The organism is Actinacidiphila sp. bgisy160 (genome assembly GCF_965342435.1).
In the GTDB taxonomy this organism is placed as follows: Bacteria; Actinomycetota; Actinomycetes; order Streptomycetales; family Streptomycetaceae; genus Actinacidiphila.
The window spans coordinates 57,672-115,342 of the sequence record NZ_CBDRCM010000002.1 but is presented as its reverse complement, the minus strand read 5'-3'; the positions used below and the strand labels follow the sequence as shown (position 1 = coordinate 115,342).

43 protein-coding genes and 2 pseudogenes (2 of these 45 cut by a window edge) are annotated in these 57,671 nt (G+C 72.9%); 19 read left to right on the top strand and 26 right to left on the bottom strand.

The window, feature by feature from the left end; all coding sequences use genetic code 11:
- From ACRWNP_RS03125 to ACRWNP_RS03100, 6 genes and pseudogenes are all read left to right on the top strand, one after another.
- Positions 1-13,933: the 3' portion of a UvrD-helicase domain-containing protein gene (locus ACRWNP_RS03125; protein WP_431959319.1), read on the top strand. Its footprint begins 10,910 nt before the window's first position; 13,933 of the gene's 24,843 nt are visible here — the last part of the coding sequence; its start codon lies off the left edge, out of view; it ends in the stop codon at positions 13,931-13,933.
- Positions 13,930-14,133 carry a hypothetical protein gene (locus ACRWNP_RS03120; RefSeq protein ID WP_431959318.1) on the top strand — a complete coding sequence of 68 codons (204 nt, stop codon included), beginning with the start codon at positions 13,930-13,932 and terminating at the stop codon, positions 14,131-14,133. The genes ACRWNP_RS03125 and ACRWNP_RS03120 overlap by 4 nt, the downstream gene beginning before the upstream one ends.
- Positions 14,134-14,301: 168 nt before the next feature.
- On the top strand, positions 14,302-15,264 hold the full coding sequence (locus ACRWNP_RS03115; RefSeq protein WP_431959317.1) for a hypothetical protein: 963 nt from the start codon (positions 14,302-14,304) through the stop codon (positions 15,262-15,264).
- Between the two features lie 96 nt (positions 15,265-15,360).
- Entirely contained in the window at positions 15,361-15,894 is a 534-nt protein-coding gene (locus ACRWNP_RS03110; protein ID WP_431959316.1) for a hypothetical protein, read from the top strand.
- Positions 15,895-15,910: 16 nt separating this feature from the next.
- Positions 15,911-16,105, top strand: a complete 195-nt coding sequence (locus tag ACRWNP_RS03105; RefSeq protein WP_431959315.1) for an Rmf/CrpP family protein — start codon at positions 15,911-15,913, stop codon at positions 16,103-16,105.
- A gap of 291 nt (positions 16,106-16,396) precedes the next feature.
- A pseudogene (locus tag ACRWNP_RS03100) lies at positions 16,397-16,615 on the top strand (HK97 family phage prohead protease); the annotation flags it as partial.
- 128 nt (positions 16,616-16,743) lie between these two features.
- On the opposite strand, the gene ACRWNP_RS03095 reads toward ACRWNP_RS03100, so the two are convergent.
- The 4 genes from ACRWNP_RS03095 to ACRWNP_RS03080 all read right to left on the bottom strand — a co-directional run bounded on the left by ACRWNP_RS03095 (position 16,744) and on the right by ACRWNP_RS03080 (position 20,237).
- The gene (locus tag ACRWNP_RS03095; protein WP_431959314.1) at positions 16,744-17,733 is read right to left on the bottom strand and encodes a hypothetical protein; all 990 of its coding nucleotides are present in this window, start codon (positions 17,731-17,733) and stop codon (positions 16,744-16,746) included.
- Positions 17,734-17,887: 154 nt separating this feature from the next.
- Positions 17,888-18,850, bottom strand: coding sequence for an ABC transporter substrate-binding protein (locus tag ACRWNP_RS03090; protein WP_431959313.1), 963 nt, complete (start codon positions 18,848-18,850; stop codon positions 17,888-17,890).
- Positions 18,847-19,557, bottom strand: a complete 711-nt coding sequence (locus tag ACRWNP_RS03085) for an ABC transporter permease (protein ID WP_431959312.1) — start codon at positions 19,555-19,557, stop codon at positions 18,847-18,849. The genes ACRWNP_RS03090 and ACRWNP_RS03085 overlap by 4 nt, the downstream gene beginning before the upstream one ends.
- Complete coding sequence (locus ACRWNP_RS03080; RefSeq protein WP_431959311.1) at positions 19,557-20,237, bottom strand: ABC transporter permease; 681 nt, start codon at positions 20,235-20,237, stop codon at positions 19,557-19,559. The genes ACRWNP_RS03085 and ACRWNP_RS03080 overlap by 1 nt, the downstream gene beginning before the upstream one ends.
- A gap of 168 nt (positions 20,238-20,405) precedes the next feature.
- On the opposite strand from ACRWNP_RS03080, the gene ACRWNP_RS03075 reads away from it, so the two are divergent.
- Positions 20,406-21,623 (top strand): ABC transporter ATP-binding protein, encoded by a 1,218-nt coding sequence (locus ACRWNP_RS03075; RefSeq protein ID WP_431959596.1) that lies wholly within the window; start codon positions 20,406-20,408, stop codon positions 21,621-21,623.
- 13 nt (positions 21,624-21,636) lie between these two features.
- Positions 21,637-22,251 carry a GPP34 family phosphoprotein gene (locus tag ACRWNP_RS03070; RefSeq protein WP_431959310.1) on the top strand — a complete coding sequence of 205 codons (615 nt, stop codon included), beginning with the start codon at positions 21,637-21,639 and terminating at the stop codon, positions 22,249-22,251.
- Here the strand turns inward: ACRWNP_RS03070 and ACRWNP_RS03065 are convergent.
- From ACRWNP_RS03065 to dacB, 13 genes and pseudogenes are all read right to left on the bottom strand, one after another.
- Positions 22,245-23,216 carry an SMP-30/gluconolactonase/LRE family protein gene (locus ACRWNP_RS03065; protein ID WP_431959309.1) on the bottom strand — a complete coding sequence of 324 codons (972 nt, stop codon included), beginning with the start codon at positions 23,214-23,216 and terminating at the stop codon, positions 22,245-22,247. The two genes, ACRWNP_RS03070 and ACRWNP_RS03065, sit on opposite strands and share 7 nt — an antisense overlap.
- 541 nt (positions 23,217-23,757) lie before the next feature.
- Complete coding sequence (locus tag ACRWNP_RS03060; protein ID WP_431959595.1) at positions 23,758-24,252, bottom strand: DUF3180 domain-containing protein; 495 nt, start codon at positions 24,250-24,252, stop codon at positions 23,758-23,760.
- Positions 24,253-24,306: 54 nt separating this feature from the next.
- Positions 24,307-24,897 (bottom strand): 2-amino-4-hydroxy-6-hydroxymethyldihydropteridine diphosphokinase, encoded by a 591-nt coding sequence (gene folK / locus ACRWNP_RS03055; RefSeq protein WP_431959307.1) that lies wholly within the window; start codon positions 24,895-24,897, stop codon positions 24,307-24,309.
- Entirely contained in the window at positions 24,894-25,253 is a 360-nt protein-coding gene (folB, locus tag ACRWNP_RS03050) for a dihydroneopterin aldolase (RefSeq protein WP_018558516.1), read from the bottom strand. The genes folK and folB overlap by 4 nt, the downstream gene beginning before the upstream one ends.
- Positions 25,254-25,480: 227 nt before the next feature.
- Complete coding sequence (locus ACRWNP_RS03045) at positions 25,481-25,966, bottom strand: nuclear transport factor 2 family protein (RefSeq protein WP_431959305.1); 486 nt, start codon at positions 25,964-25,966, stop codon at positions 25,481-25,483.
- A gap of 181 nt (positions 25,967-26,147) precedes the next feature.
- Positions 26,148-27,005 (bottom strand): dihydropteroate synthase, encoded by an 858-nt coding sequence (gene folP / locus ACRWNP_RS03040; RefSeq protein ID WP_431959304.1) that lies wholly within the window; start codon positions 27,003-27,005, stop codon positions 26,148-26,150.
- A pseudogene (locus ACRWNP_RS03035) lies at positions 26,936-27,208 on the bottom strand (phosphatidylglycerol lysyltransferase domain-containing protein); the annotation flags it as partial. The gene folP and the pseudogene ACRWNP_RS03035, both read right to left, overlap by 70 nt.
- Positions 27,209-27,267: 59 nt before the next feature.
- Positions 27,268-27,876 carry a GTP cyclohydrolase I FolE gene (folE, locus tag ACRWNP_RS03030; RefSeq protein WP_431959303.1) on the bottom strand — a complete coding sequence of 203 codons (609 nt, stop codon included), beginning with the start codon at positions 27,874-27,876 and terminating at the stop codon, positions 27,268-27,270.
- 134 nt (positions 27,877-28,010) lie between these two features.
- Complete coding sequence (gene ftsH / locus ACRWNP_RS03025) at positions 28,011-30,062, bottom strand: ATP-dependent zinc metalloprotease FtsH (RefSeq protein WP_431959301.1); 2,052 nt, start codon at positions 30,060-30,062, stop codon at positions 28,011-28,013.
- A 192-nt stretch (positions 30,063-30,254) separates the two neighbouring features.
- Entirely contained in the window at positions 30,255-30,794 is a 540-nt protein-coding gene (gene hpt / locus ACRWNP_RS03020) for a hypoxanthine phosphoribosyltransferase (RefSeq protein ID WP_431959593.1), read from the bottom strand.
- 36 nt (positions 30,795-30,830) lie between these two features.
- Positions 30,831-31,817: a tRNA lysidine(34) synthetase TilS gene (tilS, locus tag ACRWNP_RS03015; RefSeq protein ID WP_431959300.1), complete on the bottom strand. Its 987-nt coding sequence runs from the start codon at positions 31,815-31,817 to the stop codon at positions 30,831-30,833.
- A 176-nt stretch (positions 31,818-31,993) separates the two neighbouring features.
- Positions 31,994-33,172 carry a zinc-dependent metalloprotease gene (locus ACRWNP_RS03010; protein WP_431959299.1) on the bottom strand — a complete coding sequence of 393 codons (1,179 nt, stop codon included), beginning with the start codon at positions 33,170-33,172 and terminating at the stop codon, positions 31,994-31,996.
- A 217-nt stretch (positions 33,173-33,389) separates the two neighbouring features.
- Positions 33,390-34,799, bottom strand: a complete 1,410-nt coding sequence (gene dacB / locus ACRWNP_RS03005) for a D-alanyl-D-alanine carboxypeptidase/D-alanyl-D-alanine endopeptidase (RefSeq protein WP_431959298.1) — start codon at positions 34,797-34,799, stop codon at positions 33,390-33,392.
- Positions 34,800-34,941: 142 nt separating this feature from the next.
- Between dacB and ACRWNP_RS03000 the strand changes: the two genes are divergently transcribed.
- Complete coding sequence (locus ACRWNP_RS03000; protein ID WP_431959297.1) at positions 34,942-35,436, top strand: inorganic diphosphatase; 495 nt, start codon at positions 34,942-34,944, stop codon at positions 35,434-35,436.
- Positions 35,437-35,512: 76 nt separating this feature from the next.
- Here the strand turns inward: ACRWNP_RS03000 and ACRWNP_RS02995 are convergent, their stop codons facing one another.
- The 3 genes from ACRWNP_RS02995 to ACRWNP_RS02985 form a co-directional block, all read right to left on the bottom strand.
- On the bottom strand, positions 35,513-36,922 hold the full coding sequence (locus ACRWNP_RS02995) for a wax ester/triacylglycerol synthase family O-acyltransferase (protein WP_431959296.1): 1,410 nt from the start codon (positions 36,920-36,922) through the stop codon (positions 35,513-35,515).
- Positions 36,923-37,085: 163 nt separating this feature from the next.
- Entirely contained in the window at positions 37,086-38,690 is a 1,605-nt protein-coding gene (locus tag ACRWNP_RS02990) for a threonine/serine ThrE exporter family protein (protein WP_431959295.1), read from the bottom strand.
- Between the two features lie 112 nt (positions 38,691-38,802).
- Positions 38,803-39,528, bottom strand: a complete 726-nt coding sequence (locus tag ACRWNP_RS02985; RefSeq protein ID WP_431959294.1) for a DedA family protein — start codon at positions 39,526-39,528, stop codon at positions 38,803-38,805.
- Positions 39,529-39,667: 139 nt separating this feature from the next.
- On the opposite strand from ACRWNP_RS02985, the gene ACRWNP_RS02980 reads away from it, so the two are divergent.
- On the top strand, positions 39,668-41,017 hold the full coding sequence (locus ACRWNP_RS02980) for an ABC transporter ATP-binding protein (protein WP_431959293.1): 1,350 nt from the start codon (positions 39,668-39,670) through the stop codon (positions 41,015-41,017).
- A 37-nt stretch (positions 41,018-41,054) separates the two neighbouring features.
- Complete coding sequence (locus tag ACRWNP_RS02975; protein WP_431959292.1) at positions 41,055-41,426, top strand: YbjQ family protein; 372 nt, start codon at positions 41,055-41,057, stop codon at positions 41,424-41,426.
- Here the strand turns inward: ACRWNP_RS02975 and ACRWNP_RS02970 are convergent.
- Positions 41,407-42,180, bottom strand: coding sequence for a MerR family transcriptional regulator (locus tag ACRWNP_RS02970; RefSeq protein ID WP_431959291.1), 774 nt, complete (start codon positions 42,178-42,180; stop codon positions 41,407-41,409). The two genes, ACRWNP_RS02975 and ACRWNP_RS02970, sit on opposite strands and share 20 nt — an antisense overlap.
- 54 nt (positions 42,181-42,234) lie before the next feature.
- Between ACRWNP_RS02970 and leuE the strand changes: the two genes are divergently transcribed.
- A complete protein-coding gene (leuE, locus tag ACRWNP_RS02965) occupies positions 42,235-42,894 on the top strand; it encodes a leucine efflux protein LeuE (RefSeq protein WP_431959290.1) in 660 nt (219 codons plus the stop codon).
- A gap of 67 nt (positions 42,895-42,961) precedes the next feature.
- Positions 42,962-44,413: a glutamate decarboxylase gene (locus ACRWNP_RS02960; RefSeq protein WP_431959289.1), complete on the top strand. Its 1,452-nt coding sequence runs from the start codon at positions 42,962-42,964 to the stop codon at positions 44,411-44,413.
- 366 nt (positions 44,414-44,779) lie between these two features.
- On the opposite strand, the gene ACRWNP_RS02955 is transcribed toward ACRWNP_RS02960, so the two are convergent.
- On the bottom strand, positions 44,780-45,838 hold the full coding sequence (locus tag ACRWNP_RS02955; RefSeq protein WP_431959288.1) for a peptidoglycan DD-metalloendopeptidase family protein: 1,059 nt from the start codon (positions 45,836-45,838) through the stop codon (positions 44,780-44,782).
- Between the two features lie 155 nt (positions 45,839-45,993).
- Here ACRWNP_RS02955 and ACRWNP_RS02950 point away from each other — a divergent pair, with 155 nt between their 5' ends.
- From ACRWNP_RS02950 to ACRWNP_RS02935, 4 genes are all read left to right on the top strand, one after another.
- Positions 45,994-47,682 (top strand): SpoIIE family protein phosphatase, encoded by a 1,689-nt coding sequence (locus tag ACRWNP_RS02950; protein WP_431959286.1) that lies wholly within the window; start codon positions 45,994-45,996, stop codon positions 47,680-47,682.
- Positions 47,683-47,798: 116 nt separating this feature from the next.
- Positions 47,799-48,827: a rod shape-determining protein gene (locus ACRWNP_RS02945; RefSeq protein WP_431959285.1), complete on the top strand. Its 1,029-nt coding sequence runs from the start codon at positions 47,799-47,801 to the stop codon at positions 48,825-48,827.
- Positions 48,828-49,569: 742 nt separating this feature from the next.
- Positions 49,570-51,102 (top strand): YfbK domain-containing protein, encoded by a 1,533-nt coding sequence (locus ACRWNP_RS02940; RefSeq protein WP_431959284.1) that lies wholly within the window; start codon positions 49,570-49,572, stop codon positions 51,100-51,102.
- A 17-nt stretch (positions 51,103-51,119) separates the two neighbouring features.
- Positions 51,120-51,632 (top strand): pyridoxamine 5'-phosphate oxidase family protein, encoded by a 513-nt coding sequence (locus ACRWNP_RS02935; RefSeq protein WP_431959283.1) that lies wholly within the window; start codon positions 51,120-51,122, stop codon positions 51,630-51,632.
- Positions 51,633-51,782: 150 nt separating this feature from the next.
- Here ACRWNP_RS02935 and ACRWNP_RS02930 read toward each other — a convergent pair whose 3' ends face one another.
- Positions 51,783-52,955, bottom strand: a complete 1,173-nt coding sequence (locus tag ACRWNP_RS02930; RefSeq protein WP_431959282.1) for a DUF2786 domain-containing protein — start codon at positions 52,953-52,955, stop codon at positions 51,783-51,785.
- 101 nt (positions 52,956-53,056) lie between these two features.
- Here ACRWNP_RS02930 and ACRWNP_RS02925 point away from each other — a divergent pair, with 101 nt between their 5' ends.
- Together ACRWNP_RS02925 and ACRWNP_RS02920 are read left to right on the top strand one after the other, a co-directional pair.
- Positions 53,057-53,815 carry a hypothetical protein gene (locus ACRWNP_RS02925; RefSeq protein WP_431959281.1) on the top strand — a complete coding sequence of 253 codons (759 nt, stop codon included), beginning with the start codon at positions 53,057-53,059 and terminating at the stop codon, positions 53,813-53,815.
- A gap of 45 nt (positions 53,816-53,860) precedes the next feature.
- On the top strand, positions 53,861-55,093 hold the full coding sequence (locus ACRWNP_RS02920; RefSeq protein WP_431959280.1) for a S8 family peptidase: 1,233 nt from the start codon (positions 53,861-53,863) through the stop codon (positions 55,091-55,093).
- Between the two features lie 36 nt (positions 55,094-55,129).
- Here the strand turns inward: ACRWNP_RS02920 and ACRWNP_RS02915 are convergent, their stop codons facing one another.
- From ACRWNP_RS02915 to ACRWNP_RS02905, 3 genes are all read right to left on the bottom strand, one after another.
- Positions 55,130-55,564 (bottom strand): GNAT family N-acetyltransferase, encoded by a 435-nt coding sequence (locus ACRWNP_RS02915; protein ID WP_431959279.1) that lies wholly within the window; start codon positions 55,562-55,564, stop codon positions 55,130-55,132.
- Between the two features lie 320 nt (positions 55,565-55,884).
- On the bottom strand, positions 55,885-57,237 hold the full coding sequence (locus ACRWNP_RS02910) for a cytochrome P450 (RefSeq protein ID WP_431959278.1): 1,353 nt from the start codon (positions 57,235-57,237) through the stop codon (positions 55,885-55,887).
- 28 nt (positions 57,238-57,265) lie between these two features.
- Positions 57,266-57,671, bottom strand: partial view of a selina-4(15),7(11)-diene synthase gene (locus ACRWNP_RS02905; RefSeq protein ID WP_431959277.1) — the final stretch only. 731 nt of this gene lie beyond the right edge of the window; only the last 406 of its 1,137 coding nucleotides appear in the window; its start codon lies off the right edge, out of view; the stop codon is at positions 57,266-57,268.

Genomic DNA, 57,671 nt, shown 5'->3' with positions numbered 1-57,671 from the left:
GCTCGACGCGGAGCAGGCGCCGACCTCCCCGCAGCGGCCCGTGGGCCCGGGTGAGGACCCGTACCGGGTCGGCATGCCCGATGACATCTCGGGCCTGGACCGCGACCAGTTGGCGAAGCTGTACTCGAACGTGCGGGGACGCATCGAGGGCGACGACGTCAACCGTTACGACGAGCACAGGAACGACCCGGAGTACCTGCCGACTCTCAGGCGGTACATGCAGGAGCTCCGCGACGCCTACCAGGCTCACGACGCGGCCGGCCCCGACACCGAGTGGGACCGGGTCCGGGCGGACGTGGCGCAGGCCCGGGAGGAGCTGGAGGCCGCAACCCGGCAGGCGTTCGGCCGCAAGAAGCCCCCGAGCACGCTGGGACGGCTGCTGCGCGACCTGGCGGACGATTCGATCCAGCACGGCAGCAGCGGCGACACGCTCGAAGGCCGGCAGCAGCTCCTCTACATGGACGGGACGCCATCGACATCGCTGGAGTGGGACGAGTACACCCCCGAGCAGCGAGCCATCATGCTCGGGCCGCTAGCGCGGCTGCACAAGGTGCTCAAGGACCACACGGAACAGCTCGACCGGCACGAAGCGACGTTCCGGCCGCGCCCCGCGGGCGTGAGCATCGCGGAGCACGAGACGCTGCAGCCCGGCTTCCGTGAGCAGCAGGAAGCGCGCCCCGGTCGGGTGATCGGCGGCCGGTTCCAGTTCCAGCAGCCCGTGACCGACCCCGAGGGGCACGGCTGGTACGTCTACGCCGACGGCGACGAAGACGGCACCGTGGTCGTGGGCCGTGGGCCGGCGCGAGCCACGTTCCGCGCGGACGAGCTGACCCCGGAGACCGCGCCCGGCGAGCAGGTCACGCCCTCGCCGGAGCAGGTCGCGCAGGACATGGCGTCCACGGCCACCCCGGAGACCGAGGCCGAGCGGCTGGGCCTGTCCCGCGCGTGGGCTGCGGCCGACTTCCAGCCTGGCGACCAGGTGCGGTACCAGAACGTCATCGGCGGCCGCGGCGGCCACTCCGAGGGCACGTTCGCCCGCGTCGAGGACGATGGCAAGTGGACGCTGACCGAGCCCGGCACCGGCCGCGAGTACCAGATCGACCCGGCGGGGGTCGTCGCCCGCGTCCGCGACGGCGCCGAGCTGCGCGACCCCGAGGGCGAAGAGACCCGGCCCGAGCCCGCGCAGGCCCCGACCGCGCCCGCGAAGGCGCCGTCGGCGATGTCCAACGAGGAGATCGCCGCCGAGCTGATGGCGATGGACGAGCGCCGTTTCACCGAGGGCGAGCTGTCCGGCGCGGACAAGACCCGTATGGCCGTCCTGGAGGCTGAGCGGGACCGCCGTGCGGGCCGCAAGCCCGCCGCCCCGGCCAAGCCGAAGCCCGCTGCCGCGGGCGATAGCGGCCTGTTCGGTGCCCCGGCCAAGCCGAAGGACCAGCGGCCGGAGCAGATCGCCCAGAAGCCGGTGGACCAGTTCGGTACGCCGGACATGTTCGCCGACGCCGAGGGTGCCGAGCAGATGGAGGCCGCGCCCGAGTACCGGCCTGCGGCCGACATCAAGCCCGGCGACCGGTTCGTGGACGCCGACGGCAACGTGATCCAGGCCGGAGACGCGCCGGACGCTGTGGTCCGTACGGGCCGCGGCAAGGTCAGGGTGACCGGCACCGACGGCCGCCAGCACTTCTACGACCCCAAGGCGCACGTGCGGGAGGCCGTGGACTCCGACGGGGAGCCTGGCGGCCCTGTCACGCCGCAGGAGACCGCCCCCGAGTCGCAGGCGGCTCCGCAGGCGCCGTCTGTGCCCGAGGCCCCGGGCGTGCCGGAGACGCAGAACAGCGCGGACAACCCGCCGTCGATCGAGCTGCCGGAGGGGCAGCGGTGGGTGCACCGCAACGACTTGCGTCCTGGTGACGTGGCCCGCTTGTTCCGTCGAGGAGAAAATGACGGAACCGCCGACCTGATCACGTACACGGCCGTCCCGGACAGTCTGCATTTCGCTTCGTTCGACAACAGAAACAGGCTCAACCGCGGCTCCGCCACCACTTGGCAGCACTACGACCCGTGGGTTGCGGTGGTCGACAAGGGTGCGGCCCGCACGGCGGCCAACAGGCACCTCAAGTCGGCTGCTCACCGTCACACGCGTGAGGACATCGCGGAGAACCTGCAGCGGTGGGAGGAGCGCCGAGCCAACCCGCACAAGCCGAGGGAAGTGCAGTTCGCCGGCCGCAAGTGGCAACACGTCCAGCGCGAGACAGCCGACGGCGTGTTCGAGCATGACATCTTCGACGGCTCCCGGAAGCTAGGCACGGTCACCGGCAACGACAAGGCGTACACATGGCGGTCCGAGGACGGCGCCACGGGCGGCACGTATCCGTCGTGGCAGAGCGCCGCCGACGGCCTGGTGCGCGGCACCGTCGGCCCGAACGACGAGGACCCCGCGAAGCTCCACAGGTGGGGCCTGATGAGCAAGGAGGAACTGGAGGCCTACACCAACTCCACGGTCCCGGAGGGCTGGGAGCGGGTTCCGCTCTCCGAGGCGCGGCCGGGTGACACCGTTCGCATCGCTCACGCCAAGGACGCCTACCACTGGCGTGCTGTCGGCGTTGGCTGGCACGACCGCGAGTACCGGGTGGCCCGCGTGGACACCTGGAGCGACGGGACGCCCCGCCTTGTGGTGGAGGACCCCGAGGCTCCCGGCGGTGAGCGCGTGAAGCAGTTGCGCCGTGAAGAGTCCAAGATCGGCCTGATACGGCCCGCGTCTTCGGAACACGCGCCGCAGGCATCTCCGCAGGCGCCCGCCGCTCCGGCCACCCCGGAGCCGATTACGCCGAAGGACGCTGTCCCGGTCGCCAACCCCAACGCGGCCGCCGAGTGGGAGCGGGCCACCCCGCGCCCAAGCGCGGACATCACGGTCACGCGGCAGGGCAACAACGTCCTGGTCTCCTCCAGCGCGCCCGACGTGGAGCTGAACACCTGGCTCAAGTCCAAGAAGTTCTCGTGGAACCCCGCCTCCAGGAGCTGGGAGTCCAACAAGGGCGGCTGGCGCACCAAGGGCAACGTCACCCGCACCACCGACGGCATCGAGCGCGACGTGCGGGCGTACGTCGCCGAGCGCGACCAGCAGTGGGAAGCCGAGAAGGCCCAGATCGGCAAGACCCTCACCCCGGAGCTCCGCGAGCAGTACGAGCGTGAGGCCGCCGCGGTCGAGACGTACCCGCCGACCGGGCAGCAGCGCGACGTGCTCGACTCCGGCATGAACGGCGAGAACCTGGCCGTCGTCGCCTACGCGGGCACCGGCAAGACCTCCACCCTGGTCATGCTGGCCCGCCGGCTGCGCAACCGCCGCATCACCTACCTGGCGTTCAACAACGCGAACAGCGTGGACGCCAAAAAGAAGTTCGCCGGGATGCGGCACGTCAGCGTGTCCACCGCGCACTCCCTCGCGGGCCGCGACCTGGCCGTCACCCCCCTCGCCGACAAGGTGAAGGAGGGCAAAGCCGACGGCGGAATCGGCGAGCGCGCCGACAGCGTGTGGGCCGACTTCCTGGGCGTGCGCTCCGCGGCTGGCATGGACGGCTCGATCGACCGGGAAGACATCGTCGCCCTGGTCAAGGAAGCCATCCGCCGGTACCGCAACAGCGACGACGACGAGATCAGCGGCAAGCACGTCCCGTCGGACGAGCACCCCACGCTGCAGCAGGCCCGCGACCCGAAGGCCCTGCGGGACGCCGTGGTTAAGTACGCCCGCGCCGCATGGGCCGACAAGATCGACCCGCGCTCGAGGAAGCTGCACTTCTCGCACGACGACTACCTCAAGATCTGGGCCCTGAGCCGCCCGAAGATCGCCGCTGACACGATCTTCTTCGATGAGGCGCAGGACATTAACCCGGTGCTGCGCCGCGTCGTCATGGACAACATGCGGCCCCCGCACGGCGGCCCGGGCGCGCAGGTCGTCATCGTCGGCGACCCCAACCAGGCCATCTACGCCTTCCGGGGCGCGGAAAACGCCCTGGACGGGTGGCCGGCCGACCGCACGCTGCCGCTGAGCAAGTCGTGGCGGTTCGGCCCCGAGGTCGCCGACATCGCCAACGTGTTCCTCAAGCTCCTGGGTGCCACGCACCTGATGGAGGGCAACGACAACGCCACCACGGCGATCGGCCCCATCGACCAGCCCAACGCGGTGCTGGGCCGCACCAACGCGGGCGTCGTCGCCGCGGTGATGAAGGCACTGGGCGAGGGCCGCAAGGTCCACATGGTCGGCGGCGGCAGCGAGCTCAAGCGCATGGCCGAGGGCGCGCGGGAGCTGCAGAACGGCCAGCGGACCAAGAAGCACCCCGACCTGGCCCCGTTCAAGTCGTGGGACGACGTCCGCAAGTACGCCGAGAAGACCGACGGCGCACAGCAGCTCGCCGCGTTCGTGCGGCTGGTGGACGAGAACGGCGCCGACGACCTGATCGACATGGTTGACCGGCTGGAGGAGGACCCGAAGCGCGCCGACCTGGTCGTCTCCACCGCCCACAAGTCCAAGGGCCTGGAATGGGACCTGGTCCAGATCGGCACCGACTTCACCGGCCCGAAGGAGTCCACCGACCCGAGCGCGCCGGTACAGCTCCCCTCCGACGAGGAGCTGCGCCTGGCGTACGTCGCGGCCACCCGCGGCATGAAGGGCGTGGACCTCGGCTCTCTGGAGTACATCGAGGAGCTGCGCGGCCTGGCCGACGAGCGGTTCGCCGCACGGCAGCGCGAGATGCCCGGCAACGCGCCCGAGGTCGACGCCCCCAACACGGTCGAAGTCGCCCCGGAGAAGGTGCAGGCCGAGCTGGACGCCCTCAAGGACACCGAGGAGCAGCCGCATCACCTGATCCACGGCCAGGAGGTCGAGTTCACCCCCGAGGGCGGGGCCGGCACGCAGACCGGTCACGTCGTCCTGGATCGCGGCTACGGCGATGTGGTGGTGCGCGACGCCGACGGGCACGACCACGGCATCGGCCGGGGAGATGTCCGGCCCACCGGAAGCATCGGCACTGTGCCGGAGGCTGACTGGGCGAAGGATCTCCCGGAGGGCAGCACCGTCACCCGCGTCGGGGAGCTGGAGCCCGGCCAGATCGTCCGCCGCGTCGTCCGCGGCGATACCGGAGGTGACCACACGGTCTTCTCCGACCCGCTGATCATCACCCGCCGCAAGGACGGGATCGGCCGAGAGGACGAGGGCTCGCCGGAAGAGTCCGACGTGGAGGCCGTGAACCTGGCCACCGGCCAGATCTGGCACAACCCGCACGCCCGCCGCGAGCTGGAGTTCGTGCGCGACGACAGCCCCGCCGCACGCCGTCAGGCCGAGGAGGCGATGGCCGGGTTCGCCGGGCGCCAGGCCGAGGCGCACCGGCTGGCTGACGAGCAGGACGCCATCGACGCGGAGCTGACCGCCCGCGGCGAGGAGCTGCCCGTCACCCGGACGTTCAACACCATCCCGGACGGCTTCACGCGGGTGGACGGCGCCACCGCCGACCTGCAGCCCGGCCAGTGGGTGCTGTACCGGGACGACTACATGAGCACCCGGCACAAGCCCGTGTACCACGAGGCGCGCGTCGGATACAGGAGCAGCTCGTCCGAGGTGCTGTTCTCCCCTGACCGCGGCGAGAGGAACCACCGCGCCCACCACGCCTTCCGGCCCGACCAAGTGGTGGCGGTCCGCGACGACCAGGGCGCCAACACCGCTCCCGAGCCGCAGACCCCTGCCGCGCCGGAGGCGCCTTCTGACGGTGTGCCCGTGGAGGAGCGGTTTAACTCGTACCCGAAGAAGGGCTGGGTGCGGCTGAACCGGCGGCTTATCGATCTGCCCGAGGGTGAGCGGGTCCTTGTCGAGTGGCCCAAGAACACTGTCATGGCCTCCCCCGGCAGGTACATGGCCGTGCGAGTCGGCCCCCGCAACCACTACGGGTACACGGTGCTCGGCGGCAACGGCGGCGAGCACGCCTTCCTCTCCAGGTGGGTGATCGCGGTTCCCGAGGGTTCCCCCCTTGCCGGGGACCACACCCCCGAGACCCCCGAGGCGCACACTTCTCTGGCCGCCCCGGAGCCGATCCAGGGCCGGGCAAGCGAGCACGTCGACGCGGGCAGCCTCAAGCACGGTGACCTGGTTCGCGCGGTCGGCAAGGGCCCGTCCGGTGCGACGGTGACCCGTGAGGGCTACCTGCTCGCGGAGCCCGTGAAGGCCACCAGCATCCGCAACGAGGGCCGGGAGAGGGTGCCGGTGTGGCGGCTGGTCGTCGGTGACCGGCCCGACATGGACCCGAGCGACGGCCGCCGGATCGCGCTGGACCGCGGCGCCACGGTGGAGCGGGCCGTCTCCGAGGCCACACCCGACGGCACGCCCGAGGCCCCCAACGTCCCCGAGACTCCGGCCGGCGGCCCGAGCATGGCCGACGACCACCCGGTGCGATTCACCAACATCGGGGCGCTGCGGGACCACATCCGCTCCGGCGACCTGGGCGACTGGTACTCCGCGAGCACCGATGTCAGCGGCGGGTTCAGCACCCCGCGGCCGACGGCCGAGGAGCGGGCGCAGATCGCGGACAGCAAACTGACCGGCCTGTCCAAGGGCAAGCGGCTGATGGTCTACCCGAACCGTCACGCTCTCGGCGGTGGCGACCAGTACATGCGCCACTACTTCGTGGCCGTGCCCGGCTCGATGGAGCCCCTGGTGGGCGCGGGCACCCGCAAGGACGCCCTGGCGATGGCGAACGCCCTGGAAGGGGTCCGCGACAAGGACGGCCACCTCTTCCCGTGGGACTCCCCGGACGCCTTCGCCCTCGCGCAGAAGTTCGTCGGCCCGAGCGGCGAGTCCCTGAGCGTGGCCATGGGCCGGGCGCTGGCCGAGCACGACAACAAGTACGGCCAGTGGAACCTCAGCCTCCAGCAGGGCGCCGAGGACGCGAACTGGGAGGCAGCGGCCGCCGACTGGCACGCAGGCCAGGAAGCGGACGGCTTCACCGTCGCAACCCGCCCGTGGGACCTGGAGCCCGGCGACGAGGTCGTGTTCCCGATCACGCGCGACTTCCTGGGGGGTGACCGGGCCACCAAGCCGAACCTCAGCGAGAACGCGAACCCGATGGGCACCGTCCACGCCACGATCACCGGGCCCGGGCGCCTGCTGTCCCGGGGCATCCGCGCGTTCGGCTCGGAGAACTACGCCCAGTACCCCGCCGACGGCACCCTCACCATGCCCGACGGGCGCAGCGAGCACGTCCACATGGCCAACATCGAATTCGGGGTGGTGCGCCGCAAGCCGCGCCCGGCCGAGCTTGGCGACGGCAACAACGACCGCACGCCGGCACCCGGCACGCACGAGGACCAGGGCGACGTCGACACCACCCCGGAGACCGGCGGCCCGCACCCCGACGAGCACGGCACCGACGAGCCGCAGCCCCGCCCCGACCACGAGCAGGGCGATAGCGACGACGACACGGACGCGCAGGAAGGCGCGGACTGGCAGGACGAAGCCGACGACGCGGTCAACGAGGACGGCGAGGAGGAGAACGACGAGAACGGCCGGAAGAAGAAGCGCCGCAAGCGGCCCCGCCACCGCGACCGCGACGGCGACGGCCTTGACGGTCTCCCCGGCGGTGGAGGCCTGCCGCTCGCCCCACTGCCGAAGGTCCCCCTCGCCCCGGCAGGCGGCGGCTCCGGCCGCGCCCCGGCGGACGGCCGCGCCAAGGCCGTCGCGGACCTGCGGGACCGGTACCGCACCAACCCGTACCCGCGCGACGCCGACCACGAGGCGTTCCGGCGCGAGCTCGCCGAGAACCCGACGCTGGGTGTCTCCGCTGACGGCGGCGTCGCGTACTGGTCGACGGACGGCGGCCGCACCTGGCAGTTCGGGCACGCCCGGACCGCGCTGACCTTCGGCAGCCACGACGACTCGCAGATCAGCGGCACCGCCAAGGACGCGCAGCGGATGGCCGACACCTACGAGGCGATGCCCGACGCCAAGGGCCGGCCGTTCACATGGAACGCGCCGCTCGACCCGGGCCATGCCGCCGAATGGCGGGACGCGCAGGGCCGCAACCTTGCTCAGGCCATGCGGGCGGCCCGCGACGCCGACCGGCTCGCCGGGCAGTCGCAGACCCCCGGCGCGGCCAAGGCCGAACAGGCCGCCGCCGATGCGGAGAAGGCCACCAACGGCGCCGCGCAGGCCGTCCAGGACGGCGCGATGCCGACGTGGAGCGGCGGCCCCGGCCAGGTCCCCGACGACCTGACGGCGCTGGATGACGGGCAGCTTGAAGGCCTGCTGCATGTGCTCGTCCAGCACGCCACGGACAACGGCTGGGACGACATCGCGGACCTGGAGCGGGTCGGCGACGAGCAGGACCGGCGCAGCGCCCTGCCGCTGGAGGACCAGCTGCGGGAAGCCGAGGCGCGCCGCATCGCCGCGGGCAAGCCGCGCGACGACGCGCAGGACATCGCCGACGCCACGGGCGTGATGTCCACCCGCGAGGCCCGCCGGGACCGTCTGGCCCGGCTGACCGCCGAGCGGGAGGCCATCACGGCGGACTACCGCAACAACTACCAGCAGCCGATCCTGGACGAGCTGGCCACCGTGCAGGGCCTGGAAGGCAACGTCGCCAAGCGGGCGTCCATCGACCGGGCAATGAAGGCCCGCGAGAAGCAGCCCGCCGAGGACGCCCTCGCCGAGGCCGAGGGCCGTCCCGCGAAGACGATCCCCGGGCAGCGCCTGGACGACCCCACGTACCTGCTATTCGAGGCCAACCAGGCCACCTACGAGAAGAACGCGTCGGACGAGCTCAAGGACTGGGTCCGCGAGAAGTGGGGCGACGAGAACGCCCGCCCCATGTCCGGCACCGCCTTCTACAACGAACAGATCCGGCAGCGCCGGGCCCAGCAGGAGGCGTACGACGAGGAGCGGGAGGCCGCGGCCGCCGACCTGGCACAGCGCCAGGGCGAGGCCGGGCGCCGCTTCCCGACCCTGGACGACCTGCGCAACCACCTGTGGGACCTGACGTGGTCCGAGAGCCCCACCCGGGATCAGGACCCGTCCGGCTTCAAGACCCACGAGTGGGCGCGGCGCGTGAAGGCCGCTCAGGCCGCCGCCGACGACCCGTCGCTGGAACTGTCCAGGGGCGGCCGCCTGGCCGTGCACGAGGGCGCTGACGGCCGCTGGCACGTCATGGCGCCCGGGTCGGCGCAGGCCCTCGGCGACGCCGACGGCCTGGACTCCCGCGAGCAGGCCCACGCGCTGGCAGATGCGCTGGAGGGCATCGAGGACTGGCGGGGCCGGCCGGTCGGTTGGGACTCCGACCTGCCGCCGCTGGGCGACTCCGGGTTCCGGGACGCCGACGGCCGCCGTATCGGTGCCGCCGTCGAGAAGGCCCGGTACGACGCGCCCGGCCTGCCGCCCGTGCCGGAGCCGCTCGGCGAGGCGTGGGTGCGCCGCACCCGCGCCGCCCGCGACCAGTGGGCCGAGCACGGCTACACGTGGCCGGTGTGGGACTCCGCCGAACTGCGCCCCGGTGATGAGGTGCTGGCCCTGGCGGCGGTCCCGTTCCGCGAAAGCGGCGGCCGCACCCCGTCCCCGTTCGCGCACCCCAATGAGCGGGACGCGTCGATCACCTCCGCAGGCAAGAACCCGCGGATCGAGTACGCGACGGTGCGGGCCCGCATCGGCGAGGACGGGCAGCTCCACGACGCGCAGTGGGTCCGCGAGGACGGCCCGGACGGTGTTGTCGCCGAGCCGGTGCCCGTCGCGTGGGTGACCCGCGAGCACACCGTCATCGGCCGGCGGCCGCGCCGCGGTGAACTGGCCACCCCGCAGCAGCAGACGGCGGCCGACGTCGAGCGCGCCGCGACCAGCGGCGACGAGACGCCCGTCAACGCGCCGGAGCCCATCGGCGGGCAGCCCGCACAGTGGGTCCGCGCCGACGAGCTCCAGCAGGGCGACGTGGCCCGGCTGGAGGGCACCACCAAGGGCGGCACCCCGCGCGTCGCGTCCGGCTACGTGCAGGGCGTCCCGCAGGAGGTGACGGTCTCCCGTCGCGGGCAGCGTCAGCAGGCTCTCAAGATCCTGGTGGCGGAGACCCCCGACGCGGCGTCCGGTGACCGCACTCCGGTGTACGTCCCGATGGACGCGCAGGCGGCCCGCGCGCAGCAGCTCCCGCAGTCGACGCCCGGCGCCGCCCCGACCGGGGCGCAGCTCGACGCGCTGCAGGGCAACCTGCCCGGGCAGGTGCCCACCGACCGGGACGGCAACGGCATCTTCCCCGGCACGGTCGTGCGCGACCACAGCGGCCGCGAAGGCATCGTCACCGAGGCCAACAGCAGCGCCGTGGCAGTGCACTGGGAGGGCCAGCGCGGCAGCAAGCCGACGGCCCCGACCGCGCTGAGCGTGGCCGACGGCGGCGCCTCCCGGCCCGAGGGCTGGACCGCCGACGGCCGCCGCATCGAGCCGGGCCAGGTCGCCATCAGCGAAGACGGCCGCCCGCTGGGCGTGGTCGACCAGGTCGACGGCGACCAGGTGACCGTGACCGGCCCCGACGGCAGCAGCCAGGTGGACGCCTCCACCCTGCGCGTGTCGGGCACCGGCAGCGAGCAGGGCCCGGCGGTCGCTTCGCTGGAGCCCACCACCCTGCGGGACCTGCACAAGGGCGACACGGTGATGCTGGACGACACCGGACATCCCACCCCCGTCCACGTCACCGACGTGACGCACAACGGGGACCGGACCCGCGTGGAGTACGCGGACATCGCCACCGGGGAGGTGGGCGTTCTCGAGAACGTCAGCTCTACCAAGGTGCAGCGGGCCCTGGACGGCTCCGGCCGGCCCGCCGACATCGCCCCGCACGAGGCCACGTCGCAGGTGGACGACACCCGGGTCATCGAGGCGCCCGCCCCGATCGACCCCGTGACCGGGCCGACGACCGACCCGGACCTGACCCCGGCCGAGCGGGACGCCGTGGACGACCTGGACCTGATGGACCTGGACGACCCCGACGCCGTGCAGGCCTCCGTCCGCCTGAACGCGGACCTGCCCGTGACCGAGGACCAGGCGCAGGCCTTGGCGGACTCGCTGCGGCAGCACGCCGACAACGGGCCGCGCGGCCGCGTCGCGCGCCGTGCCGCCGACAAGCTCGACGGCGGACAGCCCGACGGTGACCAGCGGCCGACCCCGGGCACCGCAGGGGACGTTGCCCCCGGTGACCATGTCGCCATCCCCGATGCGGACGGCACTGCCGAACCGGTCGCGGTCAACGACGTGACCGCGGGCCCCGGCGGCACCCGCACCCTGGACGTCACCGACGCCGACGGGAACGCCTCGCAGCACACCATGGCGACCGGCGCCGCGGTGTGGCACCTGCCCGACCCGGCGAACAGCTACCGCGTCATCCTGCCGTCGAGCGACGACGAGGACGGCACGGTGACTGTGGACCCGGCCGACGTGGAGGCCGAACTGGAGTCGCTGGACGCCGATGCGCCCAGCGTCCCCGCCTCGGCCGCCACCCCGGCCCCGGCGCCGAGCACCCCGGCGCGGCCCGCCACCCCGGCATCGAGCGCCCCCGCCCGGGCCGCCGTGCGCATCCCGGCATCGCGCCTCAAGCGCGGTGACGTGATCGACGCCCCGACGGGGCTGGGCGCCGGCCTGCACTCGCACCGCCGAGTGCGGATCATCGCCCCGCCGCAGGTCGAAGGGTTCTGGCGCCGCTTCACCGTCCAGGACATGCAGACCGGCGAGGTGATGGAGCTGTCCCGCAGCGCCAAGTGGGTCGCCACCGTCCACGACCGCGACGACCGCAAGCCGCGGACCATCGCCGACCTGACGACCGAGCGGGCCCGGTCCGTGATGGACGCCGTGATCGACTCCGCGATCACCGGAGCCACCCCGGGCAGCATCCACGCCCTGCGGCAGTCCATCGCCGAGCAGATGACCCCGGAGGCCACCCGCGCCGCCGAGCAGCGCGTCGCCGCGGCGTTCCTCGCGGGGCTGGAGTACGACGGCATCAGCGGCCCGGAACTGGAGTACGCGCAGAAGGTCGCCAACGACGCCGCCAAGAAGGCCCGCGAGCAGGCCGTCGCGGCCGCCCTGCGGATCGTCAACGACATCGAGCCCCTTCCCGACGAGACCGAGGAGGACACCGCCCGCCGGGCCGTGGACCTGCTGCGCGGCATCTCCAGCGCGGTCGACGTCGACCGCATCGTCAACGCTGCGACGTCCCGGCACACCATCACCGCCATCAACAGCCCCCGCAGTGGGGGCGCCGGCTCCCGCCGGGGCGGCTACGGCGGCGGCTCCAGCCGGGGCGGTCGCGGCGGCCGCAACGCGCCGCTGATTCAGCTCAACTTCGGCTTCGGCAGCCGCCGGGCACAGGCCGAGACCGACCGGGCCGTCAGCGACCACGTCACGCAGGCCGTCACGCCCGCGCTGAACCGCATCGCCGACGCCGCCACGAACGGCACCCTCACCACCGCCGAGGCCGACCGGATCGCCGCCGAGGCCGCAGCCGCCCTGCAGAACGGCGAGCAGGCCGTGGCCGGGCGGATCGCCGCGGCGGTCACCGACGCCACCGGGGAGGAGCCCCGCCCGGGCCTGTGGGCGCGGATCTGGGCGTTCATCAAGCGCATTGCCCGCAAGGTCGCCGAGTGGGTGCGGTCCGTGGCCCGCAAGGCCGCCGAGAAGTGGCGCGACCGGGACCGCGAGCGGCTGTCCCGCATCGGCAAGGGCCTCGCCCGCCGCATCAAGTCGTGGCCGGAGGCCGTGGGCCTGCGCTCCCTGGTCGCCGACGCCGTACAGGGCGCGGAGGACGGCGCTGACAGTGCCGAAGCCGTCGCCCGCCAGGCCGCGGACATGCCCGAGCCGGGCCGCTTCGGGCAGATCGCCCGCCGCGTCATCGGCTGGCGCCGTACGAGCACGGCGGAACTCGAGGCCGGCCGACTGCCGGAAGTCTCCGACGGCACGCGGTGGACGGCTGACCGTGCCGCCGACGGCGGACCGGGCGAGAGCGCCATGCGGCACCTGGACACGCTGCTGGGCGCGGGTGACGCCGTGGACGCCGACGTGCTGACCCGCATGCGGCAGGCCGCGCCCGAGCTGGGAGCGGACCCGCACGCCACCGTGGCGGCCGCCCGCGACACCGAGCGGCGCGCCGTGGAGCGGGTCGCGCAGGTCACCGCGCAGGCCCGATCCGGGAACCGCGGCGCCGAGCTCGACCTTGCCGGGGCCGAGACCGAGACGCGGCACGCCGCGGCGGACGCCCGCCGCATGGAGGAGGCCTACAACCGGGCACTGCGGGAGGCCTCGCTGGCCGCCCTCAGCGACATCCGGCCCATGGGCCCGGGCGCCGACACCATGGTCGTGGGCGGCCCCGACAGCGACAGCAAGGAGGCCGTGAAGCGGTCCCTGCAGTTCCTGCCCACGGACTGGCTGAGCGCGGCCGAGGAGCTGACGATCCACCCCGACGGCCTCACCCGCGGCTACTACAACGTGGACCTGGGCGAGGCCGCCCTTGGCAGTGAGGGCGCCTCGGTGGCGTCCGCGCCGGGCCTGGACGCGCAGGCCCTCCACCAGCTCGGCCACCACATGCAGCACTCCATCACGGACTTGGCGGCCGCCTCGGAGGCCTACCACTGGCTGCGGACGTCGACCGGCCGCATCGGGAACCGGAAGCGCAACACGCAGGTCCGGCTCGCCGACCGGTTCCCCACCCGCGGGCACCGTGCCGACGCGACGGCCCGTGACGGCTGCTGGGCTGACCTGCTGGCCGGCATGGACGCCCGCGACGGCAAGTCGTGGCAGCTCCTGCCCGTGGGCCTTGAGTCACTGTTCTCCGACTCGTGGTATCTGGACGACGACCTGCGGAAAGTTCCTGTTCGGCGCGCTCGCCGTACTGGGCCGCAGGCCGTGACGGCGGAAGGGAAGTGGCAGCGGTGAGCGTCGTGCAGGTGAAGGGCGCGTTCGATGACGGGTCGCTGTACTCGGTGCGGCTGACCGGGCAGCGGGCCCGGCCCGTCATCGGGTCGCAGCGGGTCGCGGCCATGTTCACGCGGCTGCCGGACCTGGACGGCACCAACGCCCGCGCGGTGCTGGCGGTGCTGGAGGCCTGGACGAAGGTGATGGAGGTGACGGGGTAGGTGCCCGCTCCGGCGGGCCCGCCCCGCCCCGCCGGAGCCGTGCGTTGAGGGTTTATGCGCTCGTTCGCCCGAGGCTGCCGCCCGGGAGCGCAGTCGAGTGATCCATTGGTAGCGGCAGCCCCAGCTGGACTAGTCTGACGCCCAATCAACTGGAGCGTCGGGGGAACCATGGGCATCGAGGAGTTGGCAACGCAGGCGATGGCCTACGTGGCCGGGATCGTAGGCAGCACGGTCAGCGGTGTCGCAAGCCAACGACTCACCGAGCTGATCTCGACACGGCTGGCGGAGAGCCCGGGCGGGGCTCTCGCGTACATGCGCATGCAACAGGACCCGGGGGATGCCGACCTGCAGCAGGGCGCCGCCGCTGCGCTCCAGGCCGAAGCAGAGGCCGACCCGAGCTTCGCAGCGTCGCTGAGGGAAGCTTTTCAGGCCGCCACGGACGAACGCGTCACCGGGGATCCAGGGAAGATCACCATCGGTGGCGTGTTGATTGGCGGGAACGTCAGAGGCAGAGGGCAGATCGCCGGACGGGACATCAACAACTCGCGCCGCTCCATTCGCATCGGCCTTGGAGCCCTGGCTCTACTTGCCGTGGTCGGGACGGGCACGGCCGTGTACCGAGCCATGGCCGACTCTCAGTCTCCTGTGAGTCACCCCACCGGCAAGAGTCAGGGCAACGAGCAGTCGTCCAATGAAACGCCACCTCTGTCTCCTGCCGACAACGCGAAATGGCACGTAACCAAGTTCTTTTCAGATGTCTCCCGCGGGGACTTCGCGGCAGCCTGCACACAGATCAGTCCAGCCACTCTGGCAAAGAATGACGGAGATTGCACGACCGCGTTGAGTGATCTACTCGATGAGGGACGCAATGATCAGGAGTTCACCCAGGACGCCAGCGGGAACACCGTCGTCGACTATATGGCTACGGCACGCAAGGACATCAATTCTGGCCAGCTATTGTCATATACCGACATTTACTCATCTCAGGCAATTCCCGGACTGGACGAGAACCACTCTCTAATTACAGTGGAATTCAACAATGGCAATAGCTACGCCTTCGCCCTTCAGCGCCAACAGAACGAATGGCTGATCTTCAAATCCACTTGCTTTTACGCCAGCAGCGGCTGCTAGGCGAGGAAGCCATGTTCGGAGGAGGGCCGAAGCGCCGAGGCTGAGCTGACTCGCCAAGCTCGACGCAAAGCCGCCCGGCGGTCCATGGTGCGCGGCGTGCGTAGATTCCGACTCCAGCTCCAGGTCAAGGGCGCCCCCGGTGGTGGCCCCGCCATACCGCCCATGGACCCCGCCGCTGATCCGGCCGCGGCCGCCGACCCCAACGCCGGCCAGCCACCCATGCCCACCGACGACTCCCGCCCGTGGGCAGGTGACCTGTACGACGAAGGGGACGAGACGCTGCCCGACGACCCGTCGGTCACCGACCATTTCTCCGACCCGAACGGGGAGGAAGCTTGGCTGGAGAAGGCCCCGGACGGCACCCTCACCGGGTGGGTCCGTGACGCCACCGGCCAGGTCTACCGGTACTCCGACGCCGACGCGTGGGCAACCGACGTGGACGACGCCGGGATGACGCCCTCCGGTGGCGGCGCCCCCGCCCCCGGCGATATGCCGGACGGCGAGGAGCGCGACGGCCTGGACGAGGGCGACGACGAGGGCGACCTGCCCGGCCTGGACGAGGAGCCGGACGACGAAGAGGACGAAGAAGAGGACGACCCTTCCGCGGCTCCCAACCCGTTCAAGAAGTGACCCGGAGGCAGGCACAATGAGCGACACCACCCCGCCCGCCACGCTCGTGGAGGGCTTCCGGTCTGCCAAGGCCGGGGCGGAAGCTGCCCGCACCGGCAAGGACGCGCAGGCCTGCCCCTACCCGGCCGATGGCGACGTAGTGCAGCGCTTCCACCGGCACTTCTGGATGCTCGGCTACGACAACCCCGGCAGGCACAGCGCAGGACGGTAGGCACACGCGGCGCGCACGGTACCCAGGCCAAACCCCCGGCCTGGAAGGACCACCGTGCCGCCGCGCCCCCGCCCTCAGCCCCCCGAGCGGGGGACATCTCGAGCCATAGCCGCCGTGACCGGAGTCGAAGACGACGTCGGCGACGTGATCCTGCCCGGCGCCTTCGCCGAGACGCTGCGAAAGCGCCCGGTCAAGCCCGTGTTCTCCCACGAGTGGAAAGACCCCATCGGGGTCTGCCGCGGCGTGGAGGAGTGGCTGCCGGGCGACCCCCGGCTGCCGAAGACCACGCCCATGGGCGCGCCGTGGCCCCCGGCGGCCGGCGCCCTGGTCGCCGACGTGGCGTTCAACATGAAGACCACCCGCGGCCGCGATGTGTACGAGCAGGTCAAGCAGTGGCACGAGGAGGGCGGCGGCGCCCAGTGGTCCATCGGGTACACCGTCCCCAAGGGCGGTGCGACCAAGCGCGCCGGGGTCCGGATGATCCGCAAGCTCGAACTGTTCGAGGTCAGCCCCGTCCTGCACGGCGGGCACCCGCTGACGATGAGTCTGCAGGTGAAGGGCAACCCCGCCGGGCTCGACGGTGAGATGGAGTACAAGGCCACAGAACGGCGGGCCGCCCGCGGGCCGCCCGCCGGGCGTCAGGAGGACTGGGCGCGCAGCTCGCTGAGGTCCAGCTGCTCTGTCTCGTCGTGCGCGGTCAGGTCGATGACCTCGGCCTGCTCGGCCACGGCCTCGTCCCCTACGACGTCGGCGAGGTCCGCCTCCTTGGACGCCGCCTCGCCGGCCGCTTCCAGCTCCTGGCGGGCCTTCTCGTTCTTCGTGCCGAAGAAGTCGAAGCCGCCCTGGGCACGGCTGGCCTGGCGGTTGGGCTTGGCGTACGGCAGCACGGCCGCGGCGACCGCCGGAACGAGCTTGGGCTGGCGCACCGGCAGCGCCGGGCTGCTCCCCGTGCCACCGACGGTGTCGTCGGCGGGACGCTCACGGACGGCCGGGTCCAGCGCGTGCCTGCCCTGCGGCTCGTCGGTGTCGGCGAGGTCGCGGCGGCGCGCCGCCTCGACGGTGAGCGCGGCCTGCTGGCGGGCGCCGTTGCGCGAGAGGTCCCGCAGCGCGGCGGCGGCCCGCAGGTACGTGGCCGCGCTGACCGGCGCGGTGTAGGGCACGGGCAGCGCGGAGCCGACCGCCTTCTTCGCGACCCGGCCGTCCTCCAGCGCGCGGGCCCGCTCGGACTCGGCGGTGGCGTAGCGGCGCAGCAGGTCCGCGTGCTCCGTGCGGAGCCGGGCCAGTTCGGCGCGCTTGCCGCGCAGCTTGTTCTCCAGCTTGCCGCGCAGCTCGCGGGAGTCCTCGAGGTCCACCTCGAGCTCCGCGATCCGCTCGTCGGCACGCCATTCGTCGCGCACCCGCGCGGTCTTCAGGTCGGCGACCTGCTTGCCGGCGGCGCGGTCCCAGCTGCGCAGCAGGAAGGCGCCGCCACCGGCGACACCGGCCGCGGCGACGACGAACACACGGAGCAGCACCGGATCACCGATCACCAGGGCGCCGACAGCGAGGGCCGCGGCGGAGCCGGCGACCGTCACGGGCGGGAGCAGCCGGTGCAGCGGCTGGGAATGGCGGTGTCGTCCACGGGGCATGGTAGGGAACTTAGCGTGCCGGTGCGCCGTGTGGGGCCGCGGCATCCGATTTCCCACCGAACACACAACGACAAATACGGAGGGCGCTCGCGCGCATACGAAACGTCATGCGAACGCCCTCCCGCCACGATTTATTCGATCTTGTCCCTCGGGCTCAGCCCTTCAGCAGGCCCTTCGACTTGAGGTAGTCCGCGGCCACGTCCTCGGGCTTCTTGCGCTCGGCGTCCACCTGCTTGTTGAGCTCGGTGAGGTCGGCCGTGGTCAGCACCTGGGTGAGCTTGTCCAGGGCCGCGGCGACGTCCGCCCCGCCGGCCTCCTTCGCGTTGACGACGGGCAGCACGTTGTCGGCGTTCTGCAGACCCTTGTCGTCCTCCAGGAGCACCAGGCCGAACTGGTCGAGGGTGGCGTCCGTGGTCGTGGTGAGCACCAGCTGGTCGGTGCCGTCCTTGACCGCCTGCTTGGACTGGACGGTGCCGACGCCCTTGGTGTCGACCGACGTGACGTCTATGCCGTAGGTCTTCTTCAGGCCGGGCGAGCAGAAGGGCCGGATGGAGCACTCCTCGCCCGCGGCGAGCTTGACCGCGATCTTCGACTTGCCGAGGTCGGAAAGGGTCTTGAGGTTGTTCTTCTCCGCGAAGTCCCTGGTGACCGCGAACGCGTTCTGGTCGACGGCCTCCCCGGCCGGCAGCACCTTCAGCCCGCGCGGGTCTGCGAGTTCGGTGAGCGCCGTCACGGTGGCGTCGACGTCGGAGGAGGCGACGGGCGGGGCGTCCTTGCCGTTCGCCTTCGCGTTGAGGAACTCCGCCAGGGTGGCCGCGTACTCGGGGACGACGTCGATCTGGCCCTTCTCCAGGGCCGGTTCGTACAGCTCGCGGTTGTCGACCGTCTTGATGGTGGTCCTGTAGCCGGCGTCGGTCAGCAACTGCGCGTACAGCTGCGCGAGGACCGTGCTCTCGGTGAACCCGGCGGAGCCGACGGTCAGGGAGCCCTTGCCGCCGGCCTGTGAGCTTCCCCCACCCCCGCTCTTCTCCAGGCTGTCGCCGCCGCAGGCCGCCAGGCCCGCGGAAAGGACCGCCACGGCGGCCAGGGCGGTGGCGGTACGCAGGGCCTTGCTCATGTGAACTCCATCTGATGGGTGGGACGGGCAGGTCTTCGGGCGGGTCGGGACTTGTGCGCGGGGGACACCAGGCGCTGCAGCAACAGGAAGACTCCTTCCACGAGCAGGGCGAACGCGGCCACGAGCACCGCACCCGCGACGACCTTCGGGGTGTCGTACTGGGCGAAGCCGGCGGTGATGAGGCGGCCGAGGCCGCCCTCGCCGGGAATCGCGGCGAGCGTGGCCGTGGCGACGACCTGGACGGCCGCCGAGCGCACCCCGCTCATGACGAAGGGCGCCGCGAGCGGCAGCTCCACCCGGGCCAGCAGCTGGCCGCCGGTCATCCCCATGCCGCGGGCGGCCTCCACCGCGTCCCGGTCGACCTGGCGCATGCCGACGTAGGTGTTGGTGAGCAGCGGCGGGACGGCGAACAGCACCAACGCGATGATGGTGGGCCAGTAGCGTGCCGAGTTCGTCGCGACGATGAGCAGCACCAGGATGGCGAAGGTGGGCACCGCCCGCCCGACGTTGGAGAGGTTCACAGCGAGCGCGCCACCCTTGCCGAGGTGGCCGAGGAGGATCGCGACGGGCAGGGCCACGGCGCAGGCGATGGCCAAGGACACGGAGGTCAGCAGGAGGTGCTCGCCGAGCCGCTGCAGGACCCCGTCGGTGCCGGTCCAGTTGGCGCCCGTGGTCAGCCAGTCCCACGCGCCGGGGATCACCCCCATCAGCCCACCGCCTTCGCGAGCCTGGTCCACGGCGTGAGCAGCCGCTGCACCCCGAGCAGCAGCAGATCGGCGACGAGGGCGAACACCACGCAGATCACGGACGCGGTGAGCACCTCCGCCTTGAAGAAGCTCTGCATGCCGTCCTTGATGAGATTGCCGAGACCCCCGTAGCCGACGATCGCGCCGACCGTGGTGAGGGAGATCGTGGCGACCGTGGCGATGCGCACGCCCGCCATCACCGCGGGCATCGCCAGCGGCAACTCGACCTCCCACAGCAGGCGTACCGGCCCGTAGCCCATGCCGCGTGCCGCCTCCCTCGCGTCCTCGGGCACGGCATCCAGTCCGGCCAGGAAGTTCCTGACGAGGATGGTGAGCGAGTACAGGGTCAGGCCGGTGACGACCACTGACGCGGAGATCCCGAACACCGGCACCAGCAGCGAGAAGAGGGCCAGGGACGGGATCGTGTAGAGCACCGTCGTCACCCCCAGCACCGGCGCCGCGGCCGCCCGCCAGCGCCGGGCCACCAGGGCGAGCGGCAGCGCGAGCAGCACACCCGCCGCCACCGACGCCGCGGTGATCCACAGATGTTCCACCCCCGCGTCCAGCAACTCCTGGCTGCGTGTGCGCACGAACTCGCCGCAAATCCAGTCGTTCGCCGCGAGACAGTCCTGTCCGGCCATGCGATGCCACCTCCCCCGCCCGGTTCAGATCATGCAGGTGAGCGTAAACCCGGCCGCCGACATTCCCGGGTCCTGCCACATCCTCGCAACACCCCCTTCACAACCATCGCCGAGCGTGTACCAAGCTGGGGGATGAGCCGCACCGCCCAGCGCCGACGAGAGGTCCCGATGATCCGCTTCGAGAACGTCACCAAGCGCTACCCCGACGGCACCACCGCCGTCGACGACCTGACCTTCGAGGTGCGCGAGGGTGAACTCGTGACCCTCGTCGGGCCGTCCGGCTGCGGCAAGACCACGACGATGAAGATGGTCAACCGGCTCATCGAGCCCACCGCCGGCCGGATCCTGCTGGACGGCGAGGACATCGCCCGCACCGACCCGGTGCTGCTGCGCCGCCGCATCGGCTACGTCATCCAGAACGTCGGGCTGTTCCCGCACAAGACCGTGCTGGAGAACACCGAGACCGTGCCGCACCTGCTCGGCTGGACGCGCGCAAAGCGCCGGGCACGCGCCGCCGAACTGCTGGAACTCGTCGGCCTCGACCCGTCCGTGCACGGCTCCCGCTACCCCGAGCAGCTCTCCGGGGGCCAGCGGCAACGGGTCGGCGTGGCGAGGGCGCTGGCGGCCGACCCGCCGCTGCTGCTGATGGACGAGCCCTTCGGCGCCGTCGACCCGGTGGTGCGGGAGCGGCTGCAGTCGGAGTTCCTGCGGCTGCAGGAACAGGTGCGCAAGACCGTGTTGTTCGTCACCCACGACATCGAGGAGGCGGTCCGGCTCGGCGACCGCATGGCGGTCTTCGGCCCCGGCCGCATCGAGCAGTACGACACCCCCGCGACCGTGCTCGGCTCCCCCGCCACCCCGTACGTGGCCGGCTTCGTCGGCTCCGACCGCGGCCTGAAGCGGCTGTCCGTCACCCCGATCGAGACCGCCGACCTGGAGCATCCGCCCGTCGTCCGCGCCGGCTCCCCCGCCGCGGAGGCCGCCGCCGTCCTGGCGAAGCAGGGCGACCCCTACGCCGTCGTCCTCGACGACGACGGCCGGCTGCGCGGCTACGTCACCGCGGGCACCCTCACCTCGGGCACCGTGGCCGACCACACCCGCCGCCTGGAGGCCTGGGTGCCGGTGGGCGCCCCCCTCAAGCGGGCCTTCAGCGCGATGCTCCAGCACGACGCGGGCTGGACAGCCGTCGTGGACGGCGACCGCTTCGCCGGGGTGCTGACCCCCGCGACCCTCCACACCGCGCTGCGCCGCTCGGTCAACGAGGACGGCGACGACGGGAACGACGGGAACGACGGGAACGCCGATCAGGACGCGGGGCGGGCGGTGGCGGTCGAGGCGGGGGCGGGTGACGATTTCCGGGCGGAACCGGACGCCGATGCCTCCTGATGCGGAGCGTTCCATGACCACCCCACGGGACCTCATCATCACCGCCCTGGAACGGGCCGCCGAACACGCAGTGGAACCCGGCGACCTCTCCCTCGCGCTCGCCGCGGCCGAGGCCGTCGACCTCCTGGCCGCCGGGGCCGTCGCCCTGGACGGCGGCCTTCTCGTGCCGGGCGGGCACCGGGAGATCACCGACCCGCTGCTGGCGGAGGCCGCCTCCGCGCTGGTGCGCCGGCCGCCGTACGAGACCCCCGGCGCTTGGCTGTGGCGCAGGGGCCGCGGCCTGACCGACGGCTACCTGACGGGCCTGGAGGCCGAGGGCGAGGCCGTACGGGAACGGCACCGCAACTGGCTGGTCCGCCACACCCGGACCGTGCTGACCGAGTCCGCCGCCCGGCGCCGCGCGGCCGACCGCCTGGCGGCGGACGAGCCCGTCCTCGCCGCCCTCACCAAGGCGCTCGGCCTGCGCGGCGGCCCGGAGGCCGACGCGGCACCCGGCGTGACCGACCCCGCCGCGGCCCGCGTCCTGGCCACCCTCGACGACGCGCTGGCCGAGCTGGCCGCCGAACGCCTGCGCCGCTCACGGCGGCAGGCCGACGCCGCCGCCGAGAACGTCCGGCGCGGTTACTGAGACGGCCGGGCGCACACCGGGTCGTCGATCGCGCTCACGGTGTACGGGGGCCGGCCCGGCGGCTCGTCGTTCTGGCTGTTGACGACGTAGAGCCGGCAGCCGTGGCGGGCCAGCGTCGTCGGCAGGTCGAAGGGCTCGCCGGTCACGCGGTGCGTCACCGTGCCGCTGCGCAGGTCCGCGTCGAGCTCGGCGACGTAGACGCCGTTCGGCGCGCCGTAGTTGAGCACCGCGTACAGCGTCCGACCGCGCAACAGCATCCCGTCGGCCCCGAAGGACGCGCCACCCAGGTCCAGTTGGCCCACCTCCCGGGTGGCGACGTCCACCCGCCACACCGCCTCGGTCCCGTTGGACGCCACCAGCAGAGTGCGGCCCGTCCGGTCCGCGACGATGCCGTTCAGCAGCCAGTACTGCGCGGGGAACTGCGGAAAGGCGGAGCGGATGTCCAGCCACGGCTCCAGCGGACCGGGCCGGCCGTGGCGAAGGGCGGCCCGGTACACCACGGGGTTGGCCCAGTCGGTGACATAGACGGCGTCGTCGGTGATCACGAGGTCGTTCAGGTCGGGCGCGCCGAGCGGGCCGCCCTGGGCGGTGCGCGTGGCGAGCAGCCGCCCGCCACGGTCGTGGACGGTCAGCTCGGCGCCGCCGACCGAGTACACCCGCCCCCGGCCGTCGGTGTGCACGCCCAGTGTGCTCGGGCGGTCCGCCAGGCCCTGCGCGCGGAAGGGCCGCAGGCGGGCGTCGCGTACGTCGCCCCGGTACAGCGCGCCGGTGCCGTCGGAGGACACGTACATCGTGCCGTCGCGGTCGATCGCGATCCCCTCGGGCAGCACACCGGGCGCCCGGGAGACGACGTAGGTGCGCGGCAGTTCCCGCGCGGCGGCCGGGCCGGTCTGGACGGGCAGCGCCGCCAGGCCGGCCAGCAGAACCGCGGCGCACAGCCGCGGGAGTCGGGTGGTGCCGGGCATCGTCACAACCTCCGGGACGCGGGGCGGGCGTCCCCGCGGCGCGGGGACGCCCGAGAGCCTGCCGGGCCCCCGGCAGCGGCCGCATCGCCTTTCACGTCTGGGTGAAAGGCTCCGCCCGGCCGACAATCGGGCTTCGTGATCCGCCTACACTTCGCCACCGTCGATCTGCGCCGGACCACGCTCGGCCCGACCTGGCGCCGGGATCCCCCGGTCCTGCATCCGCCGTCCTGGTTCGCCACACAACCGACGATCCGCTACCTGCCCGACGAGCCGGCCGTGCTCGCCTACCCGAGGCACGGGCCCGAACCGGCCGGGGACCCGGGCCGCTGCTCGGAAGAACCCGGACGGCGGTGCTCCAGGCGCTGCGCGAGCCGGCGACGACCACCGCGCTCACCGAACGGGTCCCGGTATCCTCGCGGCGGCCCGCGAGCACGCCGAGCTGGTGCGCACGACCCGGCTCGGCACCACCGTCCTGCACAGCCTCACGCCGCTCGGCTCGTCCCTGCTGTCAGGCGAACCCGCCCGCGGCGCAGCGCCGACTCTAGGCCCGGCCGCCCACCGTGCCGGTGTGGTTGTCGTCCTCGTCCTCGGGGAGGCGGCAGACCCGCTCCAGGAAGATCGCGGCAGCGCAGACCGCGACCCCGGCGATCACCGCGGCACCCGCGTAGATCGCCTGGTCACGGCGGGGGTCGTTGTCCATCTGGTACATGGCGAGGAAGACGCACGCGCCGCCGTAGATCCCGGCGACCAAGGCCGCGACCAAGGCGCTGGCCTGGCCGAAGACCACCGCGCGGGCGGCCAGCAGCGGATCCACGCCCTTGGCACCCGGACGTCGCTCGCGCTGCGCGCGCAGCCGGGACCGCAGCGACAGCGCCGTCGCCGCCAGCACGGCGGCGATCAGCGCCAGCACGATCGGCGCGGCCACGGGCACGCCCGGCAGCGTGCCGAGCGAGTCCCACAGCTTCACGCCCGCCCACGAGAGCACTCCGGCCACCACGAACAGCCCGACCAGGGTCCTGATGCGCAGCGCCTTCACCGAGTGCTCGCTCCCCACATCACATCGACGAACGTACCGACGAGATCGTAACGATTACTCCGGCAGCCTGAGTTCCACGTCGCCCCGGGCCCACACGCTCTCCCGGCCCACGCTCGCCAGCAGACCGGCCACCGGACCCTGGCCCGGCAGCTCGGCGGCGGGGTCGACGTCGAGCCACGGCGCCAGCACGAAGGCCCGCTGGTGTGCCCGCGGATGGGGCAGCGTCAGCTCCGGGTCGTCGGAGACGACGCCCTGGTAGGCGACGATGTCGACGTCGATGGTGCGCGCGCCCCAGCGCTCGGTGCGGGTCCGGGCGAAGGCGTCCTCGATCGCCCGGCCGCGCTCCAGCAGCGAGGACGGCGGCAGCGTCGTCCTGATCAGGACGACCGCGTTGAAGTAGTTCGGCTGGGAGCCCGGCTCGACGCCCCAGGGCTCGGTCTCGTACACCGGGGAGACCTTCTTGACCCGGACCCCCGGGGTGTCTTCAAGGGCGTCCACGGCGCCCTGCAGCGTCTCCAGGCGGTTGCCGAGGTTGCTGCCCAGCGAGATGACGGCGAACTTCGGATTCTGCAGCGTCGAGTCCGCGGCGTCGACCTGCGCGACGACGGAGGCCGGGACCGGCTGCACGGTGGGGTCGTAGCTCACGGGCGCCTCCGGGTGATGGTGACGGACACATCGGCGAACGGGACGGTGATCGGGGCCTGCGGCTTGTGCACGGTGACCTCCACCTCCTGGACCAGGTCGTGCTTGAGGACCTGGTCCGCGATCCGCTGGGCCAAGGTCTCGATCAGGTCCACGGGCTCGCCCTCGACGACGGCGGTGACCTCCTCGGCCACGATGCCGTAGTGCACGGTCCTGGTCAGGTCGTCCGTGGCGGCGGCGGGGGCGGTGTCCAGGCCGAGGACGAGGTCCACGAAGAAGTCCTGGCCCTCGCGGCGCTCGTGCTCGAACACGCCGTGGTGCCCGCGGGCCTTCAGGCCGCGCAGCGCGACACGATCCACGATTCACTCCCGCTGGTCGTCGAACGGACGGGCGGGCGCGGTCCACCCGCCCAGCGGGAGGGGAGAGCCGCACCGCCCTTACTCGAATCTACCTTCGACCGCCGACAGTCCCCGGTACCGGGCACCGAGGCGGCCGACCGCACCGCGCTTACCCGGGGACGGAACGGCCTACTCCGGCCTTCACCGGTTCTCACCACTTCTTGGCTCGAACGAGTGGTCAGAAGGCCTCAGGCTGACCCCTCGCCGCCGTTGTCGGCGTCCTCCGCGGCGGCCTCGTCAACCCCGTCGGCCATCACCGGGGAGCCGTGGTGCACCCACAGCCGCCAGCCCTCCGGTGTGCGCCGAAACACATTCGTGGCGACCACCAGACCGCCCACGAGCGAGCCCATCTCGCCCTCCTCCTCGGCGGGGCCGCCGGTGAGGATGTTCTCGGTGCAGGTCACCAGGGCCGTGTTCCCGTCGACCGCCACCTCCACGTCGGTGAGGAAGAACTGGATGTACTCGGTGTTCGCCATGATCAGGGCGTACGAGCGCATCACCTCGCGGCGCCCCCGCAGCACCGGCCACCCCGGGTGCACCACGGACACCGTCTCCGCCAGCGGCCCGGTCAGCACCAGCTCCTCCAGCGCGTCCAGGTCGGACCGCTCCACGGCGTCGTAGAACGCCTGGTTGGCCTGCTCGACCCGGGCGGCCTCGGCCGTACGCGGCGTCATCGCGTTCCCCCGTTCGCTTCTCCGCCCGCTCGGCACCCCGCCGCGGGCATCGTCGTCACCCGCGGCCCGGCGGCCTCGCGTGCGTCGCTCACCGTGCCGCCCCCGTTCGCTTCTCCGCCCGCTCGGCACCCCGCCGCGGGCATCGTCGTCACCCGCGGCCCGGCGGCCTCGCGTGCGTCGCTCACCGTGCCGCCCTCTCCAGGGCCCGCGCGACCCGTACGGCGTCGGCACTGTCGTGCACCTCGTGCACCCGGACCGCCCATGCGCCGCGGCCCGCCACGATGGCGGTGACGGCGGCCGTGGCGGCGTCACGGTCCCTGGCCGGGGGCGGATCGCCGCCCTCGCCGGCCAGCACGCGGCCGAGGAACCGCTTGCGGGAGGCCGCGATCAGCAGCGGGCGGCCGAGGGCCAGCAGGTCCTCGACGTGGGCGATCAGGGTCAGGTCGTGCTCGGCGTTCTTCGCGAAGCCCAGCCCCGGGTCGAGGACGATCCGCTCCGGGTCGATGCCGCCCGCCACCGCGTGGTCGAAGCTGCGCCGCAGCTCGGTGGTGACCTCGCCCACGACGTCCTGGTAGACCGCCCGGTTGTTCATGTCGATGCTCTGGCCGCGCCAGTGCATCACGATGAACGGGCTGCCCGTCGCCGCGACCACCGGGATCATCGCCGGGTCCGCCAGTCCGCCGCTGACGTCGTTGACCAGGGCCGCGCCCGCCTCGACCGCCTTCTCCGCGACCGTGGCCCGCATCGTGTCGACGCTCACCACGACCCCGGCGTCGGCCAGCTCGCGGACGACCGGGACCACCCGGCGCAGTTCCTCCGCCTCGTCCACCCGCGCCGCGCCCGGACGGGTCGACTCACCGCCGACGTCCACCAGGTCGGCACCGGCCGCGACGAGGTCCAGGCCGTGCTTCACCGCGAGCTCCGTGTCGAACCACTCGCCGCCATCCGAGAACGAGTCCGGCGTGACGTTCACCACGCCCATGACCGCGCACCGGTCCCAGGACGGCAATCCGGCCACGTGGCCGCGCATCGTACCCATGGGGCCAGCCTAGAGCGGGCGGCTCTCCACAGGCGCCGTGAGGCCCACGCGGGGAGGGCCAGGGTGACGAATCCCTCGGCCCGCATGGCCGCCAGGCCGATCCGGGGCAGGTCCCCGGTGGCCCGGAGGACCAGGAAGCGCGGTAGTCACTCCGGCTGGAACCAGGCGTTGAACCGGTACAGCGACTCGATCCGGAACCACCGGTAGGACGGGAACCGCGGCACACGTGCAATGGGGGGCCTGGTGACGTCGGCCCTTCAGGTCACTGGGCCATGATCAGGCTCATCGCCTCGGCGCGGGTCGCGGAATCGCGCAGCTGACCCCGCACCGCCGAGGTGATGGTCTTCGCGCCGGGCTTGCGGACCCCGCGCATCGTCATGCACATGTGCTCGCACTCGATGACCACGATCACGCCGCGCGGTTCGAGTATCCGCATCAACGAGTCCGCGATCTGCGTGGTGAGCCGCTCCTGCACCTGCGGGCGGCGGGCGAAGACGTCGACGAGACGGGCCAGCTTCGACAGGCCGGTGATCTTGCCGTCCACCGAGGGGATGTAGCCGACGTGGGCGACGCCCACGAACGGCACCAGGTGGTGCTCGCAGCTCGACAGCACCTCGATGTCCTTGACCAGCACCATCTCGTCGTGGCCGAGGTCGAAGGTGGTCGTCAGGACGTCCTCCGGCTCCTGGTACAGCCCGGCGAAGATCTCCCGGTACGCCCGCGCCACCCGTGCGGGGGTCTCCCGCAGTCCCTCGCGGTCGGGGTCCTCCCCGACCGCGATCAGCAGCTCACGGATCGCGTTCTCGGCACGCTTCTCGTCGAACTCCCCGACGGGGCGCAGATCGCCATCAAGGGTCACCGGGTCGGTCATGTGTGCCTCGTTCCTCAGACGTGCCGAATGCGTGGACCGCGGGGAACCGCGGAAACACAGCGCCCCCCAGGATAGGAAACCTGGGGGGCGCGGTACGCATTCCGATGTCCGTGACCAAGGCCACGTCGCAGGCGTCAGGCCTCGGGGTTCGGCTCCTCCGGGAGCCCCACCGTCTCGGCGGGCTTGCTCAGGGACGCCGTGGCACTGCCGTTGGCCGTCGGCTGGGTGCCGTTGGTCAGGGCGAGCTCACGGGGCGAGAGCACCGGCGGGCGGGTCGACGGCGTACGCCGCGAGGATCCCGTCCAGGCCGGACGCGGCGGGCGCTTGACGATCGGCTTGAAGATCTCGGCGATCTCCTCCTTGTTCAGCGTCTCCTTCTCCAGGAGGGCCAGAACCAGGTTGTCGAGGACGTCGCGGTTCTCGACGAGGATCTCCCACGCCTCGTTGTGCGCGGTCTCGATGAGCTTCTTGACCTCTTCGTCGACCAGCCCGGCGACCTCTTCCGAGTAGTCGCGCTGGTGCGACATCTCACGGCCGAGGAAGGGCTCGGAGTCGCTCGTGCCGAACTTGATCGCGCCCAGCCGCTCGGTCATGCCGTACTGGGTCACCATCGCGCGGGCCGTGGCGGTGGCCTTCTCGATGTCGTCCGCCGCACCGGTGGTCGGGTCGTGGAAGACCAGCTCCTCCGCCGCGCGGCCGCCCATGGTCATGGCCAGCCGGTCGAGCATCTCGTTGCGGGTGGTGGAGTACTTGTCCTCGTCCGGCAGGACCATCGTGTAACCGAGGGCACGGCCGCGGGACAAGATCGTGATCTTGTGGACCGGGTCGCTGTTCGGAGAAGCCGCGGCGACCAGGGCGTGACCGCCCTCGTGGTACGCCGTGATCTTCTTCTCCTTGTCGGACATGATCCGGGTGCGCTTCTGCGGGCCGGCCACGACGCGGTCGATGGCCTCGTCCAGCATCGCGTTGTCGACCAGCTTCTTGTCGCTGCGCGCGGTGAGCAGCGCCGCCTCGTTGAGGACGTTCGCCAGGTCCGCGCCGGTGAAGCCGGGGGTGCGGCGGGCGACGGCCTTGAGGTCGACGTCCGGGGCGACCGGCTTGCCCTTCTGGTGGACCTGGAGGATCTCCAGGCGGCCCTGCAGGTCGGGGCGGTCGACGGCGATCTGCCGGTCGAACCGGCCCGGACGCAGCAGCGCCGGGTCCAGGATGTCCGGACGGTTGGTGGCGGCGATCAGGATGACCCCGCCCTTGACGTCGAAGCCGTCCATCTCGACCAGCAGCTGGTTCAGCGTCTGCTCGCGCTCGTCGTGACCGCCGCCGAGGCCCGCGCCGCGGTGCCGGCCGACGGCGTCGATCTCGTCGACGAAGACGATGGCGGGGGCGTTCGCCTTGGCCTGCTCGAACAGGTCGCGGACACGCGAGGCGCCGACACCCACGAACATCTCGACGAAGTCGGAACCGGAGATCGAGTAGAACGGGACGCCCGCCTCACCGGCGACGGCGCGCGCGAGCAGGGTCTTGCCCGTTCCGGGCGGGCCGTAGAGCAGCACACCCTTGGGGATCTTGGCGCCCACGGCCTGGAACTTCGCCGGCTCCTGCAGGAACTCCTTGATCTCCTGGAGCTCCTCGACGGCCTCGTCCGAACCCGCGACGTCCGCGAAGGTGGTCTTCGGGGTGTCCTTGGTGATCAGCTTGGCCTTGGACTTCCCGAAGTTCATCACCCGGGAGCCGCCGCCCTGCATCTGGTTCATCAGGAACAGGAAGACCACGACGATGAGGACGAAGGGCAGCAGCGACAGCAGGATGCCGACGAAGGCGTTCTGCTTCGAGGGCGCGACGGTGTAACCGTCGGGCAGCGTGCTCTTGTCGCCGTCGTCGACCTTGGCCTGCAGGATCTTGGCCACGTCGACGCCCTGGTCGCCGATGTAGCTCGCCTTGATCTTGGAGCCCAGGTCCTTGCCGCCTACCTTGGCGCCGTCCTTGAGCTCGACCTTGATCGTGTTCTCGTCGCCGGTGGTCAGCTCGGCGGACTTGGCCTGGTTGCTGTTGATGGCCTCGATGGCCTGGCCGGTGTCCACCGTCTTGTAGCCACCGGACGAACCGACGACCTGCATCAAGACGACCACGGCGAGGACAGCCAGCACGATCCACATGACTGGCCCACGGAAATAGCGCTTCACGTCCATCCATGCGGGGCGATCTCGCCCCGTCCCTCCTGCCACAGTGAGGCACCTCGGCCTGGGGGCCGCCGGTGCATCCGGTGTATGAACCGACCTTCGGACGGTACCCCAGCATTGTCACCCGAAGTCGCCGGAGACCGTAAACAAACAACGTTCCCACCCTCCAACGTGAAGGAGGGCGTCGGGGTTCCCGGAGCCTCAGCCGCCGTACACGTGCGGCGCAAGGGTGCCGATGAACGGCAGGTTCCGGTACTTCTCCGCGAAGTCCAGGCCGTAGCCGACCACGAACTCGTTGGGGATGTCGAAGCCGACGTACTTCACGTCGATCTCCACCTTGGCGGCGTCCGGCTTGCGCAGCAGCGTGCAGACCTCGAGCGAGGCCGGACGGCGCGAGCCCAGGTTGCTGATCAGCCAGGACAGGGTCAGTCCGGAGTCGATGATGTCCTCGACGATCAGGACGTCCCGGCCGGCGATGTCGGTGTCCAGGTCCTTGAGGATGCGCACGACACCCGAGGACTTGGTCCCGGCACCGTACGAGGACACCGCCATCCAGTCCATGGTGACCTGGGAGGACAGGGTGCGCGCGAGGTCCGCCATCACCATGACGGCGCCCTTGAGGACGCCGACGATGAGGAGGTCCTTGCCCTCGTAGTCCTTGTCGATCTGCGCAGCCAGCTCCGCCAGCTTGTCGTCGATCTCTTGCTTGGAGACGAGCACCTTCTCGAGGTCGGTGCCCATGTCGTTCTCGTTCACCCGCACAACTTCCGGCTCGGTCTACAGGGCCTGGAAGAACAGTCTGCCATTGCGCCGGCCGACGACGACGCCGCCCGGGAGGTTGAGCGGCTTCTGACCGCGCCAGGCGGTGAGCAGGCGGTCGGTCTCCTCGACGTGCCGGGCGAAGAGCGAACCGGCGGGTGAGCCCGCCGCGACGGCCGCCCGGCGCAGCACCCGGCGGCGCACGGCGGCGGGGAGGGTCAGCAGCCGCGCGACGTCCAGCCCGCCGTCGGCGTCCAGGGCCGTCCGCTCGGCCTGGGCCGCCCACTGGTCGAGGGCGTCCGCGTCGTCCCGGGAGAGCTGGGCGGTGCGGGCCAGCGCCTCCACGACGCCCTTGCCCAGGGACTTCTCCAGCACCGGCAGCGCCTCGTGGCGGACCCGGGAGCGGGTGTAGGCGGGGTCGTGGTTGTGCGGGTCCTCCCACACGTCGATGCCCTGCACCAGGCAGGCCTTGCGGACGGTGTCACGGTCCAGCAGCAGGAAGGGACGGCGGTAGCGCCCGTTGACGGCGGGCATGCCGGACAGCGACCGGATGCCGGAGCCGCGGGCGAGCCCCAGCAGCACCGTTTCGGCCTGGTCGTCACGGGTGTGCCCGAGCAGCACGGCGGCGGCGCCGGCGCGCTCCGCGACGGTGTCGAGCGCCGCGTACCGGGCGTCGCGCGCGGCGGCCTCCGGACCGCCCTGGCGGCCCACGGTGACCGCCACGGCGTCCACCGGGTCGAGTCCGAGACCGCGCAGGCGGTCGGCCACGTCGACGGCGCGGGCCGACGAGCCGTCCTGCAGGCCGTGGTCGACGGTGACGCCACCGGCCCGGATGCCGAGCTTGGGCGCTTCGAAGGCGAGGGCGGTGGCGAGGGCCATCGAATCGGCTCCGCCGCTGCAGGCGGCCAGCACGAGCGGGCTGCCGCCGGGGTGGTCGGTCAGGACGTCCTGGAGTACGCGGCGGACCGCCAGGCGTATCGCCGCGACCGCGGGGTGGGGACCCATGTCCGGTTTCCCTCCTGGAGAGGCTGGGGGAGGCGTCGGGACGGTGAAGATGACGCAGGGTAGCTAGATGGTGACAGACAGCGTGCGATACTCGAGCATCGCACGCTTACCCTGCGCCCACGGTCCCTCGGACGGGTGAACCGGGAGGCCCGGGGCCCGCTGTGCCCCGGGGCGACTCAGGTTTCACTCCGCCTGTGCACCCGCGCCACCCAGTCCGCGGGTTTGGCGATCTCCTGCTTGGTGGGGAGGGTGTTGGGCGAGGTCCAGATCCGGTTGAAGCCTTCCATCCCGGCCTCGTCCACCACGGTCCGCACGAAGCGCTCGCCGTCACGGTACTGCCGCAGCTTGGCGTCCAGCCCCAGCAGCTTGCGCAGCGCCATGTCCAGCCGCCCGGCACCGCTCTGCCTGCGGCGCTGGAACTTCTCCCGGATCTCCGCCACGGACGGCACGACGTCCGGGCCCACGCCGTCCATCACGTAGTCGGCGTGCCCCTCCAGCAGCGACATGACCGCGGTCAGCCGTCCCAGGATCTCCCGCTGGTTCGGGGTCTGCACGAGGTCGATCAGACTGCGGCCCTCGTCGCCGTCCGCGTCGACCGACGCCTCCTCCACATCGGGCCGGCTGCCGGTGGAGAACGACTGGAACGCCTCGCGGAGCCGCTCGATCAGCGCCGACGGGTCGATCTCGGTCTCGCCGAGGAAGGCCTGGATCTCCTGCTCGATGTGGTCCCGCAGCCAGGGCACGGCCGTGAACTGGGTGCGGTGGGTCTCCTCGTGCAGACACACCCACAGCCGGAAGTCGTGTGGGTCCACGTCGAGTTCGCGCTCCACGTGGACGATGTTGGGGGCCACCAGCAGGAGCCGCCCGGTGCGCGGCTCGCCCGGGCCGGGCGCGGCGGGACCGGCCGGCATGTCACGGCTCGCGGGGGCGAAGGTCTCGTACTGGCCTAGCACGCGCGAGGCCAGGAAGCTCAGCAGCATCCCGACCTCGACGCCGGTCACCTTCCCGCCGACGGTGCCCAGCACCGCACCGCCGGGGCCACCCGGCTTGCGGGCCTGCATCTTGTCCAGCAGCGGCTTCAGCACTTCGCGGAAGCCGGCCACGTTCGCCTTGATCCACCCCGGGCGGTCCACGATCAGCACCGGGGTCCCGGTCTCGGCCGGGTCCTCCCGGTCGCCGAACATCCTGGTGAAGGCCCGGACGTGCGCCTCCGACTCCTTTGCGTGCCGCCGCAGTTCCGCAACGACCGCGCGCGCCTCGTCCCGGCTCACGTCCGGTCCGGGCCGCACGAAGCGGGTCGCGGTCGCGACCGCGAGATTCCAGTCGACCATCTCCGCACCACCGATGCTCGTCATTCCTTCACGGTACGTGCTTGTCCCCTTCCCCGGGAGCGTTCCCCGCCGGGGCGCGGGCCGCGAACCGGGTTGCGGGTCGGCCGCTCGCCGGAGGCCGGGGGCGCCCCCGGCGGTAGCCAGGGCCGGCGCAACCCCACCCACCGGCGTGCCCACGCCGACGAGACCCGCGGTACCGCGCAGCCGCGGCGCCGCCGTGGGGGGTGCCGACCGGTTCCGGCTACTTGCGGCAGCCGCACGTGGCGAGTTCGGCGGCGAGGCGGTCGAGGGCGGACTGCGCGGCCACGGGGTTGGTCGTGCCGTTGGTCAGGAAGGCGAACGTGAGCAGCCGGCCGTCCGCGTCGACCACCGTCCCGGCGAGCGCGTTGACCCCGGTGAGCGTCCCCGTCTTCCCGCGGACCAGCCCCGCGGCCCCGCCCGCGGAGGTGAAGCGTTCCCGCAGCGACCCGGTGAAGCCGGCGACCGGCAGCCCGGTGAGGACGGGGCGCAGCTCCGGGTGGTCGGGGTCGGCCGCCAGCGCGAGCATCCCCGCCAGTTGCTCCGCCGTGAGGTGGTCGGCGCGGCTGAGCCCGCTGCCGTCCGCGAAGCGGGCCCCCTTCAGCGGGAGCCCGAGTTCGCGGAGCGCGGAGCCGATGGCCCTGGCGCCGCCGGAGAAGGAACCCGGGCGGTCCGCGGCGAGGGCGGTGTGCCGGGCGAGCGCCTCGGCGATGTCGTTGTCGCTGTTGGTGAGCATGCGCTCGACCAGGTCGGCCAGGGGTGCGGACCGCACCTCCGCCAGCAGGTCGGCCGCGCGCGTGCGGGCGGGCGCCTTGCCGGACTTCACCGCGCCGACGACCTTGATGCCGCGCCCCCGCAGCAGGTCCGCGAAGACCGACGCCGCGGATGCCGCCGGGTCCCACTGGCGGGCGACGGGGCCCTTGAAGCTCTTGCCGTCGCTGCGGCCCTCGTCGGCCATCAGCGCGGTGACGGGCGCGATGTTGTCGTTGTGCCCGATGGGGTGGACGGCCGGGCCGGTGAAGAGCGAGGTGTCGTAGGTGAGCTGCACCGAGCGGACACCCTTGGCGCGCAGCGCGCGGGCGGTGTCGGAGGCGAGGGTGCGCAGGGAGGCCGCGGTCCAGCCGCCGCCGGGCTTCGCGCGGGCGGTCAGGGTGGGGTCGCCGCCGCCGACCAGGACGACACGGTCCTTGCCCGCGGCGACCACCGAGGTGGTGAGCCGGTGGTCGGCCCCGAGCAGCGACAGGGACGCGACGGCGGTGGCGACCTTCGTGGTGGAGGCGGGGACGGCGGGCGTACCGGGGCTCTGCCCCCACACGGTCCGCCCCGACACGGCGTCCACGACCGCGCCCGTCGTCACCGCGCCGAGCCCGCCGTCGTGCAGCAACGGGCCGAGCCGTCCGGCCAGTCCGGACGTGGTCGGCACCGGCGTGCTGTGCGGCCCGGACACGGCGGTGAGCACCTCGGGGGCGGCGGGCGGGACCGGGGCGACCGCCCCCTTGTGGCCGCCCCCGCCGCCCTTCTTGTGGGGACGCGCCTGCTCCCCCTGACCGTCCCGGGAGGCGGCGATCGCCCGTTCGGCCGTACGCTGGCCTGACTCCCACGGTCCCGCTGCGGCCACAGCCGTCAGCGCCACGGCAAATCCTGCGGCAGCCGACCCTGCCACCACCTGCCAGTTCTTCGGAACGGGCACCCCGGACCAGCCCCTTTCGCGACCACACACAAGCGTGGGAGACACTTAATCACCAGAAGTATGTGCTGATCATGGAGGACAGGCTGTGCTCGAGTTCGACGTAACGATCGAGATCCCGAAGGGTTCCCGCAACAAGTACGAGGTGGACCACGAGACCGGTCGTATCCGCCTGGACCGGCACCTGTTCACCTCGACGGTCTACCCGGCGGACTACGGCTTCGTGGAGAACACCCTCGGCGAGGACGGCGACCCGCTGGACGCCCTGGTGCTGCTCGACGAGCCGACCTTCCCCGGCGTCATCGTGCGCTGCCGCGCGATCGGCATGTTCCGCATGACGGACGAGGCCGGCGGCGACGACAAGCTGCTGTGCGTGCCCGCCTCGGACCCGCGGGTCGAGCACCTGCGTGACATTCACCACGTCTCCGAGTTCGACCGCCTGGAGATCCAGCACTTCTTCGAGGTCTACAAGGACCTCGAGCCCGGCAAGTCCGTCGAGGGCGCCAACTGGGTGGGCCGCGCCGAGGCCGAGGCCGAGATCGAGGCGTCCTACAAGCGCCTGAAGGAGCACGGCGGTCACTGACCCCGCCGGCCGGCGCAGCCACGAGGGCGGCACCTCCCCTGCCGGGGCGGGCCGCCCTCCCGCGTGTCCGGCGGCCTCACCCGCAGGCGTCGAGCAGTTCGGCCAGCGCACCGTGCAGGGCCGCGGCGAGCGTGTCGGCGTCCGGCAGGGACTCCGCGTCCGCGAGCAGCCCGATGTGGACCCGGCGACGGTACGTGGAGAGGGCGATCGCCAGCGACTGGCCGCGGGCGAGCGGGGCGATCGGGTAGAGCTCCGCCATACGGCAGCCGTCCAGGGTGAGCGGCACGTCGAGCATCGGCACGTTGGTGACCAGCACGTCGAACAGCAGCCGCGCCGAGGCGGCGAGCAGCGGCGCGGCGAAGCGGTGCGCGAGCGGCGGCACGCTGTCGGCCAGCAGCGCGACGGCGCCGGGGCCGGAGTCGGGTCCGGCGTCCTTGTTGCGGTCCATGCCGGCGCGCACGTCGCGCAGCCGGGCGAGCGGATCGGGCTCGCCGACCGGTAGCCGCAGCAGGTAGCCGGAGATGCGGTTGCCCCGGCCGCCGCGCACGCCCCTGCGGCGGCGCCGCGCCACCGGGATCAGGGCGCGTGGGCCCGGACCCGCCGGGTCGTCGCCACGGGCCTGCATCCAGCGCCGCAGGGCGCCGGCGACGACGGCCATGACCACGTCGTTGACGGTCCCGCCGCTGGTCTTGCGGACCTGGTGCAGGTCGTCGACGTCGAGCGAGGCGGTGGCGAAGCGGCGCTCGGCGCCGCCCCCGGGTGTCCAGGCCGCGCCCAGCGCGGCGGGCCCGCCGGGGTCGAGGGAGGCACGCAGCACGGCCGAGCCGATGCCCAGGGCGCGCCCGGCCTCGCGCACCCGGTCCGGCAGGGAGGCGACGACCTGCCGGGGATCGGGCAGCGGCAGCCCCGGCAGGTGGATGCCGGGGCCCCGGACCTGGGCCGGCAGGGCCGCCTCGGCTCCGGCCCGCGGCGCCGGAGCCGCGGCGGTGGGCGCCGGAGCCGCGGCGGTGGGCGCCGGAGGGCGGGCCCCCTGGTCGAGGAGGGCGGCGCCGAACTCGACGGCGCGCAGACCGTCGGCCAGGGCGTGGTGCAGCTTGACCAGGACGTGGAAGGGCGCGTCGGGGGCGCCCTCGATGACGTAGACCTCCCACGGCGGCCGGTGGCGGTCCATGGGGCGGGACATCAGATCGGCCACGGCGCCCCGGGCGTCGGCCCGCCGTACGGCGTGGACGTGGCGCCGGGCGTCGAAGTACGCGTCGGCCGCCCAGGCGGCGCCGCCGACGCCGTACCAGACGTCCTTCACGCGCTGCCGCATCCGCGGTACCGCCTCGGCGCGGGCGGTGAGCAGCGCGGCGAGCCCGTCGGCGTCGACCGGGCGCTGCGGGTCGCGGTCGAAGACGGCGACCGCGCCCAGGTGCATGGGATGACCCGGCGAGTCCAGGTTCCAGAAGGCGAGGTCCAGCGCGCTCAGGTGCTCGTCAGCCAAGGCTCCATGCCTCCGGAAGGTCGGGGTTTGCCCAGGAACGGACTCCAGTTGGTGAAGTGAAACCCCTAAAACCGATTACAGTCAACTACGACCACGATACGGACAGTTAACAGCAGGTTGCCCGCACGACGGCCGGGCGGCGAGGCGACGGGGGCCGGACGGCTCAGAAACCGCGGGTTCGCTTGGCCGCCGCGCGGCGTCGTGCCTGGTCGGCCCCACCGGGCAGCTTGATGAACAACCGCGCGATCTCGCCTCCCAGGTTCACCCCGATGGCCACGGCGAGCGCGAGCGCCGCCGCCTTCGTCAGCGAGGCGAATCCCTGGTCCAGGTGACCGCGGGTCAGCCCGAGGAGCCCGAAGTACGTCGCGGAACCCGGCAGCAGCGGGCCGATGGCGGCCGTGACGTACGGCAGCGCGGAGGCCCGGCGGTAGCGGGAGAGCACCTGGCCGAAGAGGCCCACCAGACCGGCGGCGACGGCGGTGGCCGCGACCGGCGACATGCCGATGCCGATCCGCTCCTGGTGCAGCGCCGCGTAGACCGTCCAGGCGACACCGCCGTTGAGGGCGGCGATCACCAGCACGCCGCGCTCGCACTGCAGCAGCACGGCGAAGGCGAGGCTCAGCACCATCGCGGCCACCAGTTGCACCGGCGGGTTCTCGTAGGCCCGGAAGGCCTTGTCGGGGTCAAGTCCGGCGCCCAGGCTGACCCCGGCGTAGAGGACCAGCGTCACGCCGACGACGATGCCGGTGAAGAGGTACATCACCTCCAGCAGGCGCGCGGAGGCGGTGATGTAGAAGCCGGTCAGGCCGTCCTGGACGGCCGCCACCAGGGCCCTTCCCGGGATCAGCGCGAAGAGCCCACCGGTGATGACCGCGGAGGCCTGCAGGGTGCTCGTACCGGGCAGGTGCTGGCCGAACCGGGCGACCAGCACCCCCATCACGGCGGCGGGCATCGCCGCGGCGACGAACTGGTAGAACTCCGGCAGCCCGCGGCCGGCGCACACCCAGGCCAGCCGGTCGCCCAGCATCGCGCCGAGCGCGGCGATCGCGAACACCAGCGGACCGCCGCCGCCGACCAGCATGCTCGCGGCGCCCGCGAGGAGCCCGGCCGCCGCGGTCAGCAGCCGGCCCGGGTACGGGTGCCGGTTGCGGCGGATCCCGGCGAGCCGCCGGTAGGCGTCCTCCAGGGTGAGGTCGGCCGCGGTGATGTCGTTGATCAGCCGGAAGACGGCCGCGAGACGGGTGTAGTCGGTGGCCCGTCGGCGCACCGTGCGGTTGGCGGTGACCGGCGCGTCCACCAGCGAGGGCTGGTACGAGATGCCCAGCAGGGTGAACGTCACGGTCGGCTCGACCCGTCCGAGCCCGTAGGCGTGGGCAACGCCGAGCATGGCGGCCTCGACGTCCTCCGCGCCCTCGCCGCCGGCGAGCAGCAACTCACCGATGCGCAGCGTCAGGTCGAGCACGCGCGGGACCGGTGGGCCGCCCTCCGCCTCCGGCCGCCGGGCGGGCTGCTCGGGGGCCGGGCGCTCGCCGACGGGCATGCGCAGCATCGTGCGCATCCGGTCGGGCCACGGGGTCTCCTTGGAGAGGCTGATGACCGGAACGCCCTCGGGGGGCGTGAAGGCCGGGTGGGCCAGCTGCGGGGAGGTCCGGGTCTCCGGGCGGGCGAAGGCGGAGCCCTGCGGCTCGGGCCTGGGCAGTTCCACGCCCAGGGGCGGTGTGAACTCCGAGCCGCCGGCCGGCTGCTCGGGCTCCTCGGGGTGCGCCACGGGGATCCTCCTTTCGGTACGTGACCGCGTACGGGTGCGGGTGTGCCAGGGGGGAGGGTGCGGGCACCCTCCCCCCTGGCACAGCGGAACGACTGCCCACTCCCTCCGTCGGCTAACGGCGGTTCGCGCGGTGCCGCCCGCCCGGACCCCGCTGGAGCGGGGGCTGGCCGGCGTCGGCTTCGGCTTCGGCGTGGGTCGCGGGCAGCGGCCCGGCCTTCCTGGACGCCGCGCGGGCGCGCAGGAACTCGATCGCGATCGGGACGACCGACAGGAGCACGATGCCGACGAGGATCAGCTCGATGTGCCGGTGGACGAAACCGATCTGGCCCAGCCAGTAGCCGAGCAGCGTGACACCGACACCCCACAGCAGGCCGCCGATGATGTTGTACGTCACGAAGACGCGGTAGTTCATGCGGCTGACGCCGGCGATGACCGGAGTGAAGGTCCGCACGATCGGCACGAAGCGGGCGAGCACGATCGACTTGGCGCCGTGCCGCTCGAAGAACTCGTGGGCCTTCTCGACGTTCTCCTGCTTGAAGAGCCTGGAGTCCGGACGCCGGAACAGCGAGGGCCCGACCTTGCGGCCGAAGAGGTAGCCCACCTGGTCGCCGGCGACGGCCGCGATCCAGACCAGCAGGCACACCGACCAGACCGGCCAGTCCAGCCGGCCGCCCGCGACCAGCAGGCCGCCGGTGAAGAGCAGGGAGTCACCCGGCAGGAAGAAACCGATGAGCAGACCCGACTCGGCGAAGACGATCGCCAGCAGGCCGATCAGGCCCGCGGACGAGATGAGGTAATCGGGGTCGAGCCATTGCGGGCCCAGGGCGAGAGTCGTCACGCGCCAAAAGTATCAACGTGGTCGTGACCGAACCGTTCCCAGCCCGGCAACGCTCGGCTACGGTCCTCCCAAGCGTTTCACCGTGCACCACCGCAAGTCGCCCGTCACTCCTGAATCATCACGATCCGGCGGAACCCACATGACTCGCGCCATCTCCCTGCACGACGTCTCGAAGACCTACGGCCGCGGCGTACGCGCCGTGGACCGCTTCTGCCTGGACATCGCCCCCGGCGAGTTCCTGGTGCTGCTCGGCCCCTCCGGGTGCGGCAAGTCCACGGTCCTGCGCATGATCGCGGGCCTGGAGGACATCACCTCCGGCGAACTGCTCCTGGACGGCGAATACGCCAACGACCTGGCACCGGGCGACCGCAAGATGGCCATGGTCTTCCAGAACTTCGCCCTCTACCCGAGCATGACCAGCCGGGAGAACATCGGCTTCCCGCTGCGCTTCGAGAGGCCCGGGCAGGACACCGGCCCCCGGGTCACCGAGACCGCGCGGACCCTGGGCATCGAGGACATCCTCGACCGCTACCCGGGCCAGCTCTCCGGCGGCGAGCGGCAGCGGGTCGCGATGGGCCGGGCCATCTCGCGGCACCCTTCCGTCTTCCTGATGGACGAGCCGCTGTCCAACCTCGACGCCAAGCTCCGCTCGCACCTGCGCGCCGAGATCGCCCGGCTGACCCGCGGCATGGGCGTGACGACGGTGTACGTCACCCACGACCAGGCCGAGGCGATGTCGCTGGGCGACCGCGTGGCGATCATGCGCAACGGCGTGCTGCAGCAGGTGAGCCCCCCGCGCGAGGCGTACCACCTGCCGCAGAACGTCTTCGTGGCCGCCTTCATCGGCACCCCGCGGATCAACCTCGTGGAGGCGACCGTGGTGGCCCCGCTGGACGGTGCGATGTGGATCGACCTCGGACGGCAGCGGCTGGTCCTCCCCCAGCCGCTGAGCAGGGACCACCAGATGCTCCGTATCCAGCAGGGCCGGCCGGTCATCGTCGGCCTGCGCTCGGAGGCCGTGCGCATCGACCGGCCGAGCAGCGCGCGGCCCGGCGAGGTGGTGCTGAGCGGTGTGGTGGAGCACGTGGAGTACCAGGGCCACGAGTCGCTGGTGCACCTCGGCACCGGCGCCCGACCGGCCGTCGTGCCCGAACTGGAGTCCGCCCGTCCGGGCACCGCGCGGCAGCGCTCCCGGGCTGCGGCCCGGCAGGGCGGCCCGGCCGGCCTCGGCCGGCTGGTGCAGAAGGCCGCGACGCGGGTCTCCGGCGCGGGCCAGACAGCCGTGCTGGACCCTCCGGTCCAGCGGCCGGAGGCCGAGCGGCCCGCCACCGGGGGCGGCGACCTGGTCGTCCGCACCGGGCCCGACCTGCGGCTCCGCCCCGGCCAGCACGTGCCGCTGCTGGTCGACATCGCCCACCTGTACGTCTTCGACCACGCGGGCCACCGGATCTGCCCGGCCCCGGACCGCGCACCGCACCTGGAGTACTGAGGCTGCGACCGGCGGCGGACGGGACGACGATGCCGGTATGGGTCTCGACGAGTACGGCGGCGGACAGTCGCCCCAGTCCGCCGTCCTGGTGGTCACCACGAACGACGTGCCGGGCTACCGGGTGGAACGGGTGATCGGTGAGGTCTTCGGCCTCACCGTGCGCTCCCGCCATCTGGGCAGCCAGATCGGCGCGGGCCTGAAATCCCTGGTCGGCGGCGAGCTGAAGGGGCTCACCAAGACCCTGGCCCAGACCCGCACCCAGGCGATGGAGCGGCTGGTGGAGCAGGCGCAGTCGCGCGGCGCCAACGCGGTGCTGATGATGCGCTTCGACGTCAGCGAGGCCGCCGACGTCGGCACCGAGGTGTGCGCCTACGGCACGGCCGCGGTGATCACGCCCCGGCACGCCTAGCGTTGGCCATGATCGCGTCGTGAACGTACCGGGCGGTGCCCGGCGCGATCGACTCGTAGTAGGCGTTGAATCGCGGATCGGCCAGGTACATCTCGGCGAGACCGGTGTGGATCTCGTACGAGCAGTCGTAGTAGTGGTCCACGATGAAGCGCCGGTGCTCCTCGGCCAGGTCCATCGCGGCCTCACCGTCCGCCGGGGCGCCGGTCTCACGGAGCGCGACCAGCCGGGCGCCCCAGTCCTCCTGCTCGGCCTTGATCCGCAGCCAGTCCTCCTTGGTGTAGGAGGCGGCGCGGCGTTGCGACTGCTCGTACGCCTCGGTGTCGCCCCAGCGCTCCCGGGTCTCCTCGGCGTGCCGGTCGGGGTCGTAGTCCCCGAACACCTCGAACTTCTCCTCGGGCGTGAGGTTGATGCCCATTGTGCGTGCCTCCATGGCTCGTTGGACGGCGTCGGCCATCTCCGTCAGCTTCCCGATCCGCGCGGTCAGCAGCTCGTGCTGGCGCCGCAGGTGCTCCCGCGGGTCCGCGTTCGGGTCGTCGAGGAGGACCGCCACCTGGTCCAGGGGAAAGCCGAGCTCCCGGTAGAACAGGATCTGCTGCAGCCGGTCGAGGTCGGCGTCGCTGTAGCGCCGGTGGCCCGCGTGGCTGCGGGCGCTGGGCGAGAGCAGCCCGATCTCGTCGTAGTGGTGCAGCGTGCGGACGGTCACGCCGGCGAAACCCGCCACCTGCCCGACCGGGTAGCCCGTGCTCGTGTTCATGACCACACCCTCCGGCCTCACGCCACGTGAGGTGCAAGTGCCATATTGATGCGCATGCTGGGAATCACCGACCTGCCGACGTATCTGCTGGGCACCGTACTGATCGTGCTGCTGCCGGGGCCGAACTCGCTGTACACGCTCTCCGTCGCGGCACGCCGCGGCGTCCGGACGGCGTACCGCGCGGCCCTGGGCGTCTTCCTCGGCGACACCGTCCTGATGACCGCCTCCGCGGCGGGCGTGGCCGGGCTGCTCCAGGCCAACGCCGTGCTGTTCGGCGTCGTGAAGTACGCGGGCGCCGGCTACCTGGCGTGGATCGCCTTCGGCATGGCGCGGGCCGCCCGGGACATGTGGCGGTCCAGGGGCGCCGAGCCGGTGGCGACGGCGGCCGCGGCGGAGGCGGTGGCGGACGCCGAGCGGCCGTTCCGGCGGGCGCTGGTGATCAGCCTGCTCAACCCCAAGGCGATCCTCTTCTTCATCTCCTTCTTCGTGCAGTTCGTGGACCCCGGCTACGCCCACCCGGCGCTGTCCTTCCTGGCGCTGGGCGCCATCGCCCAGGTCTTCAGCTTCAGCTACCTGACGCTGCTGATCTTCGGCGGAACCCACCTGGCCGCCCAGTTCCGCCGCCGCAGGCGCCTGGCGGCGGGACTGACCTCGGGCGCCGCGGCCCTGTTCCTGGGCTTCGCGGCGAAGCTGTCGATGTCCTCGGCGGGCTGACCGGCCCCTGGCCCCGGCCGGCAGCCGCCGACCTGCCGATGACCGGTTTCACACGTATCGTTACGGTATGCCACTGCACAAAGGTGCCGAGGGCCTGCCCAAGCTCGCCGTGAACCCCTTCTACGCCGGGGCCGACCCGGTCGCCGGGATGCGCGCGGCGCCCCCCAAGCACCGGCTCCCCGACGGCCCCATGGCGCCCGCCACGGCGTACCAGCTGGTCCACGACGAGCTGATGCTCGACGGCAACGCCCGGCTCAACCTGGCCACCTTCGTCACCACGTGGATGGAGCCCGAGGCCGGGGTGCTGATGGGCGAGTGCCTCGACAAGAACATGATCGACAAGGACGAGTACCCGCGCACCGCCGAACTGGAGCGGCGCTGCGTGTCGATGCTCGCCGACCTGTGGCACGCGCCCGACCCGGAGAGCGCCGTCGGCTGCTCCACCACGGGCTCCTCCGAGGCCTGCATGCTCGCCGGGATGGCCCTCAAGCGCCGCTGGACGAGGCGTACCGGCGACGGCGCCCGCGCATCACTCGCACGCCGCCTGACGAGGCGCGCCGGCGCCCGCCACCCGGGCACCGGCCGCCCGAACCTGGTCATGGGCGCCAACGTGCAGGTCTGCTGGGAGAAGTTCTGCAACTTCTGGGAGGTCGAGCCGCGCCTGGTGCCGATGAGGGGCGACCGGCTGCACCTGGAGGCGGACACCGCCGTCGCGCTGTGCGACGAGAACACCATCGGGGTGGTGGCCGTCCTCGGCTCGACCTTCGACGGCTCCTACGAACCCGTGGCCGAGATCTGCGCCGCCCTCGACGCCCTGCAGGAGCGGACCGGGCTCGACATCCCCGTCCACGTCGACGGCGCCTCCGGGGCCATGATCGCCCCCTTCCTCGACGAGGACCTGGTCTGGGACTTCCGGCTGCCCCGCGTGGTCTCGATCAACACCTCCGGCCACAAGTACGGGCTGGTCTACCCCGGCGTCGGCTGGGCGCTGTGGCGGGACGCCGAGGCGCTGCCCGAGGAGCTCGTCTTCCGGGTCAACTACCTCGGCGGCGACATGCCGACCTTCGCCCTGAACTTCTCCCGGCCGGGCGCCCAGGTCGTCGCCCAGTACTACACCTTCCTGAGGCTGGGGCGGGACGGCTACCGCACCGTCCAGCAGACCGCCCGGGACGTGGCCACCTACCTCGCCTCGCGGATCGAGGAGTTCGGTGACTTCCGGCTGATCACCCGCGGTGACCAGCTGCCGGTCTTCGCCTTCACCACCGCCGACCACGTCACCGCCTACGACGTCTTCGACGTCTCCCGGCGGATGCGCGAGCGCGGCTGGCTGGTGCCCGCCTACACCTACCCGCCGGACCGCGAGGACCTGGCGGTGCTGCGCATCGTGGTCCGCAACGGCTTCTCCGAGGACCTCGCCGACCTCTTCCTCGCCGACCTGGAGCGCCACCTCCCCCAGTTGCGGGCCCAGGACCACCCGCTCCACCCACCCGGCGAGGCGCCCACCGCCTTCCACCACTGAGCGGCGCGGGGCGGGGCACACACACCCCATGGGGGAGGGCGAACAGACCAGGGGCACCGTCTTCATCGCCCTCGCCGCGAACCTGGCGATCTCCGTGGCGAAGGCGGTCGGCGGACCGCTCACCACGTCACCGGCGCTGCGGTCGGAGGCGCACACTCGCGGCCGGCACGCTCAAGCACACACTGGCCGGGGAGTTGCCCGAACTGGACCAGATCTTCCTCCACGTCACCGGCGCCTCCGACGAGGACCGGCGCACGGCGCACCGGCTGCGGCGGTCGCTGCGCGCGAGGCGGCCGAGGGCGGGGGCGGGGGCTGACCGGTCGCCCGGCCCGCCCCCCGCCCGCGTGCGTTGGGCTGCCTTGACGCTCAGCGGGCGATCCGCACCCCGTGCCGGGCGAGCCACGGCAGCGGGGCCACCGACGAGCCCATCTGCGGCGTGACGCGGACCTCGAAGTGCAGGTGCGGACCTGTGGAGTTGCCGGAGTTGCCGGACCTGCCGATCCGCTCGCCCGCACGGACCCGCTGCCCGGCGACGACCTCCAGGACGGACAGATGAGCGTAGTGCGTGCAGTAGCCGTCGTCGTGCCGGACCACGATCTGGTTGCCGAAGCCGTCACCGCACGCGGCCACCACCACCGTGCCGTCGCCCACCGCGCGGACCGGGGTGCCCGGCGGCACGGCGAAGTCCTGGCCGGTGTGGCGGTGCGCCCAGTGCGCGCCCGAGGCGTCGTAGCCGGCGGTCAGCGTGTAGTGCGTCACCGGACGCACCCAGTGCGGGGCGCCCTGCCGGTGGGCGGCGGCGGACGACCGGGACGGGGCCGGGGGGAGGTCGTGGGGGCAGTCCACCGAGAGGCCCTCGTGGGCCATGAGCGCCAGGTCCCGGGCGGACAACTGGGCCCGGGCGCGCAGCAGCCGCGCCTCGATGCGACGGCGGAGCACGTCCTGGCGGCGCGCCTCGCGGGCCAGCGCCGCCAGCGTCCGGCCGACGGCCTCGGTGTCCGCCGCCAGCCGGCGCTCGGCCAGCATCCGCTCGGCCAGCAGCGCCGCCTGCGCGTGGTCGCCCTGCCGGGCCAGCGTCGCGCCCTCCAGCATCCGGTCGGGCCGCCCGGTCAGCAGCAGCCGTGCCGAGGGTCCCAGCCCGCCGTTGCGGTACTCGCTGCGCGCCATCGCCCCGATCCGGTCCCGCAGCGCCTCCAGCCGTCGCCGCTCCACCGCCGCGGCCCGGTGCAGCAGCCGCAGGTCGGCGCGCTTGCGGCGGACCGCCCGCTCCGTGTCCTCGTACGCCCGCACCGCACGGGCCGCCTGCGCGTACAGCCGCTCCACCCGGGCCGACGGCCCGGGGCGCGGCCCGGGGCGCTCGCCGGCCACCGCCGGCGAGGCGGTCAGCAGCAGGCAGAGGGCCACGGCCGCCGTCGTCCATCGCATCGCCCGATCCTTTCGGGCCGCTCACCGGGGTGCCCGGACGACACGCCCCGCCGGCCGACGGCCACCCGGCGGGGTGACCGCATCCGGGCGTGCGCACGGCGGGGGACCGCCCGATCATGGGAACGGGCGCACTCGGCGGACAGGAGGGTGACCGGGTGAGCGGTGACGGTGAGCCCGGCGGCTGGTCACCGCTGGACCGCATGGTCCTGCGGCAGGTGCTGGACGGCACCCCCGCGGGCGTGGGCATCTACGACCGGCAGCTGCGCTACGTCTACGTCAATCCCGCCCTCGCCCGGATGAACGGCCTGCCCGCCAAGGCGCACCTCGGCCGCCGGATCACCGAGGTCCTGCCGGACCTGGACGACGCCGGGGAGGAGGCGCTGCGCCAGGTCCTGTCCGACGGCAAGTCGCGCGAGGTGCCCTCCAGCGGCCGTACGCACGCCGAGTCCGAGCTGGGCCGGCGCTACTGGCAGGGCGCGTACCACCGGCTGGACGCGGCGGACGGCACGGTGCTCGGCCTGGTCGGGATCATGTTGGAGGTCAGCGCCTCCCGCCAGCACCAGCAAGGGCTGGAGCGCGCCCGGGAGCGACTGGCGATCCTGGACCGCGCCGCCACCCTCATCGGCACCACGCTGGAGATGGACGAGACCTGTGCCGAACTCGCCGGGTTCCTCGTGCCGCTGCTCGCCGACATCGCCACCGTCGAGGTCTTCCCCGCCGAGCACTCCACCCCCTGCAACCGCGGCGTACTGCGGCTGCGCCGGGCCGCCATGGCGGCGCTGCCCAACCTGCGCGAGCAGGCCAAGGCGTTCGGCGAGCCCGGCGAGTACGTGGAGTACCTGCCGGGCACGACCATCCCGCGCTGCCTGCGGTCCGGCAGCCCGGTGCTGCAGAACCTCTTCGACGAGGAGGCCCTGGGCCACGGCGGGCAGGCCCGCGAACGCATGGCCGCCTTCCGCTCGGTGGGCATCCACTCGGCGCTGGTCGTGCCGCTGGCGGCGCGCGGCGAGCCCATCGGCACGGTGACCCTGGTCCGCCGCGGCGAATCCCCGGGGTTCACCGAGCGGGACACCGAGATCGTCCAGGACGTCGTCCGGCGGGCCGCGATCTACCTCGACAACGCCCGCCGCTACACCCACGAGCACGGCATCGCCCTGGAGTTGCAGCGTGCCCTGATGTCCGAGCCGGGCTCCCCGCACCCGTCCGTGGAGGCCGCGTTCCGCTACCATCCGGCCGGCAGCACCGCGCTGGTGGGCGGCGACTGGTACGACGCCGTACGGCTGTCCCGCGGGCGCACCCTGCTGGCCATGGGCGACGTCATGGGGCACGGGGTGGAGGCCTCGGTCGACATGAGCCAGTACCGCTCGATGCTGCGCTTCGTGGCCGCGGCCGGCCTGCCGCCGCACCGTATCCTGCGCCGGCTGGACACCCTCGTCTCGGAGGCCGAATCGGGCCGTCCGGCGAGCTGCCTGCTGGCCCTTGTCGACCCGGTGCGCAACACGTGCACCTTCTCCAGCGCCGGTCACCTGCCGCCCGCGGTCATCCGGCCGGACGGCACGGTCCGCATCGTCGACGTCCCGGTCGGCCCGCCGCTGGGCACCGGGCACGGGGGCTACGAGCCCGTCGCGGCCTCCTGCCAGCCCGGTGACGTCCTGCTGCTGTACACCGACGGCCTCGTGGAGCGGCGCGGGGAGGACATCGACGCCTCGCTCGACCGGCTCGCCGGGTTGCGCCTGCACTCCGAGGGTGATCTGGGCGGACTGGTCGACCGGGTGCTGACACTCCTGGTCGTGGAGCCGGCGGACGACGACATCGCGGTCCTCGCGGCACGGATCATCCGCTAGTCACATCAACCGCCCGGCGTACCACAACAGGCACATTTCGACTTGCGCCCGCACGATGATCAGACGGGCCGCCGCAGGGGCGGTCCCGGGAACCGGCCCCTCGGGGAGGATCTGCCGTGACCGTCAGTCTGGCGCATCTGCGTCGTTGCTCCGTTGCCGTCGACCTCGGGGCGTCGCGCACCCGTGTCTACCTCAAGCACCAGGGACTCGTCGTGGACGAGCCGAGCGTCGCCGCCGTCAACGCGCACAGCGGTGCCCTCATCGCGGTCGGCTCGCTCGCCGAGAAGATGACCGGCCGCACGCCGGAGCACATCCGCGTGGTCCGGCCCATCCAGGCCGGGATGGTCGTCGACATCGAGATGGCCCAGCGCATGCTCCGCCACCTGCTGGGCGGTCAGCTCCGCAAGGCCTGGCGGCGCAAACCGATGCTCCGGGCGGCCGTCTGCACCCCCAACGGCAGCGGCCCGCTGGCCCAGCGGGCCGCCGTCGAGACGATGTACGGCCTCGGTTCGCGCCGGGTCGAGCTCGTGGATTCCGTCATCGCGGCCGCCATCGGGTGCGGACTGCCGGTCGAGGAACCCGAAGCGACGATGATCATGCTCGCCGGGGCCGGCACCACGCAGATCGCGGTCATGTCGATGGGCTCGATCGTCGCCGCGGAGACCATCGCGGTGGGTGGCGACGCGATCGACCACGCCGTCGTCCAGCACCTGCGCAACACGCACGAACTCGTGCTGCCCAGCCAGTCGGTGCGGCCGCTGCACGAGATCCTCTCCGCGCCCGGTCCCATCGCGCCCAGCGCCGAGGTCCAGGGGCGGGACGTCGCCAGCGGGATCGCCCGTACGGTCCGCGTCGACACCGAGGCGGTGCGGCAGGCGATCCGGATGCCCATGGCGACGCTGGTCGACGGGATCGGCCAGGTGCTCCGGCGGTGCCCGCCGGACCTGGTCGCCGACCTCACCGACCGCGGCATCATGCTCGCGGGCGGCAGCGCGCTGCTGCCGGGCCTGGACATGATGCTCCGTCAGGCCACCGGGATGCCGGTCACGATCGCGGACCGGCCCGACGTCTGCGCGGTGCGCGGGCTCGGCGCGATGATGGAGGGCCACCCCGTCCCGATGCCGCTCGACCCCCTGTCCGTGTAGGCCCCGGCCGGGATCGGACGTCCAGGACGAGACGGTAGCCGGCCGCTCCCCGCGCCCGCGCCAGAACGGAGAGCGCGCGGTGGCTCGGCCGGGACGGGGAGCACCTCCCCGTCCCGGCCGAGCTGCGTCCCGGCGGCGGTACCGTCCCTGGCAGCGCCGGGATCAGCGCCGGCGGACCGCGGAAGCAGACCTCCGTGGCCGCGTCCCGCCGGCGGGGGCCGCCGGCCTCCTCGCCGGGGCAGGCCGTCGCGGTCCCAGTGCTCGTCACGGGGCCTGCGGACGAGGTGTCCGGGCTCGGCGGTCACGCCGCGGTCCTTGCCTTCTCGACGCGTTCGACGAGGCGGGCGGGACTTCGCGTGCGCGGGCACCGCCGACGGCGCGCTCGCGCAACGGGGTGCGGGCCCTGGGCGCCGAGGGCCCGGCCCGGCCGTAGCAGCACGGCGGCCCGGACGGCCTCGCCGTCCGCCTCCCGCCGTGCCGCCGGGTGCGGACCGAAGAAGGGCCCGTACGCGAAGGAGCCGCCGGCCGCGCTCGCGCCCCACATCAACCGCGGGGTCATCCACCACGGGACCGAGACCGACCTGCTGCGCGACCTGTGCCGCGCCCGCCAAGCCCGCCCGGGAGAGGGGGCGTTGCCCGACTGAGATCCATCCGCAACGGCATCGATGCCACCCGCCCGCGGGCTCCTGCGTCACAGTCGCAGAAGGCGCAGGGGGCGCCCCGGGGGAGGCAGGTGACGGTGATGCGACGGATCACGGCGGTGGTGCTGGCGGCGGTGGCAGCCGGAGCGGTCCTGACGGGTTGCAGCGCGAGCGGCGACCGGGGGCACACCAGCGACGCGCGGCCCGGACCGGTGCGGGGCGCGGACGCCCCCGAGGGCACCGAGTGGAACGGCGGCGGCACCGACGCGCAGGACCAGGGCCTGCAGCGGGCGCCGGACGCCGCACAGTTGTCGACATTCGCGCTGGACGTGGACACCGCCTCGTACGGCTATGCCAAACGGCGGCTCGACCAGGGCTCGCTGCCCTCCCCCGCGGACGTGCGCCACGAGGAGTTCGTCAACAGTTTCCGTCAGGACTACCCCGCCCCCAGGGGCGACGGCTTCTCCGTCACCGTCGACGGCGCCCGCATCGGCGACGAGGAGGGCTGGTCCCTGATGCGGGTCGGCCTCGCCACCCGCCCCGCGGACGAGGGGAACAGGCCCCCGGCCGTGCTCACCTTCGTCGTGGACGTCTCCGGCTCCATGGGTGATCCCGGCCGGCTCGACCTTGTCCAGAAGGCGCTCCGCGCCGCGATCGGCGAGCTGCGGGACGACGACTCCCTCGCCGTCGTGACCTTCAGCGACCGCGCGAGGGTCGCCCTGCCGGCGACCCGCCTCGGCGCCGGGGGCGCCCGGCGGCACGCCCTGTCCGTGGTCGACCGGCTCGCGCCGGAGGACTCCACCAACCTGGAGGCGGGCCTGCGCACCGGCTACGACGTGGCCCTGGAGAGCGCCCGGCGCGGGGCCACCAACCGGGTCGTCCTGCTCTCCGACGCCCTCGCCAACACCGGGGAGACCGACCCCGACGCCCTCCTGGAACGGATCGACCGGGCCCGCTCACGGCACGGCATCGCGCTCTTCGGGGTCGGCGTCGGCAGCGAGTACGGCGACGACCTGATGGAGCGGCTGGTCGACAAGGGCGACGGCCACACCTCGTACGTCTCCACGCCGGCCGAGGCCCGCGCCCTGTTCGTGGACCAGTTGCCCGTCAACATCGGCCTGCGCGCCCGCGACGCCAAGGCCCAGGTCTCCTTCGACCCGCGCACCGTCGAGCGCTACCGCCTGATCGGCTTCGAGGACCGTGCCGTCGCCGACGAGGACTTCCGCGACGACCGGGTCGACGGCGGCGAGATCGGCCCCGGCCACACCGTCACCGCGCTCTACGCCGTACGGCTGAAGGCGGGCGCCCGGGGCCACGTCGCCACAGCCACCGTTCGCTGGCTCGACCCGCACGACCGCTCCCCGCACGAGGCCGCCGGCGCCGTCGAGGCGGACCGGCTCGCCGGCCGCCTGTGGGGCTCCGGCACCTCCCCGAGGCTCCGGGTGGACGCGGTCGCCGCCTACTTCGCCGACGCGCTGCGCACCTACGACACGGGCGAGGAGCAGCTGCCCGGCGCCCCCGGGCTCGCCGTGCTCGGCGACCGTGCGCACGCGCTGGCCGCGACCACCGAGGACCCGGCGGTGCGCGACCTGGCGGAAGCCGTGGACAGCGCGTACGCGCTGCGCGCGGGCTGATGGAGTATCAGTGGAGCATGGCAGAAGAGAAAGAACCCGAGCCCGAGCTCGACGCCCGCTACAGCAGCACCGGCGCGGCCCCCACGACCTGGCACGACGCCCGCGGGCAACTGGCCGGGGCCGAGATCTACTGGCTGACCACCGTCCGCCCGGACGGCCGCCCCCACGTCACCCCGCTCATCGGGGTCTGGCTGGACGACGCCCTGCACTTCTGCACCGGCGCCGACGAGCGCAAGGCCAAGAACCTCGCCCACAACCGCCGCGTCGTCCTGACCACCGGCAACAACGCGCTGGGCGAAGGCCTGGACGTGGTCCTCGAGGGCAAGGCGGGCCGGGTCCGCAGCGAGAACCAACTGCGCCGGATCGCCGCGGCGTACGGGGCCAAGTACGGATCGGAATGGCAGTTCGAGGTACGCGACCAGGTCTTCGTCGGCGGCGGCCATGAGGCCCTGGTGTACGAGGTGGAACCCACCGTGGCCTTCGCCTACGCCCGCGGCACCACCTACAGCCAGACCCGCTGGCTGTTCTAGGTGCCCGGGCCGGGACGCGGCCCGGGTGCGTCTGCGGCCTGCCGTCGTGTGCCGGTTCGTCTCGCGCCCCCGAAGGGCGCGAGACGGCAGGACGGCCGAAGCACCGGCGCGGTCCACGTGACCGGACGGCGCCAAGGGCTGACGGCGCCATCACTCGCGGAGACGCCTGGACGGGCCGGCCGGGCCGTGGAAGGCCGCGCGGTCGGCGGCGGCGGTACCGCGGGCCCAGCCCTCGTGGTCGCGGCCTTTGAGGCGCTGGGTGCGGGTGTCGGGGAACATCGCGTCGGCGGCGCGGCCGACGGCGACCTCGCGGGCCGCCAGCGCGGGGAGCACCTCCGTGGCCCCGGCCCCGGCGGCCCGCGCGGCTTCCTCCGTCGCGTCGCGGGAGGCGGCGGCCAGGCGCTCGCCGATCCGGCCCGCGTAGGCGATGAGGAAGGACTCCCGGAAGTCCCGTGACAGGTCACCGCCCCTACCGCCCTTGCGTCGCGGGCGGCGCGCGGCGGGTCCCGGGGTGCCGCCGCCGCGCATGGCCGCCTCGGCCTGCACCAGCAGGGAGGTGTACAGCACCTCCACGGCCTCCAGGTCGGCCTCCCAGCCCACCACCGTCGAGAAGCCGAACTCCGCCGACCACACGGCACGGCAGCGGTTCGCCGCCGCGACCGCGTCGAGCAGCAGCGCCTTCGGCGCCTCGTACGGACGCTCCACGCCGATCCGCCGCGCGCCGGGACCGGCGCCGCCCGGGGCCGTACCCGCCACCAGCGCCTCGTCCACGCTGTGCCGTGCCATAAGGTGCTGGGCCTTCGCGCTCAGCGCCTCCGCCTCCTCCGGGAAGGCCGTGGACTCCGCCTTCGCCAGCAGCGCCCTGATCCGCCGCAGCATCGGATGCCCCGTACCGCCGGGCGCCGCGCCCGCGGGCGCGGCCGGCGGCGTGATCCCGGGCAGCCGCCCCAGCAGGCGGACGAGCTCCAGCACGGCCGTCGCCACGGTGAAGCGGTCCAGCCGCTCGGCCGCCCCGTACGCCGCCAGGAGGCCCGCCGGGTCACCGCCGGCGTCCGCCGTCAGGCGCCCGGCGAGCCGCACGTGCTCCGGTCGCAGTTCGCGGCGCACCATGCGCAGCAGGTCCGCGTCCTCCCAGCCGCGCGTCCGGCACCCCCGCAGTAGCCGGCCCACCGCGGTCACCACCGCCCGGCCGACCTCGTCCCATCCGGCCTCCGCCGCCGCCATGGCCGACGCCCCGGCGTCCAGCGCCGTCTCGACATCCCCCTCCGGCGCCCCCAGGGCGCCGGCGAACGCCGCCTCGACCACCGTCATCGCATCTCGCACGCGGTTCAGGATCGCACCGACACGCCGCGTACGGAGCACGGTGCCCATCCGCCCAGGCGCAGCGGGCAAGGGGGGGCCAGGGGGGCCAGGGGGGTGGAGCCTTGAGCACCGACAGCGACTGGTGCCCCGCGCCCGGCACGGCGTCCTCTTCGAGCAAGCCGGCCCGGAGCGGACGTGACACGCGCGACGGCTCTCGGCCCGGCGCCGGCACCGCCGCGCCGGCCGTCGGCGGCAGGGCCGCGGGGGCGCTTCCGGTACGGGACGGGATCGCGCTGCCGCACGGGGAGGCGGCGGCCGGACTGCTGGTGGCGTACTTCGGCCTCAGGCTGCTCGTCGCGGCGCGGTCGCGGCTCGGCCGGCTGGTACGCGGGCCCCGGCCGCCGTCGCCACGCGCCCTGCTCGCGGCCTTCGCCGAGCGGGCCGCACCGTTGCCGGCGGGCCCGCCCCTGTTCGGCAGGGACGTCTACAGCTACCTGGCGCAGGGCGCGATGGTGAACGCGGGCATCGACGCCTGCACGCAAGGACCGGGCGTGCTCGGCGGCACGGCGGCGGCCGAGGTGCCGGCGATCTGGCGGAGCGTGCCGGCCTGCCCGGTGACCTGGGTGCACCACCTGATGTGGGTGGTCCCGGCGCCGGCGGCGCCGGCCGGCGAGGCGCTGCGGGTCCTGCTCTGCAGCAGCGTCGTGTGGCTGTGGCTGTGGCGGGGCGACCCCGGTACCGGCGGCCTGGGCGCCCTGGTGGGCGGCTGCGCCTACGTCTGGATCGGCCCGGGGCTGCTCGTGGCGCCCCGGCCCGGATGGCGTACCTGGGCGCGCCCGCGTCCGATCCTGGCTGACAGGGTGGAGGAGAGGGCGGGCTGACGGCCCGTCGGCCGTGCTGTCCGCCGAGCCCGAGGAGATCGACGCATGCGTGTGTCCCTGCGCCGGACGTTCGCCGCGGTGCTGCTGACCGCCGTCCCCGCGCTGGCCGCCCTCCCCGCCCCGGCGCCCGCGCAGGCGCATTCCCCCGTCGCCCTGGCACCCCTGCTCGGGGTGGGAGCGCCGAACTCCATCCCCGGCCGCTACATCGTCACCCTGTCCCCGCACAGCGACCCCTCCTCCGTCGCGAGCGCGGCCGGGGTCACCCCGGCCCACGTGTACGACGGCGTGATGCGGGGCTTCGCCGCCCCGCTCACCGGGCGGCAGTTGGCGCGGGTACGGGCCCTGCCCTCGGTGCGCGGCGTCGAGCAGGACACCACCGTCACCCTGCCCGCGGAGGACCGGATCCCACGGGCGATCAGCCGCCTGATGCCGGGCACCCCGGCACCGCCCGGCGGCACCGGCCGCTTCTGGGGCCTGGAGCGGGTGAACAACCGCGCCCCGGCCACCCACGGCTACACCGTCCGGGCGACCGGCGCCAAGGTCACCGCGTACATCATCGACAGCGGGATCGACTTCACCCACCCCGAGTTCGGCGGCCGCGCCAGGCCCGGCATCGACGAGATGGAGGACGACGACCGGAATGCCGCGGACTGCGCCGGCCACGGCACGCACGTCGCCGGCACGGTCGGCGGCGAGCACACCGGGGTCGCCCGGGGCGTCACGCTGGTCTCCGTGCGCGTGCTGGACTGCGAGGCGCGCGGCCCCAACTCCGGGATCATCGCCGGGATCAACTGGGTCGCCCGGCACGCGGTGAAACCCGCCGTGGCCAACATCTCGCTGGGCGGGCTCTACTCGCCGACGATGAACGAGAGCCTGGACGCGCTGGCCCGGTCCGGGGTCTTCCCGGTCGTCGCCGCCGGCAACGACGACGTCAGCTCCTGCGTCATCTCCCCGGCGAGCGCGACCGAGGCCTTCACCGTCGCCGCGACCGACCGGACGGACCACCGGGCGCCGTTCAGCAACTTCGGCAGCTGCGTCAACCTGAACGCGCCCGGGGTCGACATCGCCTCCGCCTTCCCCGGCGGGCTCTACGCGGTCATGAGCGGCACCTCGATGGCGGCCCCCCACGTCACCGGCATCGCCGCGCTCTACAAGGACACCTACGGGGACACCGGCTTCGAGGTGCTGAAGAAGTGGCTCCTCGACCACGCCACCCGGACCACGGCCGCCGAACCGTGGGGCACCCCGCCGCTGGTGGCCTTCACCGGGAACCTCTGAACGGCCCGAGCCGCCCATGCCGCTCGTACTCCCCCGTCAGGTGAGCTCGCGCGTGAAGTGCAGCGCCGTGATCGCCATGCGGCGTGCGTGGTAGAAGCGGTGCGCCCCGTGGTTGGCGACGCCCGCGTCCAGTTCGAGCCGCTCGCAGCCCGCCGCCCGGGCCCTGGCCTCCACCTCCGCGAGCAACCGCGTACCCACCCCGGCGCCGCGCGCGTCCAGCGCCGTGACCATGTCGTCGACGAGCAGCATCCGCCCCCTGCTGGTGGTCACCACCCGGTGCGTGGCCACCCCCAGATAACGCTCCCGCTCGTCCAGCGCCGCTGTGAAGACCACCCCCTGCGCGTACGCCTCGGCGGCGAAGGCCGCGAACCCGTCGGCGGTCAGTGCCGGTCTCAACGCCCTGATCAAGGGCCCGACTTCAGCGGTCATGGCCGGTTCACCAGGCTTCACGTCCACGAACGTCAGTTCCATGGCGTGATCCTAGGAGGCGCCGGCGCCCGCCGCCGTCCGGTACGGATCAACTCGCCCGGACGTTCAACGCGCCGAAGGGCCGGGCGAATGCGCGCCGCTGCGGGGCCGGCGACACGGCACACTCCCACCCGGTCCTCGCAGGACCCTAGGGCGTGCCGTCACATGAGCGCCGGCCGCCCGGAGGGCGGGCCCCGCGGTGTCTGGTGCGGTGCATCGCAAGGCGGAGAGTCGTCCTCGTAGTGGGCTACTCGGACGATTCGACAACGCAGCGAGGTGCCGTGCCAGGCGCCGCGGGGCAGGCGGGCATGTGACGGCACGCCCTAGGCCTCGGCCCTCTCGCGGACCTCGACCACCATCGGCAACCGGTCGGGATGCGGCACGGCCGCGGTGACCTCCCGGGCCGTGTGGCCGGGAGCCGGGCGCAGCCGCCGCCGGCTGAGCACCGTGGCCAGAGAGATGATCATCTGCGTCCAGGCGAAGGAATCCCCGATGCACTTGCGGGTCCCCGCGCCGAACGGGACGAACGCCCCCCGCGGCAGGTCCGCGCTGCGCTCCGGCAGCCACCGGTCCGGGTCGAAACGCTCCGGGTCGGGGAACACGCGACGGTCCCGGTGCAGGGCGTAGAGGCTGAAGGCGACCTCGGTGCCGGCGGGCAGCGTCACCCCGCCGAGTTCGACGGGTTCCACGGCTCGGCGCATCAGCAGGGTGACACCGTGCAGCCGGACCACTTCGTTGATGACCCGCGGCAGATACTCGTAGGCGGGTACGTGCTCCAGCGCGACCGGGCCGGAACCCGAGACCGCCGCGATCTCGGCCAGCAGCCGCTCCTCGACCTCGGGGTGCCGTGCGATCTCATGGAACGCCCAGGTGAGGGTGGTCGCCGTGTTCTCCGCACCGGCGAAGAGGATCGTGCTGAGCTCATCCCTGACCTCCACGTCCGTCAGGGCCTCACCGGTGTCCGCGTCACGCGCCGCGAGCAGCGTCGACAGCAGGTCGGGCCGGTCGGTGTCACCGGACTCGCGGGCCGCCACGACGACGTCGTCGATGACCCGCAGGAGTTTGTCCGCCGCGGCGTCGAAACGGCGGTTGGCCGGGATGGGAACCCGGTCGAGGAACTTGGGTGAGGCGGTGCGCAGCAGCAGGGTGTTGACGATGACCGGCAGGTGCACCCGTATGGCGTCGACCGCGGGCTTGCCGATGTCCGTCGAGAACATCGTCCCCGCCAGCGTGCTGACCACCATGGCGGCCATCTCCCGCTCGACGGCGACGGTGTCCCCCGGCCGCCACGAGTCGGCCGCCGCCCGTGCCTGGGCCGCCATGACCTCGGCGTATCCGGCGATGCGGGACCGGTGGAACATCGGCTGCATCAACCGGCGGTGCCGGCGGTGGGTGTCTCCCCCGGCCGTGACCAGCCCCTCACCCACCAGGACCTTCAGCCGGTCGAAGAACCGCCCCTTCTCGAAGCTGCGTCCTTTGGTGACGAGCAACTCGTGGACCAACGCGGGACTGTTCACGAAGTAGACCGGCATCGTGCCCACGTCGACCCGGACGAGGTCACCGGTGTCCCGGAGCGACGTGACAAAGCCGAGGGCATTGCGCGCCAGCGGCCAGACGTGGCCGATGAGCGGTAGCCGGCCGGGGGCGCGCGGAACCGAGCGCAAGTCTGCATTCACCCCGAGAACTCCTCTTCTTTCGCGGAATCTAGGCCGTGCGCTGTGCCACCGGGTGTATGAAGGAGTCGACTGTCGTCGCCTGGGTGAACTCGTGTGGCGGACGGGACGGGTCCCGCTCGGGAAGCAGGTCCCACCACCACGCGATCGCCGGGATGTCCAGCGGATCCAGACTGTCGTCGCTGGGTGTGTCGCAGAAGGTCGAGGGGAGGTTCGCCGGATCATCGGGTGTGGTGTAGCGGACCGAGCTGACGCCCCAGTCCTGGGCCCCGCGTATGAAGTGGCCGAGGCTGTCGAGGAACTGGCGAAGCTGGGGGCTGCCGAAGATCCTCAGATGTTCCGAGACCCGGAGGAAGAGGTTCATCACGCGATCACGCTGTGCGATGACCAGGGTGAGGGCCTTGTCCTGCGGAAGACCCCGCTCCTCGGCGAGCACC

Excerpts from the sequence above, each read along its gene's own strand:
- ACRWNP_RS03115 (WP_431959317.1), top strand. The coding sequence starts at position 14,302 with ATGGGCATCGAGGAGTTGGCAACGCAGGCGATGGCCTACGTGGCCGGG.
- ACRWNP_RS03105 (WP_431959315.1), top strand. The coding sequence starts at position 15,911 with ATGAGCGACACCACCCCGCCCGCCACGCTCGTGGAGGGCTTCCGGTCT.
- ACRWNP_RS03095 (WP_431959314.1), bottom strand. The coding sequence starts at position 17,733 with ATGCCCCGTGGACGACACCGCCATTCCCAGCCGCTGCACCGGCTGCTC.
- ACRWNP_RS03090 (WP_431959313.1), bottom strand. The coding sequence starts at position 18,850 with ATGAGCAAGGCCCTGCGTACCGCCACCGCCCTGGCCGCCGTGGCGGTC.
- ACRWNP_RS03085 (WP_431959312.1), bottom strand. The coding sequence starts at position 19,557 with ATGGGGGTGATCCCCGGCGCGTGGGACTGGCTGACCACGGGCGCCAAC.
- ACRWNP_RS03080 (WP_431959311.1), bottom strand. The coding sequence starts at position 20,237 with ATGGCCGGACAGGACTGTCTCGCGGCGAACGACTGGATTTGCGGCGAG.
- ACRWNP_RS03075 (WP_431959596.1), top strand. The coding sequence starts at position 20,406 with ATGATCCGCTTCGAGAACGTCACCAAGCGCTACCCCGACGGCACCACC.
- ACRWNP_RS03070 (WP_431959310.1), top strand. The coding sequence starts at position 21,637 with ATGACCACCCCACGGGACCTCATCATCACCGCCCTGGAACGGGCCGCC.
- ACRWNP_RS03065 (WP_431959309.1), bottom strand. The coding sequence starts at position 23,216 with ATGCCCGGCACCACCCGACTCCCGCGGCTGTGCGCCGCGGTTCTGCTG.
- ACRWNP_RS03045 (WP_431959305.1), bottom strand. The coding sequence starts at position 25,966 with ATGACGCCGCGTACGGCCGAGGCCGCCCGGGTCGAGCAGGCCAACCAG.
- folP (WP_431959304.1), bottom strand. The coding sequence starts at position 27,005 with ATGGGTACGATGCGCGGCCACGTGGCCGGATTGCCGTCCTGGGACCGG.
- folE (WP_431959303.1), bottom strand. The coding sequence starts at position 27,876 with ATGACCGACCCGGTGACCCTTGATGGCGATCTGCGCCCCGTCGGGGAG.
- ftsH (WP_431959301.1), bottom strand. The coding sequence starts at position 30,062 with ATGGACGTGAAGCGCTATTTCCGTGGGCCAGTCATGTGGATCGTGCTG.
- hpt (WP_431959593.1), bottom strand. The coding sequence starts at position 30,794 with ATGGGCACCGACCTCGAGAAGGTGCTCGTCTCCAAGCAAGAGATCGAC.
- tilS (WP_431959300.1), bottom strand. The coding sequence starts at position 31,817 with ATGGGTCCCCACCCCGCGGTCGCGGCGATACGCCTGGCGGTCCGCCGC.
- ACRWNP_RS03010 (WP_431959299.1), bottom strand. The coding sequence starts at position 33,172 with ATGACGAGCATCGGTGGTGCGGAGATGGTCGACTGGAATCTCGCGGTC.
- ACRWNP_RS02980 (WP_431959293.1), top strand. The coding sequence starts at position 39,668 with ATGACTCGCGCCATCTCCCTGCACGACGTCTCGAAGACCTACGGCCGC.
- ACRWNP_RS02975 (WP_431959292.1), top strand. The coding sequence starts at position 41,055 with ATGGGTCTCGACGAGTACGGCGGCGGACAGTCGCCCCAGTCCGCCGTC.
- ACRWNP_RS02970 (WP_431959291.1), bottom strand. The coding sequence starts at position 42,180 with ATGAACACGAGCACGGGCTACCCGGTCGGGCAGGTGGCGGGTTTCGCC.
- leuE (WP_431959290.1), top strand. The coding sequence starts at position 42,235 with ATGCTGGGAATCACCGACCTGCCGACGTATCTGCTGGGCACCGTACTG.
- ACRWNP_RS02960 (WP_431959289.1), top strand. The coding sequence starts at position 42,962 with ATGCCACTGCACAAAGGTGCCGAGGGCCTGCCCAAGCTCGCCGTGAAC.
- ACRWNP_RS02955 (WP_431959288.1), bottom strand. The coding sequence starts at position 45,838 with ATGCGATGGACGACGGCGGCCGTGGCCCTCTGCCTGCTGCTGACCGCC.
- ACRWNP_RS02940 (WP_431959284.1), top strand. The coding sequence starts at position 49,570 with ATGCGACGGATCACGGCGGTGGTGCTGGCGGCGGTGGCAGCCGGAGCG.
- ACRWNP_RS02935 (WP_431959283.1), top strand. The coding sequence starts at position 51,120 with ATGGCAGAAGAGAAAGAACCCGAGCCCGAGCTCGACGCCCGCTACAGC.
- ACRWNP_RS02920 (WP_431959280.1), top strand. The coding sequence starts at position 53,861 with ATGCGTGTGTCCCTGCGCCGGACGTTCGCCGCGGTGCTGCTGACCGCC.
- ACRWNP_RS02915 (WP_431959279.1), bottom strand. The coding sequence starts at position 55,564 with ATGGAACTGACGTTCGTGGACGTGAAGCCTGGTGAACCGGCCATGACC.